The sequence below is a fragment of the Roseivirga sp. UBA1976 genome (assembly GCF_002336325.1).
GTDB classification, from domain to species: Bacteria; Bacteroidota; Bacteroidia; order Cytophagales; family Cyclobacteriaceae; genus Roseivirga; species Roseivirga thermotolerans.
Genome location: NZ_DDDQ01000163.1, coordinates 1 through 42,408 on the forward strand (window position 1 = coordinate 1; position 42,408 = coordinate 42,408).

Consider the following 42,408-nt stretch of genomic DNA (forward strand, 5'->3'; position numbering starts at 1 on the left):
GTCGGCCGTGATTTTTACCCTCGTCATCATGCCGGCTTTTTCGCATTGGATATTTTCCATGAAAAAGGCAAAAGGCAAAACGGGACTGTACCTGAACTATCTTTTGCTAATTGCCGGGCCCGTAATTGCCTTTACCGTATGGTCATGGGCAGGCTGGGTGCTGTTTGGTTTCGGGCTGGTGAACGTGCTGCTGCACCACTACCCTGATAGACTGGGAAAATACCGCGATCTGATGATGGTGGGCGTAACAGTAGTGACTGTAGCCTGGCTACTGACCACCGAATGGGTACCTTTGGGGGTATCCAATAGCCTGCTTGTCAATTTTCTGTTTATTGCTGTAATCCTCGGACTGGTGCTTGGCACCTTCGCTTTGTTCCTCAGGCTTTACCCTAAAATACTCATGTGGTGCCTGGACAATAAAGGCTTGTTCTTCATAGCGCCAGTGGTGATTGTCCTGTTAGGAGCCAATATCTGGCTGGGTTTCGACAGGGTATTTGGTTTTTTGCCTAATACGACTGAGAAACTTGGTTGGAACCTGAGGGAAACTTCCGGATGGACGGCAGCATCAGAGGTTTTCCCCGGTTTGGGGGAAGAATTCATGCCTTCGCTCAATGAAGGTTCATTCTTGTTGATGCCTACATCCATGCCACACTCCGGCATTGAAGTGAACCGGGAAGTATTACAAAAACTGGACATGATGGTCACCGCCATTCCTGAGGTGGAAATGGTGGTGGGTAAGGCAGGCAGGGCAGAAACGGCTATCGATCCTGCACCCATTTCGATGTTCGAAAACACCATTAACTACAAAAGCGAATACGTATCCGATATCAATGGAAACAAGCTGCGGTTTAAAGTAAATGATAATGGTCACTTTGAACTGAAAGATGGAACCACCTATGACCCAGAGACCATGTCCCCTGAACAAATTGACGTCAAGCAACTCATTGAAGACCGCAGTGGCGAGTATTTCCGCCAATGGCGGAACCATATTAAAACGCCTGATGATATCTGGGATGAAATTGTTTCTGTGGTCAATATTCCGGGTGTCACATCCTCTCCCAAACTTCAACCGATCGAAACCCGGCTGGTAATGCTCCAAACGGGTATGCGGGCGCCCATGGGGATCAAGGTTTATGGGCCTGACCTGAAAACCATTGAAGAATTTGGGTTACAATTGGAAAAGTATCTCAAGGAAGTTCCCTCTGTCAAGAAAGAGGCTGTTTTTGCCGACCGTATTGTCGGCAAGCCCTACCTCGAAATTGACATTGACCGAGATCAGATTACCCGCTACGGGCTCAATATCCGGGATGTACAAGACTATATAGAAACGGCTATTGGCGGAATGCAAATCAGCACCACGGTGGAAGGCCGGGAACGCTTCCCGATCAGAGTCCGCTATGCCCGTGAGTACAGGGATGACCCTTCGGCCATAGAGTCCATGCAAGTACCTACGCCACTGGGCAATTATATCCCACTTGGGCAGCTTGCAGACATCACCTACCGGCCTGGGCCCGAAATGATCAGGGGGGAAAATAGCTTTTTGGTGGGGTATGTACTCCTGGACAGGCTCCCGGAATTTGCGGAGGTAACAGTAGTGGAAGATGCGCAACGCCACCTTCGCGAGAAAATTGATTCGGGCGAACTCATCGTACCGGCAGGCGTTCGCTACGAATTCTCAGGAAGCTACGAAAACCAGGTAAGGGCAGAGAAACGACTCGCAATTGTAGTCCCGCTATGCCTTATGGCCATTTTCCTTATCCTGTATTTCCAGTTCCGGGCTGTCTCAACCACCTTATTTGTATTCACGGGGATTGCGATGGCTTTTTCAGGTGGGTTCTTGATGCTCTGGCTTTACGGTCAGGACTGGTTCATGGATTTTACTGTCTTCGACACCAACATGCGGGAGCTTTTCCAAATGAAGGTGTATAACCTGAGTGTGGCCGTTTGGGTAGGCTTCATAGCACTGTTTGGAATCGCTACCGATGATGGCGTAGTGGTGGCTACTTACCTCAAGCAAAGCTTTGAGAAACGGGAACCTGAAAACGTGAAGGAGGTTCGCAAAGCTGTATTGGAGGCTGGTCAAAAGCGGGTACTCCCGGCCATGATGACCACCGCCACCACTTTACTGGCCCTCTTACCTGTACTCACATCTTCCGGGCGAGGATCCGACATTATGATACCCATGGCCATTCCTTCATTCGGGGGCATGATCATCGAAATTATGACGGTTCTGCTGGTGCCAGTCCTATACTGTTGGTGGGCAGAGCGCAAGATTAAACGCAATCCCAAAGTATTTACTGAATCATAAATAGAGGAAGATGAAAAAAATAGCAATCATATTCCTGTTGTTTTTAGGAGTTCAGTCCACAAGCTTTTCACAAAGCCTGGATGAATACCTGAAAGTAGCAGCAGAAAACAACCCGGAGTTAAAAGCCTACTTCAATGAATATCTGGCCTCTTTGGAAAAAGTACCTCAGGTGGGAGCACTTCCTGATCCTGAACTGACCATGGGTTTCTTCTTTCAACCAATGGAGCGGTTCATGGGCAACCAGCAAGCCGACATCCAGTTGATGCAGATGTTTCCCTGGTTCGGCATGCTGAAAACCCAAAAGGATGAAGCAAGCAAAATGGCACTGGCGCAGTACGAAGTGTTTCAGGATGCCAAATACCGCTTGTTTTATCAGGTAAAAAACACCTGGTATCAACTGTATCGGCTAGAAGAGGAAATCCGCATTACGGAGGAAAACCTTGAGATTCTTAAACAGTATGAGCGGCTGGCGCTCATTCGTTTTCAGAGTGCAGATATAGGAACCGGTTCCGGCCCTAGCAATATGCAGCAAGCTACAAGCATGAACAGCGGTTCCTCCACCTCATCAGCATCGTCAATGGGTGGAATGAGCGGTGGAATGACCAGTGGCACTTCCGGTAAAAGCAGTTCAAAAGGTGGTTCTTCAATGGGTACTTCCTCATCAATGAACGGGGGCGGGTCAGGCATGAGTGATGTGCTCAGGGTAAGGATTCAGATCAAGGAACTGGAAAACACACTTGCCTTGCTTGAAGACTCCCGACTGCCCATTAAAGCCGAATTCAATCAGTTGCTTAACCGGGATATCAATGAAGTGGTAAGCATAGCCGATTCATTGAGCGGATCAGTAGTCTCTTGGGAGCGCCAGGCTTTGCTGGACAGCATTACGCAGAACAATCCCATGTTGAAAATGCTGGATGCCGAGGAAGAAGCCTATGAGGCACAGAAAAAGATGGCTCGGCTGGAAGGCAGGCCTATGTTGGGGGCAGGCGTCAACTATATACCCTTTAGTCCAAGGACAGAAAATGGAATGCCGATGGGCGGCAATGACATGGTGATGCCCATGTTGAGGCTGACTATACCCATCTATCGGAAAAAGTACAATGCTTTACAGAAAGAGGCGGAATTGAAACAATTGGCCGTTCAGCAGCGCAGGGAAAACACCGTCAATCAGTTGACCACCCGATGGTCAACCGCCTTGCGGGATTTGGACGATGCAACCAGAAGGACAAAGCTGTACCGGGAGCAAACCGACCTGGCCAGGCAAACTCTGAACCTGCTGATGACCAGCTACGCTACTGACGGACGGGATTTCGAGGAAGTGCTGCGGGTACAACAGCAATTGCTCGATTATCAACTCAAGCTGATCACTTCAATAGTAGATCAGCACGTCACCATTGCCATGCTGGAAAACCTGGCAGCAACAGAACTGAATTAATTGATCTAAAAAGTTAAAACGATGAAAGAAATATTTAAAAATAAAAAACTCCTACTGATCGTGCTCGTAGCGCTGACATTGGGAGGCGTACTCGGCTGGATGGTAAAACCATCTTCAGGTCATCAGGAGACGGAAGCAGCCGTGCATAACCATGATGAAGGTAATGAGGTTTGGACCTGTTCTATGCACCCGCAGATCAGGCAATCGGAACCCGGCCAATGTCCCATTTGCGGAATGGACCTGATACCAGCTTCCACTAAACGGTCATCAGCCAGTTCGAATCCATTGATTCATGAGATGACCCCTGAAGCGGTGGCCATGGCCAATATCCATACCTCCAGAGTTACAGGAGTGTCACCTGAAGGTGAGCTTTTCCTTACCGGTAAAGTGAAGGCCGATGAACGCCAGTTGGCTTCCGTTACGGCAAAATTTCCCGGGCGAATAGAGCAGCTATTTGTAAACTTCACAGGGCAGGTGGTAAGAACCGGGGAACGATTGGCCACCATTTATTCGCCTGAGTTGGTTACAGCCCAAAAGGAATTATTGGAAGCTGCCTCCACGAAAGAGACCTACCCTGAGCTTTATACTGCTGCACGTGAGAAGCTCAGGCTTTGGAAACTCAACGAAAACCAAATCGATGAAATAGAAAAAACAGGAAAAGTAAGGGATCAATTTGATGTTCTCGCAGACAAGGGAGGTATAGTGACCCAGCGAAACATTGCCGTGGGCGACTATGTGGGTACCGGATCAGTATTGTTTGATGTGGTCGATCTGAGCCGGGTCTGGATCATGATCGATGCGTACGAATCCGATCTGCCATTTGTGAAAATTGGTGATGAAGTAAGCTTTACGGCTGCCGGGATCCCCGGACAAACATTCACAGCAAAGGTCACTTACATAGACCCGGTGATTAATCCAAATACACGGGCAGCTTCTGTTCGTGCAGAAGCTAATAACAGAAGTGGAGAACTGCGGCCTGAAATGTTTGTCAACGCACAGGTAAAAACCACTCTCCGGAAAGGTCAATCATCCCTGGCCATACCCCGTACCGCTTTGCTCTGGTCTGGAAAACGCTCCATTGTTTACATTAAAGTGCAGAACTCTGAATTCCCAGCCTACGAAATGCGGGAAATCACCATAGGTCCCCGCATGGGTGAAATGTACTTGGTGGAGGCAGGACTGGAAGCTGGCGAAGAGATAGTGACCAATGGAGTATTTGCCATTGATGCGGCTGCACAACTTTCCGGGAACTATAGCATGCTCATGCGCCCGGATGTTAAAACCATGGACGTGCCACAGGCTTTCCAGAAACAAATTACAGCGCTGGCCGATGCATATTTCAAAGTAAAGAATGGTTTGGTCGCTGATGATGCTAAGGCGACAAAATCCGCATTGGAACAGTTACGGGAAGCCTTGAACCAAATTGCCATGGACGAACTGAAAGGCCAGGCACATGATCATTGGATGGCGCTGAAGCAGCAGCTGGCTGAGGCAGCCAAAATGATGCAGGGTGAAGAAACCCTTGTCGGCCTAAGGCAGCATTTCTCAATGCTCTCTGAAAACATGCTGGAAGTCACCGAATCCTTCGGACTGGAAAAAGACAAAGTGTTCAAAGATTTCTGCCCGATGGCTTTCGACAACAAAGGGGCTTTTTGGCTAAGTGAAACTGAAGAAATCCGAAACCCATATTTTGGTGAGTCCATGCTCTCCTGTGGTGAGGTAAAAAAGACTTATCTCAAAGGCCAAAAAGTTTTTGAGGAAGGAGGCCCTGCCAAGCAAGCAGCTGGTGGTCATAATCACTAAAAATTACGGATAAATCCAAGTTAAAATTTGAAGCAATGAAATTATTGAAGTTCATCGGGCAATTGGTAAATAAATCAAGCATAACCATTCTGTTTATTAGTATAGTCTTCCTGGTTTATGTGTTATTAATGAAGTACATCGACCACAGCACCCGATCGATTATTATACTTATTCCGGTACTGGCTCTTTGCAAGGTCATTTTCTTCACCTTCTTCACCTTCCGAAAGATGCAGGCTTTGATGAACCGCCTTGCTGGAATCAGTGAGGTGCTTTTGATTTTTGCATTACTGGTAGTCTTAATGAGCTTCTCATTTGCAACAGATTTCTCCTGTTTGGCAGAGTTTGACAGGCAATCATTTAAAGGGATAAGTGATAATACCAACATGTCTTCTTGGAAAAGGCTCTTTGATTACTTCTATCTGAGTGTTGTCACTTTCACTTCCCTAGGATATGGGGACATTGTGCCTCTTTCTATTCCTGCCAAGTTGCTAGTCATGATGGAAGTAGGTCTAAGTTTCCTGCTCGGGATTTTTGGCCTTTCAAATATCAAGTTGATTCAACATAAAATATCAAATACAATTCAATGAAAACTTGCTGTAAAACAGGAGATGAAAAAGCCCAGATTCAAGTGATAAATGCAACAATAAAAAAATGGGGCAGCCGGATTGCCTGAGGAATAGTCATTCTTCTGGTCACTGGTTTAGCCCTGATTCAAGTATTTAACCTTTAAACAAATAGAAAAATGAAAAAAACAATGATCATGCTATGCCTGGCTTTAGTAAGCTGGGGAGCAAACGCACAACACGACCATGCAGCGCATGGTGCACAAACAAGCAGTCAAACGATGGAACCAATGTTTAAAGACAAGGCATTGGGTTCTTCCTACACGCACTACATTCATTTGAAGAATGCTTTGGTGGCCTCTGATTTTCAGCAAGCAAAATCTGCTTCTGAATCTTTGGTGAAAGCTCTTCACAATGTAAAAGGAAGTGATAAAGTCCATATAGAGGCGGCCAAAGTTGCGCAGGCAGGTTCACTGGAAAACCAGCGAAAGGCTTTCACCGCCTTAAGCAATGAGATGGCCACCTTGGTGAAGGGAGCTGATATCAGCATGGGAGAACTCTATCTGGAATACTGCCCCATGGCCAACGGCAACACCGGAGGCTATTGGCTATCCAACGAAAAGGAGATCCGCAATCCCTACTTCGGTGACAAAATGCTGAAGTGCGGAAGCGTGAAAGAGACGATTAACTGACCCTAGTTTTGGCATAAGGGATTGGGTTCACTATAAGCTGAGCCCGATCCTGACACCAGGCACAAATCAATCAGAAATGAAAAAGAACATCATTTTCAGTATAATATTCCTGGGAGGAATACTGCTGGCCGCACAGGGCCTCTTGGCACAGCCAAGTAGCAAGACAGAGCAACGCCTTATACATATCAATGGAAAAGGCGAGGTATCGGATGACCGGGGCACCAAACTCGGGTACATCAGTAAAGAAGACATAGTCTTTAACAATCAGGGTCAAAAACTGGGCTTTATCAAAAATGGTAAAGTGTATGATGCTGAAGGAAATTCCCTGGGCAAAGCCAAAAAAGATGGCCGCTATTACAACAATGATGGAGTTTTCATTTTGAGTACCAAAACGATGGGTGATAAATGTGAAATCCTGGATCTGGAAGGTCACAAGAAAGGCACGGTACACAAAAACTATAAACTACAAGCGTGTGCTGCTCACTGTTTCTTCTTGGAACAGGAAATGAAAAAAGAGGAAGATAAGTAAAAAGTAAAGCCCTGTTGGAGAGTGGCTCTTGTGTAGGTTGTCATGCATACAATCCTGCCGCCACTCTTCCATCAGGCACCAAACAGAAAAGTCATGAAGAAGAAAACCAACAAGGACAACCCTAAGACATCTACCCGGAATCTGGTGTATGCCTACCTGACCATTGCGGCATTATTAGTGACAGCCACAGCATTGGTGTATTGGATTAACCATCAGCAGCTAAAGCCTTCTGTCAGCTATATCCAGGATGAATTTGAGCGACCAGTTGAACCAAGCCTGGTATGTATGGTCAATGACGCCTATATGGGTGTAGCCCAAATCCCGGTACCGGTCAATGGCAAAACCTATTATGGTTGCTGTGAAATGTGCGTGGATAAGCTTAACAACCTGGAAAGCGCAAGGATCGCGATTGACCCCTATAGTGGTAATCCTGTAGATAAATCAGAAGCATTTATAGTAGTGACTAACCAACAAGGTGCAGTTGCCTACTTTGAATCAGAGGCTAATTACAACGCATTTAAGAAAAACTAAAAACAATCCTTTAACCCAAAATCTATGAAATTGAAACTGCTTTTTTTTGGTCTTGCTGCCATAGTGGCCGTGAAGACTCAAGCGCAACAGTCGGATGAAATTAACCAGGTAAAACAAGTCCTGGAATCATACAAACAGGCCATTGAAAGCCTCGACACAACGGGCACAGGTAATTTATTTGTATCGCAATCAATTGTTATTGAATCAGGCAAAGTTGAAGGCCGATATCAGGACTATCTGGCCAACCACCTGGGCCCGGAGCTCCATCATTTCGAATCTTTCAAGTTTAGTGACTATGAAGTAGCCATTGAAGTCGCTTTGCCATTTGCCTTTGCCACTGAAACCTACATATACACAATTGTGCTAAGCAATGACAAATCAGTTATTGAGCGAAAAGGAGTTGCCACCAGCATTTTGAAAAAAGAAAACGGTCAATGGAAAATATGGCAAACTCATTCGTCAGCAAGAAGACCACAGACCAATCATTAATCACCTAAATAATTTAACAATGAAAAATATTCTAAAAGCAGTCGTATTGCTACTATTCACTACGGCAACCGTATCGGCTCATGACGGCCACAAAAGCAAACAAGACAGCACCGCCCAACAAGCGGATACTGTGATGACCACCCCCACCAGCGAGGCAGATCAAAGTGAACATGAACATACCAGTGAGGCAGTGAGCCACGATGCGCATGAGAAAGATGCACACCACGAAAAAAAGGTCACGGCTGATTTGGCAGATTTCCCCACAATCCATCCACTGATTGTCCATTTCGCTATCGTATTGCTGATTGTGGGAGCCATTCTGGCGGTTGTCAACATCTATTTCATCAAAAAGGAATTGGCGTGGACAGCCTTTGCCCTGGTGCTGGTAGGTTTTGTAGCTGCTTACTTAGCTGGCAGAAACTTCCATCCGCATACTCACGGACTAACCGAACATGCCAAGCTCGTGCTCGAACAACATGACTTCTGGGCTGACTGGACGATCAATCTTGGGTTTATCGGCCTGCTGTTACAAGGGATCAATCTATTTATTTTCAAATCGAAAAGATGGGCAATGGCTATTGTGGCAGTTGTGTTATTGAGCGCTGCTTATGCTGTGGCACAGGCAGGACATTACGGAGCACAATTGGTACACATAGAAGGTGTAGGGCCGCAAGGTAATTTTTTGGAACTGGAGCATGACCACTAATTGACTTGAAATCACCAGTATGCCTGGGTTATTTTTTGATTCGGTACTTACCTGTCCGGTATGTGGCCAGCAGCAGGTTCGCAGAATACCTTATAACGAGCGGCTGGATAGCTTCATTTGTAAGGGATGCGAATGCGAGATTACTGTTCCGGGCGATCAATGCTGCATTTTTTGTGCATTCGGGTCACATAAATGCTTGGTCAGCCAAGGCTGGGAAAAATTAGAACAAAAACAATGGAGAGAAAAAATGAAAAACACAGACCATAAAAAAGAAAAGGAATTCATCCCTGCATTAAGCTATAATTTCCTTACCGGCCTTTATGATACCACCATAAGACTGACCATGCCTGAAAAGAAATTTAGAAGCGAACTAATAGACCGTTTAAAGCCCGAACCTCATGAGCAAATTTTTGAGTTTGGCTTTGGCACAGGGGCTAATCTGGCGATTGCCTCTTCACGGTCTCCCAACTCTTCATTTTTCGGATTAGACATTGACCCTAAAGTACGGGAGATTGCCTTTTCAAAGCTCAAAGACAAAGACATTCTGGTTGAACTCCAACTCTACAATGGGGGCATTTTTCCGTATGATGATGCTGTTTTTGACAAGGCCTACAGTTGTCTGGTATTTCATCAGTTAGATGATGAAACTAAAGCGCATTGTTTCAGTGAAATCTACCGGGTTCTAAAGCCCGGAGGCAAGCTCATCATTGGCTATTGGGGCAAGGCAAAAAACCGATGGATGCGCACAGTTTTTTACACCGTGCAGCTTCTGGACGGTTTCAAAACCACCACAGCCAATGTGAAGGGCTTGCTGCCGGATTACATCCGTGAGGCAGGGTTTTCGGATGTGCAGGAGACAGGCTTTATTAATACCAGGATCGGGTCATTTTGCTATTATGAGGGAACTAAATCATTGAAAATCAAAAATCAAATTTAATTACGGAAATCATGAACTTAAGATTCTACTATATTTTGACCATTTCTTTTTCGTTGCTTAGCCTGTCTACGAGGGCACAAAACCTCACTGAAAAATCAGTCGAAGGCAACACTGATAATCTTCCTGTAAGAGAATATGCCATTTCCATAAATGAGCTGGCAGTGAACAAGGCAGGCAAAGAAGTCATGGGAATGGCCATTAATGGCAGTGTCCCGGGACCCACACTTACTTTTACTGAAGGTGAATATGCCGTAATATATGTAAAAAACGAGATGGATGAAGAAACTTCCATTCACTGGCACGGTTTGTTGTTGCCAAATTTTTATGACGGGGTTCCTTACCTCACCACTCCGCCCATCGCGCCTGGGGAAACACAGAAGTACGAATTTCCCCTGAAACAAGCCGGTACCTATTGGTATCATTCACATACCATGCTGCAAGAGCAGAGTGGTGTTTTTGGCTCTATCGTCATCCATCCTAGAAAAGAAAACCTGGCCTATGACAAAGAGCTCGTTATAATACTTTCGGACTGGACGAATGAAAAGCCTATGAACGTACTCCGTTTTCTGAAACGAGGAACCGAATGGTACAACTGGCGAAAAGGTACGGCCACACCCCTCAACCGCGTTATTGCCAGAGGTGCAATGGGAGCCCAGTTAAATTTCTGGAGGCAGAGAATGGAAAGTGCAGACATTGCCGATATATATTACCCGGCCTTTTTAGTTAATGGTGAACAAGTTCAGGAATATTCCAATTTCAAACCCGGAGAAAAGGTTAGGCTTAGAATTATTAACGGGGCAGCTTCTACCTCGTTTTGGATGACGTTTGGTGGTGAGGAGCCCACTTTAGTTGCGGCTGATGGACTAAACGTTGAGCCGGTCAAGCGCAATAAAACATTTATTGCCATTGCGGAGACCTACGATTTTATTGTAAATATTCCGGAAAGTGGAAAGATGGAATTTCGGGCCACCGCTCAGGATGGTTCGGGAACAGCCTCTGCTTTTTTGGGCCAAGGAGAAGTTTTAGCAGCCGAAGATGTTCCCCGCCCTGATAAAATAGGGATGATGATGCAAATGGCAAAAATGGACATGCGCATGGGGGCTCCTGCCCTAAAATTTAATCCTAAAAAGGACGATCCCCAAAAAATGATGGAGAACTGGGGAATGCAAATGAAAGGCGACAAAAACCCGGATAATGATATGCCGGGTATGAATATGGCCGGAAATAAGGAAGAGGTCTCCCAAATGGATCATTCCTCAATGGATATGTCTGATGATAAAAACTCCAAAATGGATCCGCCAAGTGCTCCCATGGCTGAAATGCCCGGGATGGAAAACATGGACATGTTTTCAGAATACAATTATAATTACCTCAAATCACCTAATAAAACGGTTTACGAAAAGGATGTTCCAGTCAATGAAATCCTGCTCAATCTTACTGGGAATATGAACCGCTACATCTGGAGCATGAATGGGATTCCACTGTCAGAAACTGACAAGATAAAAATCAAAGAGCGGCAAATTACCCGAATCACCCTCAATAACCTGACGATGATGCACCACCCTATGCACTTACACGGCCATTTTTTCCGTGTCATCAACGAAAACGGGGACTACTCGCCCCTGAAGCATACGGTGAATGTACCCCCGATGCAAAAAGTAACCATTGAGTTTTACGGGAACGAATATGGGGATTGGTTCTTTCATTGTCATATTCTCTATCATATGATGGGTGGTATGGCACGGGTAGTCAGCTATGATACACCGGAAGACCCTAGAATGAAACCCTTTCCAATTTCCAAACTGATTCACGAAACCAACCGCTTCTATAGTTGGGGAATGGCAGATGTTGCCTCACATAATACAACAGTCAATCTGACCACTTCAAACATTCGCAATCAATTCAATTTATCAATGGAATACGGATGGAATCAGAACCTGGAAGCTGAATTTTCTTATGAGTATTATCTGTACGATTATTTGAGGGTTTTTGGAGGTATTAATTTTGAGAATACCACCAGGAATAGTTTGGATGATATGAAGACAATTGCCGTGGCTGGTATCCGGTGGTTTACACCTTATATGTTCAATGTTGACCTAAGGATAGATAATGAGCTTCGGCCTAGAATTGGAATCGGTCGATCGCTGATGATATTTCCGAAGTTATCAATTTTTGGCTATTACGAATATCAAATTGATGCAGGATTGGTAAACGGTCTGGAGGCCGGCCAAAATTACAAAGAAGAAATTGTATGGAGTGCCGGTGCACAATACATGCTTTCTAAGAATTTTTCACTGATGACAAGCTATGACAACCGCTTCGGAGCAGGGGGCGGATTATCTGTCATGTTTTAATTAGGAAGTTAGCAGTAATGGTAGGACGACCCAACAGACAATGAAGTGATATGCAAAAAACGACATTTAAGATAACAAAAATGGACTGTCCATCCGAAGAACAAATGATTCGGATGAAACTTGACGATTTGACAAATATTCAATCGTTAGAATTTGACATACCCAACCGACTTTTACACGTTTTTCATATAGACAATAATGAACAAATTTTTCAGCGACTTGACACATTAAAATTTGACACTTCAATTCTCTCGACTGTTTCGGTTGACAATTTTACAGCAACTGACAATCAAAATGACGAAAGAAAAACCTTATGGACTGTTTTAATAATAAATTTTTTGTTTTTCGTTATTGAAATTGTAACAGGACTTATATCAAACTCAATGGGCTTGGTTGCCGACAGTTTAGATATGCTGGCTGACAGTATTGTTTATGGACTTGCATTAATTGTTGTTGGCGGAACAGTAGTCAGAAAAAAGAATATCGCAAAATTTGCAGGATACTTTCAAATCCTTCTTGCTGTAATTGGTTTTATAGAAGTAGTCAGACGATTTATTGGAGTCGAGAAAATGCCTGACTTTCAAACAATGATTTTCGTTTCGATTGTAGCGTTAATAGCTAATGTTATTTGTCTGTATTTATTGCAAAAGAGAAAAAGCAAAGAAGCTCATATGCAAGCAAGTATGATTTTTACTTCAAATGACATAATCATAAATTCGGGAGTAATTACAGCAGGACTTTTGGTTAATTGGCTCAATTCAGGTTATCCCGACTTAATTATTGGAGCAATTGTATTTGTCATTGTAGCGAGAGGAGCTTACAGAATTTTACAGCTATCAAAATGACGACTAACAAGACAACGGAAGAAACCACTACTGCTAACAGCGGTTTTGCGTCAGGCGGGGGAAACGGCTTCGTATGACAGTTTTTCGTAACTTTGAAGTTTACGGCTTCGTAAGGAAGTTTTGTGCTAAAAACCCGCCCGAACGCAAAGCCGCAAACCGTTATGGAAGAAAGTTATAAAAAAGGAAGTTTAAGTTTATTAGGATCAATTGCTTTAGGCACTGGTGTAATGATCGGTGCAGGAATCTTTGCATTATTGGGCCAGGTGGCTGAACTGTCAGGGACCTGGTTTCCTTACATTTTCGTTTTGGGAGCTCTCATTTCAGCATTTAGTGCTTACTCCTACATCAAAGTTTCAAATACGTATCCTTCGGCTGGGGGGATAGCCATGATTTTGAAAAAAGCTTATGGTAAATCAACCATAACAGCTTCTGCATCATTATTAATGGCACTATCCATGGTAATCAACGAAAGCCTGGTTGCCAGAACTTTTGGCTCTTATACCCTACAACTGTTCGAAGTTGAAAACAAGGAACTTTGGATTCCCATATTGGGTGTTGCTCTTTTGGTTAGCGCTTTTTTGATTAACATATCTGGCAACCAGCTGATAGGAAAGTCATCACAGTTCATGTCATTTATCAAAATTATCGGAATTCTGATTTTTGCCATAGGAGCTCTCTGGGCAGTGGGTTTTTCTCTGGAAGGGTTGATACCAAAAGCCATCAAAAACACTGATTATTCAGCAACCAGTTATATTGGGGCTTTAGCACTTTCCATTTTGGCCTACAAAGGATTCACTACAATAACTAATAGTGGTGGCGAAATTACAGAACCTCAAAAAAATGTTGGCCTGTCTATTATTATTTCTTTGTTGATATGCACAGTGGTGTATTTTCTGGTTGCTTTCGCTGTAAACTCAAGCCTTACAATCTCTGAAATTATTCAAGCCAAAGATTACTCCCTTGCTGAAGCTGCCAGACCTGCTTTTGGAGATTTTGGTCTTCATTTTACCGTTGCTATTGCCATAATAGCTACTATTTCGGGAGTGATTGCCAGCATTTTTGCAGTCTCTCGCATGACGGCTATGCTTACAGATATGGAACTTATTCCACATAGTCATTTGGGCATGTCAGGCCGAATACAGAAGCATATGTTGGTGTATGTGGTGTTTATCGCTATCATCCTGACTATTTTCTTTGATCTGTCCAGAATTGCTTCCATAGGAGCCATTTTTTATTTGGTGATGGACATCATTATTCATTGGGGTGTATATAAGTATTTGAGGAAAGAGGTGAAAGCCAATGGAACAATTGTACTCACAGCGATGGTGTTGGATTTCATCGTATTGGCAGCTTTCTTATGGATCAAGGCATCATCTGACCTTTTGGTTCTTATTGTTTCTGCATCTGTGATGCTAATAGTTTTCGCAGGTGAAAAATGGTTCTTAAGTCGGGCAGATAAATCCACCCAAAAATGAAGCGCAACAGAAACTACTACATCCGCAAAACGCACCGGTATCTGGGGCTTTTTATAGGCATTCAGTTTATTGGGTGGACGATCAGTGGCCTCTATTTTAGTTGGACGGATATTGACAAAATCCATGGAGACCAGTTCCATCGTGAACATGTAATGACGCATTCACCCCCGGACTTAATCAGTCCGGCTCAGTTAGATTCAACGCTTGGTATTTCATCCCTTGAGCTTCGCTACATCAATCACCAACCGCATTATTGGGTCAACGATAGTCTGCTTTACAATGCCCTGACCGGGCAAATCAAAAAGGGCATAACCGAAACGGAGGCGGTCGAAATCGCACAGAACCATCTCGTAAAAAACCTGAAAATCCTGAAAACCGAATGGATTACTGAAACCGACAACCATCATGAATACCGTGGCAGGCCGCTACCAGCCTGGGCTGTCCACTTTGAGCATCCCGAAAACCTTACGGCCTACGTAGATGCCCGTAACGGCAACTTCGAACGGGTACGCCACAGCCGTTGGCGTTGGTTCGATTTTCTCTGGATGTTTCACACCATGGATTATGCCGGGCGGGACAACTTTAACAATTGGCTGCTCAGGGCATTTTCAGTCTTTGGCCTTTTTACAGTGCTTTCAGGCTTTACACTTTACGCAGTATCCTCTAAAACTTTCTTAAAAACCACTTCAAAACTTAAAAAGAATAAATGATGAACAAACTGATTTACACACTTGCACTGGGATTGCTGATCGTATCCTGCCAAAACAAAAAAGGTGAAAATGGTGGTCACGAACACCATCAGCCGGAAAAAGCACCTACTGAACAATCGGACAACTCGAAAAAGAGTCTCCCGCAGGAGGCTCATGCCGAAGTAGGTAATACGCACATCACCATCAAGTACCACTCTCCTGCCGTTAGAGGTAGGGTCATTTGGGGAGGCTTAGTACCTTATGATGAGGTTTGGGTAACTGGTGCCCACAGTGCTACCAGCGTTGAGTTTTCCAAAGCAATCAAGATAGCAGGTACGACCATCCCCAAAGGCAAATATGCCTTCTTTACCATTCCCGGACAGGAACGCTGGACATTGATCCTGAACAAAAACTGGGAGCAGCACCTGGCTGATGATTACGATCAGGCAGAGGATGTCATCAGGATAGAAGTAACTCCTGAAACAGGAATGCCCCTTGCCGAGCGGCTTACTTATACCATTGAAGACAAAAGAGAGGGTTCGGGCGCTATACGCATGTCATGGGAGAAGCTAAGTGTTTCCCTTCCATTTAAAACAGATTAACCACTATAATTTTTTCTCATGGAAAAGCATAATCACGAACATCACAAGCATCATACACACGAGGATCACCAAAGGAACCAATCATCAGATCATCAAACCACCAGCAAATCAGATCATCAGCATGGACACCACGACCATCATGCCATGATGATCGAAGATTTCAAAAAGCGTTTTTGGATTTCTCTGGTGCTCACGGTACCGATCCTGGCACTATCTCATATGATCCAGCAATTACTGGGATTTGAGCTAACCTTTTTTGGTGATCAGTACGTCCTTTTTGGGCTTTCCACTATTGTCTTCTTTTATGGGGGCTGGCCTTTTCTTAAAGGACTTTGGGACGAGCTAAAAGACAAAAACCCGGGCATGATGACCCTGATCGCAGTGGCCATTACCGTGGCTTACGTATACAGCTCGGCAGTGGTGTTTGGTTTGGAAGGGATGGACTTCTTCTGGGAGCTGGTCACACTGATTGTCATCATGCTGCTGGGGCACTGGATCGAGATGAAATCGGTAATGGGTGCATCAAGAGCGCTCGAATTACTGGTGCAGATGATGCCTTCCGAAGCTCATTTGGTTCAGGGAGACCAAATCAAGGACATCAAGGTTGATCAACTGAAAAAGGAGGATATCATCCTGATAAAAGCCAATGAAAAAATACCTGCGGACGGTACAGTGGTGGATGGGGAAAGCCACCTGGACGAAAGCATGCTCACCGGTGAAAGCAAGCCGGTGAAAAAATCCAAAGGAGACCAGGTAATTGGTGGATCGGTTAATGGCAGCCAGTCGATCAAAGTAAAGGTTTCCAAAACCGGGAAAGAAAGCTACCTCAACAAAGTGATCACGCTGGTAGAAGAGGCTCAGAAAACTAAATCGAAAACTCAAAACCTCGCAAATGTTGCAGCCAGATGGCTCACTTTCATTGCCATAGGTGCCGGTACAGCTACGCTGGTGACCTGGATCAGCTTGGGTAAGCCTTTAGATTTTGCATTGGAACGAATGGTGACCGTCATGGTTATTTCCTGTCCACATGCGTTGGGTTTGGCCATACCACTAGTTGTAGCCATTTCCACTGCTGTTTCAGCAGGAAAAGGCTTGCTGATCCGCAACCGTACTGCTTTTGAAAATGCCCGGAAGATTACCGCAATGGTGTTTGACAAAACAGGCACGTTGACCGAAGGCAAATTTGGTGTCTCACGATATGAGAGCCTTTCTGATGATATGAACAAAAATGAACTGCTGTCCTTTGCCGCTTCGCTGGAGCAGCAATCGGAGCACCCAATTGCACAAGGCATTGTGAAAGCAGCGAAAGAAGCAGGTCTGGCATTGAAAAAGGTAGAAAATTTTGAATCACTAACAGCCAAGGGCATTCAAGGCAAGATCGAGGGAAAAAATTGGAAAGTAGTCAGCCCTGGCTACCTGAAAGAAAACGACATAAAGATCCCCGAACAGGCAGGATCTGACGCAGCTGAAACCATAGTGTTTGCCCTCAGGGAAGAAAAACTTATTGGGTTCATTGCCCTGTCGGATAAGATCAGGGAAGAAAGCTCCAAGGCCATCGAAACGCTTCGGGAAAAAGGTATGAAACTGTATATGGCCACTGGTGACAATGAGAAAACGGCCAAAGCAGTAAGCGATAAACTTGGGCTGGATGGCTACTATAGCGAGGTGCTTCCACACCAAAAAGTAGAGATTATCAAGAAGCTTCAGAAGGAAGGCCACTTTGTGGCTATGACGGGTGATGGGGTAAATGATGCCCCTGCATTGGCACAAGCCAATGTGGGCATTGCTGTAGGTTCCGGTACCGATGTGGCTGCCGAGACAGCCGATATCATATTGGTCAACAGCAACCCAAAAGACATTGCCAATCTGGTACTGTTTGGCAGGGCCACTTACAACAAAATGATCCAGAACCTCGCTTGGGCTACCGGCTACAACGCAATTGCATTGCCTTTGGCCACAGGGTTTATCCCCGGCCTGGTGATCAGTCCTGCTATAGGCGCAGTATTCATGAGCCTGAGTACGATCATAGTGGCCATTAATGCGCAATTGCTGAAAAGGAAGATGAAAAGCTGAACTATTTAGAAATCTCCCAAGGGTACTTGCCGACTTTTGCAATACCCTTGCATTACATTTATTCGTATATTTGCATTCAATGAAAATCACGTGCTACATATTGAGTTTTTACTTTATGTCCCTGGCTGGGCTAGCATGTGCTGACACTTTACCTTTAGACAATACAAAGGATAATGTTTCAGTTATTAGCAGCACTGATGGGAATCATAACCACGAGCACCAAAGCGATTGGGACGGATGCTCCCCGTTATGCGTTTGCCATTGCTGTCACGTACACTTCGTATCAGCAGCCGGAGTTGATTTCACGCACCTCGTGAAATTACCTGCGGTTTACACTTCTTATTTTCAGGATTTCAGCAACGCTGATATCTCTGGTTTTCTTAAACCTCCAATGTCATAATTTCCCGCGTTTAGAAGGATCAGTATGTCTGACCGATAAGTCTTGTGTCAAGATGCAAGGTCTTTAATCATCCTGATAGCTCGCTAAACATCCCTTCATGTGCCTTTTTTCAAAGGCATCCTTTTACTGTGTTCAACCCTATTCAGAAAGTTGAAAAAACTGAATAAAATCAAAACGAAAAAAAGGAAAAAGAGAAGGAAGAAAATCACCATAAAAACTGTGCTGAAATGGTTTTTTATTGTGCTGATTAGTGCAATTCTCATTATAGCAACCATTGCCAGGCTTCTTCACTTCTTTATTTTCCATGTCAAATAATTAATAATCGTATGATCAATAAAATAATTTCTTTTTCGATAAAGAATAAATTCATTGTGGGCTTGCTTACGCTGGCCCTCATCGGAGTGGGTATCTACTCTATGTCCACAGTTAATCTTGGATCCGTGCCGGACATTACCAACAACCAGGTGCAGGTAATCACTGTTTCTCCCAACCTGGCCACCGAGGATATAGAGCAGTTTGTTACCTATCCTGTAGAGCTTGCAATGGGCAACCTACCGGGGGTGGATGAAATCCGGTCTATTTCCAGGTTTGGCCTATCGGTAGTCACCATTGTTTTTGAAGACGATATGGGGATATACAAACCCCGGCAACTGGTGCAGGAAAAGCTTAATGAGGTAAGGGATAAAATCCCTGAGAAATTTGGCAGCCCGTCTATGGGGCCTATAACCACGGGACTCGGTGAAATCTACCAATATACCATAAAGCCTAAGCCAGGATATGATACGGTTTATACACCGACCGAACTTCGGACAATCCAGGATTGGATTGTGAGAAGACAATTGACACTGGTGGATGGCGTAATTGATGTGAATGCTTTCGGGGGAAAGATCAAGCAATATGAAATTGCTATCAACCCTGAAAAGCTTAATGCACTGAATGTATCTATATCAGAAGTGTTTGAGGCCCTTCAAAGAAATAACGTCAATACCGGGGGAGCTTACATAGAAAAGAACAATATGGCCAACTTCATTCGTGGAGAGGGCCTTGTCCGCTCACTGGATGACATCAGGGAAATTGTGGTGAGAACTGAAAACAACATTCCGGTGACCATTGGCGATGTAGCAGAAAAGGTCCATTTCGGAAGCCAGGTGCGTTACGGTGCATTCACTCAGGATGGACAGGAAGCTGTAGGGGGAATGGTGTTGATGCTGAAAGGCTCCAACCCTAATGCAGTGATCCAGAATGTAAAAGAACGAATGGAGAAAGTGCAGAAGTCATTGCCGGAGGGGCTTGAGATCAAGCCTTTTCTGGATCGGAGCGCACTCATAGCCAGAACTACCGACACGGTAAAGCAAAACCTGATAGAAGGAGCCTTAATTGTGATTTTTGCTCTGGTGATCTTGCTGGGAAGTTTACGCGGTGGGATCATCACAGCTACCACCATACCTCTTTCTCTGCTCTTTGCATTCATCCTGATGAAGCAGTTTAATGTATGGGCCAACCTCATGAGTTTGGGTGCCATTGACTTTGGGATCATCATAGATGGGGCTGTGATCATTATTGAAGGTACAGTGTACGAAATACAGAAGCGGATCCGCTCGGGTAAAATCAAATTCAATCAGGGCGTAATGGATGAAGTGGCTTATGATGCCGGAAGTACCATGATGGGATCAGCATTTTTTGGACAGATAATCATTCTGATTGTTTTCGCTCCTATCCTTTTCCTCACCGGGGTTGAGGGTAAAATGTTCCAGCCTATGGCCTATACCTTCGGTTTTGCCATGATAGGTGCCATTATCCTTTGCCTCACTTACGTTCCTATGATGTCAGCTTTATTTATGAAGCCCATCCAGAACAAAAAGAACTGGTTTGGGAAGTTTGAACGCTGGCTGGAAAAAGTCAGTGATAAAATTATTGGGGGAATCCAATGGGCTTATTTGCCATTGCTTAAAGGTGCTTTAAGGTTCAAGACCATTGTCATCATTGTGGCTATTGTGTTACTAGGGCTTTCAGGATTCATTTTTTCACGTATGGGCGGAGAATTTGTACCCCAGCTGGATGAAGGGGATATCGCCATGCAGGCTTTGATACGTCCTGGAAGCGGATTGAGTGAAGCCATTGATGTTTCTACTAAAATTGAAACGCTTCTTCTGGACAACTTTCCTGAAATAAAAACTGCTGTAGCCAGAATCGGTGTAGCCGATATTCCTACCGACCCCATGCCGATGGACATAGCCGATATGTTTATCATCCTGGAAAAGGATATGGACAAATGGACAACAGTAGAAACAAAAGAAGAACTCATTGCAGAGATAAAGGAAATGCTGGATGAAAAACTGACGGGTGTCAACCTTGTTTTCAGCCAGCCTGTAGAGCTTCGTTTTAATGAGTTGTTGACTGGCGTGCGTGAAGATGTAGCTGTCAAACTCTATGGTGAAGATTTAGATGTACTTGCCCAAAAAGCTGAGCAAATGGCGGAAATAATCCAGACTATTCCAGGTGTGGGTGATGTAAATCCGGAACGAACTTCTGGTTTACCTCAAATGACTGTGCGATATAATCGAAAAAAAATAGCACAATATGGACTGGATATTCAGAAGTTGAATGAGTACGTAAGCTCAGCTTTTGCTGGTGGGGTGGCCGGAGTGATCTTTGAGGGAGAAAAACGATTTGATATGGTGATCCGCTTTGATGAGACCCACAGAAGAAGTATTGAAGACTTGCGAACCTTATATATTGATCTTCCCGATGGAACCCAAGTGCCCATTAAAGAAGTAGCAGACATCAGTTATGTGCCCGGTCCCATGCAAATTTCAAGAGACAATACCTTCCGCAGGACTTATGTGGGGGTCAACACCAGGGGACGTGATGTAGAGTCTGTTGTTACCGATATTCAAAACAGATTAGATGCAGAATTGGATCTTTCTCCAGGCTACTACATCACCTATGGAGGAGAGTTTGAAAACCTTCAGAGAGCTAAGCAACGCTTGCAGATCGTAGTGCCAATTGCCCTATTTCTCATCTTTGTACTACTCTACTTTGCGCTTAAATCTTTCTCACAGTCTATTATGATCTATATGGCCATTCCTCTAGCAGCTATTGGAGGGGTGTTCGCCTTATGGTTGAGAGGTATGCCATTTAGTATTTCGGCAGGTGTAGGCTTTATCGTTTTATTTGGGGTAGCAGTGTTAAATGGGCTGGTACTGATCAACCGATTCAATTCTCTGAAAGAAGAAGGGATCACCAGCATCAGAGACCGCATTCTTACCGGTACCAAAGAGCGAATCAGGCCCATTATGCTGACAGCCACAACAGATATATTCGGCTTCTTGCCGATGGCATTTTCAGGTTCTGCCGGAGCTGAGGTACAAAGGCCGTTAGCCACAGTGGTAATTGGTGGAATGCTTACAGCTACACTGCTCACATTGGTGGTGCTTCCGGTACTTTACACTTTTGTGGAAAGCAGAAGTGACAAAAGAAAAAGCCTGAAAGGGCCAAATGCCAACGTGATTATTGTACTGCTGGTTTGTGGAGGTCTATTCGGGCTGCCTGCCTTGGCCAATGCCCAAAACCAACAACAACCACAAGACAGTTTGCCAACGATCACGCTGGAGCAGGCCAGAAAACGTGCGGTAGAAAGCTATCCGAAAATCCAATCGGCAAGACTAGAGATAGAAAACCAGGAAGTGCTTAAGAAAACAGCCTGGGACTTTGGGAATACGCAGGTATTTACCGGAAAGGAAGAAGTGGGCAATGGCTCTGATGGAGTTTACACACAATTTGGAATTCAACAACAACAGATAGATGTGTTTGGAATAGCCCCAAGGCTGAAATTGCAAAAAGAACGGATAGCACTTGCTGAGAAGGCACTTGATCTATCAGTTATTGAACTGGAGCGGGAAGTAAGCCAGGCTTGGGCCATGGTATATGCTACCAAAAACATTTACCAGGTTTATGAACAGTTGGATTCGGTATTTGCAGATATTGAAAGAGCGGCCAGGATTCGCTTGGAAACGGAAGCCACATCTAAACTGGAATACCTGGCTACTTCCAACCAGGCCAATCAGGTACAGATACAAAAAGAGCAGGCATATCGGGATTATCTGAGTGCCTTACAACGCCTGAACCTTTGGTTTGCCAATGACACGCTGTATACCGTTCCGGATGTCCCAACCAGTCAATTGGACGAACCGCTCAATTATGTGGCTGATTCACTGATGAACCACCCCTTGCTGAATGTATCAAAGCAACGGGTAGATGTAGCGGATGCCACCATAAAAGAGAGGCGTTCGCAGTTCTTGCCTCAATTACAGGGGCAGTATGGGCGACAGCAGATTGCCGGACAATCTGGATTTTATCAGTACCAGGTAGGTGTCAGAATCCCTTTGTTTTTCGGTCCTGAGCTGGGCAGGACACAGTCGGCAAAAATCCAACGGGATATTGCCGGTCAAAACCTGCGACAAAACCAGTTGGAACTGAATGCCGCCTATCAGAACATGAGAGAACAATACCTGAAGTGGCTGAATTCATGGAACTACTACCGGGATGAGGCACTTCCGCTGGCCCAGGAGCAACGGGACGGAGCTATTTTGGCTTACCGGGAAGGGGCTATTGATTATGTGACCTTCCTGCAAAATATCCGGGATGCCATTAGCATAGAAGTTGATTCCTGGAATGCCTTTGGTAGTTACCTGGATAGCCGCTACCAATTGGAATACTACTTAAGAACATCAAACTAAAAGTAAACTGATCATCAGATATAAAAATAGAAGCACAATGAAAAAGCAAATCATATATATAGTGGCACTGGTACTTATGGTATCGGTATTTACGGGCTGCGGCAGCAAGTCGGCTGAGAACTCCGGTGAAGCATCTCACGAAGAACACAATGAGGGCGAGGCTGGGCACGAGGGTGAAGAAGGAACTAATGAAGAAGGGATGGCGGAGCTCCACCTTTCCAACCTTAAGTTTGAAAGTTTGGGTATTAAGGTAGATACCCTGCCCACCCGAACTCTCTCCGGGACAGTAGAGGCCAACGGCCAGTTGGAAGTGCTACCTCAGCATGAGGCCACCGTTACAGCCATACTGGGAGCCAATGTTACTTCCATAAAAGTGATAGAGGGCGACAAGGTAAATAAGGGGCAGGTATTGGCCTACCTTTCCCACCCCAACCTGACCAATCTTCAGACCAGTTATGTAAAGGCATATAGCCGGCTACAATATCTGGAAAAGGAGATGCAACGGCAGAAACGGTTGTATGAAGAAGAAGTAGGCTCAGGTAAAACTTACCAGGAAACGCTGGCCGATTACCAGGCGATTAAAGCGGAGGTAAAAGGCTATGAAGCACAGTTGAAACAGCTCAGCCTCAACGTGGAGAAAGTCCAAAGTGGTGATATTTATCAGTATGTGCCTGTAGTAAGCCCTATTGATGGTTACATTGAAAAAGTGGAAGTCCAAGTTGGGCAATATGTAGACCCGCAAACCGAGATGTTTATGATTGTCAATACTGACCACATCCATGCTGACCTTATGGTGTTTGAAAAGGATGTATATAAGGTAAAGAAAGGACAAAAAGTATCCTTTACTGTGGAGTCAGTTCCAGGAAATACCCTAACTGCCAAAATTTATTCTGTCGGCAAGCAGTTTGAGCAAAACCCTAAAGCAGTGCATGTGCATGCGGAAATAAAGAATAAAGAAGACTTCCTGATTCCGGGGATGTATATCAATGGTAAAATAAGAACAGGTGATAATAACACTGTAAGGGCATTACCCGAAAGTGCGATAATTGAGGAAGAGGGTAAGCCGTACATTTTCATGGCAGAAGCGCATGAAGAAGACGGAAAGACCGAATGGGCGTTTAAAGCCATAGAAGTGCGCACAGGTATCACCGAAGATGGTTGGGTAGAGATCAAATTATTGGAGCCACTTCCTGACGGTGCTCAGGTGGCATGGAATAACGCCTACTATCTGATCTCCGAAATGAAGAAAAGCCAGACTTCTCATAGTCATTGATTTAGTTGATTAGGCAAGGGCAGTTGGTAAATGTCATTTGCTAACTGCCAACTCTCAAATATTAAATTATAAAAAACAAACACATGAAATGAGCATAAACTTAGAGTCCTTAACATACCAACCAAGTATGAATAAGTTTATCGCGAATTCCATGTGACCGTTGAAATTAAACACATACACATGAAAGAAATAAAAGCATTTATAAAACCTAAAAAAGTACAGATAGTAGTTAAATCGCTGCGAGATGCAGGATTTGAAAGTGTAACCCTATCCAAAGGAGAAGGTACCGGAGCTCATAAAGATCCTGATGCATCTCCATCATTGGATTTTCATTTTACCGATAGCCCGATTGTTAAGCTGGAACTGGTCTGCCAAAATGAGGAAACGGATAAAGCCATTCAACTGATCTGTGGCAAGGCTCAAACACCTGAACCGGGCGATGGCATTATTTACGTTTCAGAAATAGATGATGCTTATCGGATCAAGACTGGAAAATCTATTAAAAGATTTGATATGAAGTAGATATGTCAAGTCCAATTGAAGAAATGCAATATCTGGCCCGAAAAAGAGGAGGGCTTTGTCTATCCGATTTGTACATAAACAGCAAATCAAAACTGTGGTGGCAATGTGCTGAAGGCCATCGCTGGCAGGCTACTCCCTTCAGTGTAAGAATAAGAAAAAGCTGGTGCCCATTCTGTGCTAACAATAGGCCTCACGGGATAGAAAGGGTGAAAGCACTGGCTGCTACAAAGGGCGGTACTTGTCTTTCTGAAGAATATATAAATTCCAAAACGCCACTCAGGTGGCAATGTAAAAACGGCCATCGTTTTCTGGCTACCGCAGACAGTGTGGTACAGGGGAAGTGGTGTAAAAAGTGTAAATAAATGTTAAACCTTAAACCCTCATAGTTATGATGCATGATTGGTATTTCGGAGGAATGCACTGGATTTGGTGGATCCTATGGCTGATCCTCATATTTTGGATATTTCTGATTCCATACCCTACACCCGGGCAAAGAAGAAGCAAGGATAAAGCCATGGAGGCGCTAAGAGAGCGCTATGCCCGAGGGGAGCTCAGCGATGAAGAATTTGAGCAAAAGAAGAAAGTTCTTCAAAACAGGATGAAATAGGTATAGGGTCGCAGGTGTCTTCACATTAAATGTGGCACCTGTGGCTCCAAAACTGACAAGAAGATGAAAAGCAAGTTACTTCTATACATCGCTATTGGCTTTACCTTTGGTATTTTTTTACTACAGCCTTTGCTTATTTCACTGCACATGTACGATATGCAGGGAGACCAGGGAAATTGGTGGGCCTGGCTACTTACTTCCTACCAGCAGGTTGTTGGGTCGTGGGATGTGGATCAGGCGGTTACCAAATTGCTCTTTGGATTGTTAGGTGTTACCCTCGCACTTCTTTTTATGGTCAGACAAAAAATATTTCAGCTTACCGGGAAAAGAGATAAACTGGAGGAGATCAAGGAGCTTATAGCTGCGGGAGAAAACCAGCAGGTAGAATTTAAATCTACTTTGAGGTGGGACTTACACCAATTTAAGCCGAATAAGGCACTGGAAACAGTAGTAGCTAAGACAATAGCCGGATTTATGAATACAAGTGGAGGACATCTGTTCATCGGTATTGATGATGATGGGCAACCATGTGGCTTACAGGAAGATTATGCCACGCTAAAAAAACCTGGCAGAGATGGTTTTGAGCAATACATTATGGAACTAATATCCAATAAGCTGGGAACAAATTTATGTACGTTGGTAGCCGTTTCTTTTTACAAGATCGAGGCATATGATTTCTGCCATCTCGCTATCAAAAGGGCCGGTTCCCCGGTTTATCTTCATGATAACGACCGTTCTCATTTTTTTGTTCGCACGGGCAACGGTACACGTGAGTTGGATATACCTGAGGCACTCAATTATATAGAAGAAAATTTAAATGGTCGTTAATGATGAAAATCAAGTGGTTTATACTTCTGCTAATTGCCTTCAACTCCTCTGTGGTTAAAGGTCAAACGCTTTACAGGACTACTGAAGGGCATATTGTAATGGTTGCTGAAGTAGATGACGAGCAGGTGATTGCTGAAAGTCATCAACTGTTGATTCAACTGGACTATGACACAAAAGAAATTTCAGGTAAGCTTAACCTGAAAAGCCTGGATGTTGGTAACGGTTTTTTAAGCGAACAGATAAGCCAGCTTGCAAACGATGAATCAATAATCACTTTTTCCGGGAGGATTCCGGTGGATAATTTTATTAGCCAGCCTCATTCGCCTATATCGTTTAACTGGCCTATTAAAATTATAGCAGGTGAACGGGAGTTTCAGGTAGTAATGAATGCCACGCTCAAGCATTTTAATGGTGGAGAATCCATTGCATGTTTGCTAAGTGCTACGGGAGATTTATCTACAAAAGAGGTTGGTTTGGCGTCCTTCATTCCGGGGGTTAGTGAGGTATTAAAAGTGCAGTTTACACAAGTGATACTTAGAAAAAACACATTATGAGCGCAATAAAAGAATTAGAAGAAACTCTTGTAATGCATAAGATAAAACCAACAGCCATGCGGCTGCTGGTGCTGGAGTATCTGCTGGATCGGGAGATAGCAGTAAGCCTTACTGATTTATACAGAGACTTTGTGAAATCAGACAGAACAACCATTTACAGAACCTTAAAGGCTTTTCAGGATAATGGTTTGGTGCATAGCATTGATGATGGTACCGGTGTGCCCAAGTATGCTTTATGTGAAGATGGTTGTAAATGTGAAATAGAAAGAGACCTGCATCTGCATTTTCATTGCAGAATTTGTGAGAAAACTAAATGCCTTACCAGTTACAAAATTCCTGAAATTGTCCTTCCGCCTAATCATGAGGCCGAAGAAGCCAATCTGGTGGTAAAGGGCATTTGTCCACAGTGCAAAAAGGAAATAATTAAATAAAAAGAAATGCTGCTCAACAAACGGATATCCATACTTGACTTTATCAAAACCATTAAGGTTGATATAGTACTTATCTCCTCGTATGCGGTTGTGGTAGGCATTTTCGATCAATACGGATTTCTTGACAAAATTTCGGTTCCTATTAGTGTTACTGCTGTTTTTGGTACTGCAGTAGCCTTGCTGTTGGGATTTCGAACCAATCAAGCCTATGAGCGATGGTGGGAAGCTCGCATTATTTGGGGTGCTATAGTCAACGATTCCCGAACACTGGTTAGGCAGTGTGTTTCATTTTTTGAAAGAAGCAACGATAGCTATGAAGCCCTGGTTGGGGAAATGGCCAATCGTCAGATCATTTGGTGCTATGCACTCGGAGAATCACTAAGAAAACTACCTTTTTCCCACAGGGTCATTAAATATAAAGAATCCAATAAGACCGAAGCTTTTAATATTCCAAATGCTTTATTGTCACAGCATTCTGAAACCTTATTGGTGGCAAAAGAAAAAGGTATGGTCAATGATTTTCAGCAGGTGCAAATCGATAGCACCATCGCCAGATTATGTGATTCTATGGGCAAATGCGAACGCATAAAAAACACGGTTTTCCCCAAAGCACATAGCCTGTTGATCCATTTGATCATTTATGTGTTTGCCACCATGCTGCCGTTTGGCTTATCAGATGAATACCTGGCAGTAGAAATAGGCCTGACTATTGGTATACCGATCATTTTTATTGCCATCGAAAAAACCTCTATTCTCATGCAGGATCCTTTTGAGAACCAGCCTTTGGACACGCCCATGACAGACCTGGCGGAAACGATAGAAATAAACATCAGGCAAATGATTGGAGAAACGGATGTTCCTGAAAAGAAAAAACCGACAGACTATTATGTTTTATAACACAAAATATTAACAATGGATTTTCAAGCTGAAATAACGCTCATACCCAGACTACTTGTTGCCCTGGTACTTGGTGTTTTGATAGGACTCGACAGGGAAATTGACGGGCATGCCGCAGGAATCAGAACGTATGCTGCCGTTTGCCTGGGCGCAACCTTGATAACGATTATCAACGCCCATATTGAAGTGGCGGATCAGACCCGCATTGTTGCCAATATTGTTTCAGGCATTGGCTTTCTGGGTGCCGGAATCATTTTCAAAGATGGATCCAAAAATTTCATTTCAGGTTTGACAACCGCAGCTACTATTTGGGCCACTGCTGCTGTAGGAATTGCTATTGGATATGGCATGTACCTTATCGGGAGTGTCACATCCGCCTTGCTTATTCTATTATTGATTTCATATCATTTCCCTTTTTTAAAAAAGAAAAATATCAGAACATGAAAAAACTACAAATAAAAATACCATTACTCCTGCCCGAAGTACCGGATGAAAAAGATCAATGTGTACAAAAACTTATTCAACAACTTGAGAATAAAGAAGGCCTTGAGAAAGTACATGTAGCAGATAAAACAGATAATGGCGTACCCCAGCTATGCTTTCACTACGACCCGGAGTTGATCTCCATAGACCGTATCCAGTCGCTGGCAGAGCAAGCAGGGGCGGAAATCACGCAAAAATTTGGACACAAACTCATAGAAGTAGAAGGTATTCGCCACACCCGCCATGCCCGTCATATAGAGCGTGTCCTTCGGGCTATAGCCGGCATAATAGAGGCCTCCGTATCGGCATCCGGCATGGTGCGGGTAGAGTATGATACGGCCAAAGTGGATGAGGCGAAAATCATGAAAGCACTGAGAAAAGAGGGACTTGATATACCGTATACCCAGGTAAGTGCCGAACGATTTCTTGAGAAAGTAGAAGAAACTAAAAAAGACGATGATCAAAAAGAAGGTAAAAAGAAACATGACCATGAGGAAGGTGAAGATCATGAACATTCGCATGGCGGCATTTTCGGTAAAAATACGGAGCTGATTTTTTCCATTATCTGTGGAGCATTGCTCGGAATTGGCTTTGGATTGTCATATGTAGAAGCTGTGCCTTCCTGGGTGAGCCTCGCATTATATATCGGGGCATATTTCTTTGGCGGCTATTTTACAGCCAAAGAAGCCATTCAAACAGTGGCCAAAGGCGGCTTTGAAATTGACTTTCTCATGCTGGTAGCGGCCATTGGTGCAGCAATTTTAGGCGAATGGGCCGAAGGTGCTTTGCTATTGTTCCTATTTAGTATGGGGCATGCATTGGAACACTATGCCATGAACAAGGCCCGTAAATCCATTGCTGCTTTGGCAGAGCTCGCTCCTAAAACGGCATTGCTTAAGAGAAATGGTAAGACCGAAGAAGTCGGTATTGAGGAACTAAGCATAGGCGACATCATTGTGGTGAAGCCCAATAGCAAAATCTCAGCAGATGGCGTGATTGTCAGTGGTACAAGTAGTGTTAATCAGGCTCCTATCACCGGAGAAAGTGTGCCTGTAGATAAAGAACCTGTAGATAATCCCGATAAAGACTGGTCGGAGGAAAAAAATATCAAAGACGAGAACCGTGCCTTTTCGGGTACCATCAATGGCAATAATACGCTTGAAATCAAAGTGATTAAAGTCGCAAAGGACTCTACACTTTCCCGCCTGGTGAAACTGGTCAATGAAGCCCAGACCCAGAAATCACCTACGCAGCAGCTCACTGATAAATTTGAGAAATATTTCGTACCGGCTGTATTGATTTTAGTTGTTATACTGAATTTCGCATTTCTGGTACTGGACGAAACCTTTAGTGAAAGCTTCTACCGTGCGATGGCCGTATTGGTGGCTGCCAGCCCTTGCGCTTTGGCCATAGCCACACCCAGTGCGGTGCTGAGCGGGGTAGCCCGGGCAGCCAAAGGCGGGGTGCTGATCAAAGGAGGCCGACCGTTGGAAGATTTAGGCGTACTTACCGCCCTTGCTTTTGACAAAACCGGAACACTAACAGAAGGTAAGCCCAAGCTCACTAAAGTAGTTGCTTTAGGCGATGTAAACGAGGACGAGCTGTTGAAAATAGCAGTAGCCGTAGAAAACCTCAGTGACCATCCTCTGGCCAAAGCTGTGGTGCGGGATGGGAAAGAGCGATTGGATGGGGCTGATATTCCGGAAGCAAAAGACCTGGAAGCGGTGCTTGGTAAGGGGATCAAAGCCTCCCTGGGTGATGACAAAGTGTACATCGGCAACCTGGACCTGTTTGAATCACTGGACGACAAAAAGCCATCCAAGGAAACAGAAGTAAAAGTAAAGTCACTGGAATCAGAGGGCAATACCACCATGCTGATCCGTCAGAATGACGACTACATTGGCATTATAGCCCTGATGGATACCCCCAGAAAGGAAGCTAAAAATACCCTTGAGCAACTCAAGAAGATGGGTATTAAGCGCATGATCATGCTTACGGGTGATAACCAGAAAGTAGCCGATGCAGTAGCCAAAGAGATTGGCCTTACGGATGCCTGGGGTAGTTTGCTGCCAGAAGAAAAGGTAGAAGCCATTAAAAAGCTCAGGGAAAAAGAATCCAAAGTAGCTATGGTGGGCGATGGCGTGAATGATGCACCAGCCATGGCCAATAGCACCGTAGGTATTGCCATGGGAGCAGCAGGTAGTGATGTAGCCCTGGAAACAGCCGATATAGCCCTGATGGCCGACAAGCTGGAAACCTTGCCTTTTGCTATCGGTTTGAGTAGAAAGGCCAAAAGCATTATCAGGCAAAACTTGTGGGTGAGTTTGGGGATAGTGGCATTATTGATCCCCTCAACCATTTTCGGACTGGCCAATATTGGTATTGCCGTGCTTATTCATGAAGGCTCTACGCTGGTGGTGGTGTTTAATGCGTTGAGGTTGTTAGCGTATAAGAAATAGAAATTTAAAAGTTGGCACTGGGCAGTTGCCAAAAAGAAAACAGTTGGCGAGTAAGCTGCTGGCGTGCTGATTTAATGGCTGGATAGTAAAGGACTGACCTGGCGATTAGAGGGGATAGTTTTCGTCTTTGTGATGCGAGGGCTGTAAAAATTTTGAAATTGGCTAAATGAAAAGTAAAAGAAATCCCAATGCAATATCTGAAAAAGGGTTAAAAACCACCCTGACTGGTATTGTTGGAAGTGCACTATTGGCTATTGTAAAAGCATTGGGAGGCATTTTCGGCCATTCCTATGCCCTGATTGCGGATGCCATAGAATCCGAAGCAGATGTCTTTACCTCTACCATGCTGTGGGTTGGCTTGAAGTGGTCGGCAAAGCCCGCTGACGAAAATCACCCCTATGGTCATGGAAAAGCCGAAGCGTTAATTGCTTTGGTCATTCCCTGGCATTGGTAATAGCTACTTGTATTGTCATCTGGGATAGCTGGCTGCACATTATAAAACCGCACAAAACCCGGCTCCTTATACACTTATCATCTTGGTGGTGGTAATAATGACTAAAGAACTTTTGTACCGCTATTTACCGAAAATGAGAACTGAAATCAATAGCCGTGCAATAAAAGCAGATGCCTTTCTCCACAGAAGTGATGCCATCACTTCTGCGGCTGCCTTCATAGGGATTTCCATTGCAGTGATTGGCGGAGAGGGTTATGAAGTAGCTGATGACTTTGCTGCCCTCTTAGCAGGTGGGTTCGTCATTTACAATGCTTATGGCATTGCTCGTCCCGCTACTGGTGAACTGTTAGATGAAGCCCTGGAGCCTGGACTTCAGGAGGAAATCGCTAGGATTGAAGAGAACGTAAATGCTGTGCAGCACGAATAAAAGTGCCATTCCCGGAAAATGGTCACTGGCTACCATGTTGATTTACATATCTGGATCAATGGTGAATTGACGGTAAAACATGTCCATGATATAGCCCATGAAATAAAGGACAAAATAATGAAAAAGTACCTCGTGTATTGAATGTACATATTCATGTGGAGCCAAATTCATCGCAAAAAGAAAGTTGGAATGATCAAAGAACTCGAAAATAAACTCAAGGAGAAGGACATCCGGCCAACAGCCATGCGGCTGTTGGTGCTGGAAGCCCTGACCATTCAGGAGGCAGCCATCAGCCTTTCTGACCTGGAAAAAGCATTTGAAAAGTCAGACAGGGTTACACTATTCCGCACCCTGAAGACCTTTCAGGAAAAGGGACTGGTGCACAGTATAGATGACGGTACCGGAGCACCTAAATACGCCTTATGCGAAGAGGGATGTGAATGCAATATTGAACGGGATTTGCATGTGCATTTCCATTGCCGGGTGTGCAGCGAGACCTTCTGTTTGCCCAAATACAAAATCCCGGAAATTAATCTACCGACCAACTTCAATGGAGAAGAAGCCAACTTGGTGGTAAAGGGGGTTTGCGGAAAGTGTGCAGGTTGAAAATTGCAATGACTGTGCATTGGGTTTACACGTATTTTCAGGTAAAGCACTTAACGAGATGAGATCCAATACAAACTATTAACAACAATAGAATATGATCGTGATCCTTAAATCAATCAGCATTTTCATACTGGCCGGGTTATGCGAAATAGGCGGTGGATACATGATCTGGCTCACCCTGAAGGAAGGCAAGCCTTGGTGGGTAGGAGCTTTAGGGGGCATCATCCTGGTTGGCTATGGTGTGGTGGCCACCTGGCAGCCGGCTCACTTTGGACGGGTGTATGCAGCTTATGGCGGCATTTTTATCATCATGGCCATTCTATGGGGATGGAAAGTAGATGGTATCGTGCCGGATAAATATGACCTGATCGGAGGAGCTGTTGCCCTCCTCGGGATGCTCATTATCATGTATGCTCCCAGGACTTCTTAAAACTAATACAATGGACGAAAATAAAATCAGTTGCAAGCTCGCTACTCCAGAACTGAGGCAAAGAAAAGCTACAGTGATTGCCTCATTAAAGGAGATGGTATTGGAAAAACAGGAACTAGTCAATGGGTTCATGTACAAGTTTGACGGCTCGGATCAAACACTGGACCTACTCAACGACTTCATCAAAACCGAACGGCTTTGCTGTGACTTTTTCACTTTCAGTCTTACGATTGCTAATCAGGATTCCCCGGTCTGGCTTGAATTAGCAGGCCCGGAAGGCGTAAAGGCATTTATCGAAAACGAGATTGAATTTTAGAATTTAACCAAGGAATCATGACCACCTTGCTCACCGGTACCATCATGCTAAGCCTCCTCCACGGACTGATTCCAAGCCACTGGTTGCCGGTGCTGGCACTGAAAGAAAAGTTTGGCTGGCAAGGTAGCAAGACGGTTCGCATTGCGGCTATGGCAGCTTTTGCTCATTCGCTGAGTACCTTTCTGCTAGGAGTGTTTCTGGGTTTGTTCAGCTTGTCACTTTCTGAAAAGCTGAACAGTTACACCCGTTGGGTCATTCCTGTATTGCTTATCGCCATCGGCTTGTATTTTATAATCCAGCATCATCGCCACCACCACTTTCACATTGCTGAAAATCAAAAACTGGAAAATGCAGGAGCAACACAGGTGGTAACCTTGCTGGTATTCATGATGTTTCTTTCGCCCTGCCTGGAGATTGAAGCCTATTTTCTGATGGCAGGGACGTACGGCTGGCTGATGATCCTGACCGTGGGCTTGCTCTACACCATCGTTTCCGTGTTAGGGATCACCTTTTGGGTGTACCTCGCCCAGAAAGGCCTGCACCGTTTCAACTGGCACAGGCTGGAGCATAATACCGGGCTGGTTTCGGGGTGCATCCTCATTGTCACGGGCATCATTTCCTTTTTCACACATTAAAACAGACAAGCGTATGACTAATACTAACAATATAGACAACAAAGCCTGCTGCAGCACCGACCAGCATCCGGACAAACCAAAAAAGCAGGAGGAAAAAACCTCCTCCAGTTTCCTGCAAACCTGGGGAAGTGGTATTGTAAGCCTTGTCATTCTGCTTGCAGGAATAGCCGCTGATCAATGGGGACAGCCTGCATTTTTCCAGGGATGGATCCGCATAGGCTGGTATGTGCTGGCCTATTTGCCTGTGGGTTGGCCGGTATTGGTCAAAGGCTGGAAGTCCATACTGAAAGGTGATGTGTTCACTGAATTTTTCCTCATGGGCATAGCCACTCTGGGAGCTTTTGCCATAGGCGAATATCCTGAGGCGGTGGCGGTGATGCTTTTCTATGCCATCGGGGAGCTGTTTCAGGATGCAGCAGTGAACAGGGCCAAACGCAACATCAAAGCCCTGCTGGACATACGCCCGGATTCGGCCTCTGTATATAGAAGCGGGCAAATGGTGTCCGTACACCCGGAAGAAGTACAAATTGGGGAAACCATACAGGTGAAACCCGGAGAAAAAGTACCGCTCGATGGGGAAATGATCAGTGAAAAAAGCAGCTTCAACACATCGGCACTAACAGGTGAAAGCAAACCGGCTACCTACAACAAAGGAGAAAATGTGCTGGCCGGAATGGTGAACCTCGACAGGCTGATTGAACTGAAAGTGACTAAGCTGTTCAACGAAAGTTCATTGGCTCGCATTTTGGAGTTGGTGCAGAATGCTACCGCCCGCAAGGCAAAAACCGAGAAGTTCATTCGCAGGTTTGCCCGGGTTTACACGCCCATTGTTACCTTTCTGGCTGTCGGACTTGCCTTCCTGTCCTACTTTTTTGTAGAAAACTATGTGTTTGATGACTGGCTTTATCGAGCGTTGATCTTCCTGGTGATCTCCTGCCCCTGTGCGCTGGTGATCTCCATACCGCTCGGCTATTTCGGAGGGATAGGCGCAGCTTCCCGCAAGGGGATTCTATTCAAAGGCTCCAACTTTCTCGACCTTATGACAAAAGTCAACACTGTGGTATTGGACAAAACCGGCACCCTGACCAAAGGGGTGTTTGAAGTGCAAAAAGCCGTGACCATGGACGGCATCACTACCGACTGGCTAAGTCTGGCGGGAGCCATGGAAAGCAAATCCACCCATCCCATTGCTAAAGCTATTGTGGAATATGCCAAAAAACAGGGCAAAGACATTTCAGAACCCGAACAACAGGAAGAGGTGGCAGGGCATGGACTGAAAGGCAAGGTGAAGGGAAAGCAAGTGTTGGTCGGTAATCAAAAACTGATGGACAAGGAAGGTATCGTAACCTGTGCTGATGCGGCCGGTGAAGTGAATACCGTGATCCATGTGGCTGTAGACGGAAAATACAACGGATACCTGGTGATAGCGGATGAACTCAAAGAGGATGCTGATCAGGCGATAGAAGCAATGCACAAACTAGGGATTCGGGAACTGATCATGCTGTCTGGAGACAAGGACGCTGTGACCCAGCAAGTAGCAAAAACACTTGGCATAGATAAAGCCTATGGCGACTTGCTGCCAGAGCAAAAGGTGGAGAAGGTGGAAGAGTTGAAAAATGACGCCAACCGTGTCATCGCCTTTGTGGGAGATGGCATCAATGATGCCCCCGTATTGGCCTTGGCCGATGTGGGCATGGCCATGGGAGGCCTGGGCAGTGATGCCGCCATCGAGACGGCCGATGTGGTCATCCAGACCGACCAGCCCTCTAAAATTGCCACTGCCATCCAGATTGGCAAACAAACCAAACGGATCGTATGGCAAAATATCAGCCTGGCCTTTGGGGTGAAACTCATTGTGCTGGCACTGGGAGCCGGGGGCCTGGCCACCATGTGGGAAGCTGTCTTTGCCGATGTAGGTGTAGCGCTGTTGGCAATATTGAATGCCGTGAGGATACAGAGAAACTAAGAATACTTTAAGCCATGAAAATAATAAACTCAGTTTTTAAATGTCTGAAATTTATAACCACCTATATGAAGATTTAGAGGACAAGCTTAGAATGATTGATCTGGAAGAGGACAACATTCTCAAAAAATCAGAGCAAAGCTTTCAAATAGCCCTTCGGGCAATTAATCAGTTGAGAGATAACTTGCAACAAAAACCGCTGGTCTCACAAAACGATGAAATCTCGTTTTTTAAGGAGATAAAACCCAAGTTCGTTAGCAAACTCATCTATCACCTCAGCGTGTTCAATATCGAAACCAACAAGCCCAATGGAGGGATCAAGGTTAGACGTAAGTATTATCAAAACGAACTGGACAAGCTCAAACGTTACTTTGATAACAACCTGGAATTTTACCGCTACTACCGCACCCACAGCAACTATCTGGATCACAAATACTTGTCCGTGGCAAGCAAGATATACGGCTTACATTGGATTCCTTCTTTTTTGAAACCGACCCTAACTTTTCTACCAGCCACGATTTCAAGGTTTCTAACATTCTCGCAAATGATTTGCTCAATGTCTATCTGGAAGATGAGTTGAACAAGTTGAGCTTGACAGATTTAAACAACGGGAAATCACAAGTCGAACCGAAGGTGAAAATGACATGGACAGACTCCAAAGTAGCTCTGATTGAGCTGATGTACGCCCTCCATGCCCGTGGGGTTTTTAACCATGGCAGAGCAGACTTGAAAGAAATTTCCAAATGTATGGAAGACACTTTTGGAGTTGATTTAGGACAATACCACCGCACATTTCTCGAAATACGTATCAGAAAGACAGGAAGGACGAAATTCCTCGATTCCCTGCATGAAAGCCTTATCCGCAGAATGGATGAAGCTGATGAGAAATAACGCCATCAATTCATTATATTCAGAGATGGATATTAAACTCGAAACCACCAGGGGCTACTACAACCCCTCATTTTTAAAACTGACTGTAAACGCAGATTGTGATTTATCCAATCTCAATCTGCTAAACAAAGCTCACTTTTCCACTTTTTACCATGAATACATTCATTTTCTTCAAGACTTAACCACCACCTTCGGTGTTACAAATGCTGCAATAATTGCCAATCGCCTTAGGTTCTATAATGAGCAGTTTAGAAATTCCCCAGACCAATTTGTTAAAGTAAAAATCCCTTTGATTGATCAAAATGGAGCCAACTCAAAGTTGAATGCCGAACTACAGAATCTATATCAGGGAACAGGGAATTTGAGAGTTGGAGTTCAAGACCTCCACATTCTTTCCGTAGCTATTTGTGATTCTAACATTTTTCTTCCCGACCCTTTCTCGAAGTATGCTAAGGGGGTTCGTGTCTGTATTGACTTAAATGGATCGACCGAAACTCTTCAATTTGGAGGGATATGTATCCTGGAGAATATTGCTCACATTCTGCAAGAAAAGTTTTTTGGAGAAACCCATCACCCGTCCTGGCCTTATAAAGCAGCAGAATATGTTGCTTTACACATTCATCCTCAGTTTGCCTCTAGTTTGGAAAACGTACTGGCATTGTGTGAAGCATCACTTATGTCAATGCATTCAGGAGAAACTTTTGTTTCAATGCTGGAAATCATGAAGGCACAAAAATACTTGCCTGAAAACGCCAGTGATGTATATGATTTTGTCCTACGCAATGTGTCGGCTGATTCAAAGTCACTGATTGAGATTTTTCAGTTCCAGGCTAAAAAAGCAAAGGAACTATTAGGTGGCTACTTTACTACTGATGTGTACTTGGCTGAAAAAAAATGGTTAGATGAGATTTTATCACAAGGTGAATCAATAAGGCTGAAGAACTTAGGTTTGTTTTTAGAGATGTTTCGCCAACACACTATGCCTTCAGCCAAGTTCATTGAGGTATTCGGCAAATTAGGTACACCGTTCATGATGAATATCAATGGTGATGCTTGGTTTCACCCTCCACAAGCTATCACTCAAGAAAACATCCAACCTGATAGACTTGCCGCCATTATGGAAATATTCAACCTCTTTGAAAATGGAACTAATAAGTGCGATTTGAAGCATTTCTGTATGATCAATGTAAATGTGGATGAAAGATGCAATTGCTCTCCCTGGAAGAGGTGGAACGATTCTCAAGTGTGCGCTTATGGAGCTCTATGGAAAACTTGGGGATTATTTGAAAAAGAGCCTATTTAACAAAAAATCTTTCCCAACTTCGGTTTGTCTTGTGAATAAAACCCACTAAACGGGAACATCTTCGCTGTTCAATCAACATTTGTTAAGATATGGCAGCAGAAACCGACAGGTTCGCGAGCACCTCTGGAAATAAATTATATCGCGAGCAAATTATTACCACGGACGACCTTCGTGAGTTCAAGATCGAACTCCTGAAAGATCTCAAAAGGCTACTCAAAGAACACTCAGGCCAGCCTTCCAAGAAATGGCTGAAGTCCTATGAAGTGCGTAAGCTATTGGGTATTTCACCCGGCACCTTGCAGAACCTGCGGGTGAACGGCACATTGCCTTTTACCAAGATCGGGGGCGTAATCTATTATGACTATACGGACATTCAGTCCATGCTTCAGTCCAACAAGTTTCAGAACCGCTTGAGGTAAAGCACATGGCCGGGCATGAACTACATCAGGCACCTTTCCGCAGTGTTCCAGCAGATGGATGCAGATACCAGGCTCACGCCCTACCACATCAGTTTGTATATGGCCTTGTTCAGACGGTGGAACCTCAACTTTTTCAAAAACCCAATATCCGTGTCCAGAGACGAGCTGATGAGGTTGTCAAAAATTGGTTCGGTGAACACCTACACCAAGTGCCTGAAGGAACTGGACAGCTTTGGCTTTATCCGCTACGAACCGTCATACAATCCGCACCGGGGCAGCCTCATTTACCTGTACAGTTTTGATAAAGGTAGTAATACAGGTGCTGATAATGGAAGTGAAATAGCAGTGAGACCTTATACAAACAATACAAACTCTTTAAACGGTAAAAACGAAACAAACTTGGGTGAGCATTCAAAAAAAATGGAGATCGATTCAAATGATTTGGAAATGAAAAGAAAGTTGAGCTCGCCACAGGCGAACGAAATCCCGGCTGATGTCGGGAAAAAGTTGCGGCAAAAGAAAAAAGAAGTCTCAGGCTATGGTCCGGATATTCCTCCACTAGAAGACCATGTGAAAATCTACTTTGACGAAAAAGGCTATCCGCCCGTGGAGGCCGAGAAGTTTTACAACTACTTCCAGAGCAATGGCTGGCTGGTAGGTGGCCGCTCCAAAATGAAAGACTGGAAAGCAGCCGCCCGCAACTGGATGCTGAACGCTCAAAAATTCAATACCTATGCAAAAGATCAGCGAAACCATCAGCCACGTCCTAAACCCGGAAACCTCCACTCAGGAACCGGCAAGGACTATGGCGAGCCGCTCTAAGTCTCACTCAGAGAGTGTTCGAAGCAACGTCATCCAATTCGACAAATGCCTTGAATTCCTGGAGAAAGCAGGCAAAGAATACATCAGTCCAAAATTCAGGATATGGAAGGAAGACCACTTGATTATATTCAAACTTTTGGTCTACTTCTATCAGGACAAACCCAATGCTGAAAAGCACGGCATTGACCTACACAAAGGCATTTTGCTAACCGGCCCGGTCGGTTGTGGCAAAACTTCCCTGATGACCCTTCTACGGTTTATGTTGGCTCCCAAAGAGCAATACATCATCAAATCCGCTCGTGATATCACTCTGGAATTCATACAGGACGGCTATCCAGTTATCAACAAATATTCTAAGTCAGCCTTTCAGCAAACAGGTGGAGAGCTGGCCCCAAAAGCGTTTTGCTTCGATGATTTAGGTGTAGAATCAAACATCAAATATTATGGAAATGAAACAAATGTGATGGCCGAAATCCTCCTCAGTCGCTACGACATGTTCATTAGCCGGCACATGATCACACACGCCACCACCAACCTTTCTGCCAGTGAGATTGAGAACTGCTATGGCAATCGGGTAAGATCAAGGATGAGGGAGATGATGAACGTAATTGCCTTCGATAAGGAGGCGAAAGATAAGCGGGTATGAACATGTCCCATCGTGGTACATGTGCAGGTTTTCATGTCCTATTCTTAAAGGTTTTGTCTCACGTCCCATCATGGTACATATAACTTGTTTCATGTCCCAATTTTCGTATTTTTGTCTCACGTAATTATAGGAATGAAGAATATTGATCCCTCACAGCCTTTCAATGATTTGCCTCTTTTACCTCCTCCGGTGGAAAAAGTGGAGACTATCGAAATCCTCAAACAGGAGAGTAAAGCAGCGGTTGCCCTTGCTGAGCTGAAGGGATTGGCAAGAACCTTACCCAACCAGGGTATTTTGATCAATGCCATTGTACTCAAAGAAGCACAGGCCAGTTCAGAGGTGGAGAATATTATTACTACACATGACAAGCTCTACCAGGCTTTGGCGGCCAAGTCAATGACAATTGATCCTTCGACAAAGGAAGTCCTACGATACAGGGAAGCCCTGCTCTATGGCTTTGAAGAGATCAAAAAGAAAGGCTTCCTAAACACCAATGGTATTGTCCGGATTCAATCCATATTGGAAGAGAATGAGGCCGGAATTAGACAACTACCTGGTACTTCCCTAAAAAACGATCTGACGGGTAAAACCATCTATACACCACCGGACGATAAAGAAACAATAGTCAGACTGATGAAAAATCTGGAAGACTTTATCAATGATGAACCCGATAGAATGTCTCCCCTGATCAGGATGGCCATACAACACTACCAGTTTGAGAGCATCCATCCATTCTATGATGGAAATGGCCGGACGGGCAGGATTATTAACGTGCTTTACCTCATCCTTCACAATCTGTTGGAAATACCCATGCTGTACCTCAGTGGCTACATTATAGGCCACAAAGGAGCTTACTACAAATTGCTACAAGAGGTGAGGACTAAAGACAATTGGGAAGGTTGGATATTGTTTATGCTTAAGGCCATTGAGGATACTGCGACAAAGGCCATTTCCCAGATCCATGGGATCAACAGCATCTTCAATGAGATTCAGGATAAGGTAAAAAATGAAGCCCCTAAAATCTACTCGAAAGACTTGATCGAACAATTGTTTGTTCACCCCTATACCAAAATAGAATATATCTCTAATGGGCTGGGCGTAGAAAGAAAAGCCGCTTCCAGGTACTTAAAGACTTTGGAATCCATTGGAATCCTAAAACTCGAACCTATCGGGAAAGAGAATATTTTCATCAACCAGCAATTGTACCAACTACTGAAGCAAAGTTAGACCATGGCCAAAGCTCGAAAATCCATACCCCAAAAAACGAAATCTCTTTTACAGCAAGAGATTAACTCCCAGTGCCCAATCTGTGATGATCAGAATGTAGATCATTTTGAAATTCATCATATTGACGAAATTCCCGAAAACAATTCCCCTGACAACCTTTTGATGCTTTGCCCGATTTGCCATTCCAAGATTACAAAAGGTGATATAAGTGAGGAGGAGGTCAAACAAATCAAGACCTATCTTATGATTAAAGCTAAAGGCAAATCCAGTGCAAAGTCATCAAATACCATCAACATCAAAGGCAATGTGTCCAACTCCACGGTAGCCAATTCGATCAGTGCACAGACCATTGTTTATAAATCCCGAAGCAAACCGAAAATGGAATTCGCTGATGGTGCCATTGGTAAAAAAGCGGAATTGAAAAACTATGTGAAGCATCTGATTGATCGATATAACGAATACAAGGAAGGAGATGTTGGCAAATCCAAAATGAATTATGCTGCCATTTGGGGCATCATCAAAAAGGAATTTAAAGCCAGTGCCTACCAAGTCCCAGAAGCCCAGTTTGAGGCTCTTTGTTCCTTCCTTCAGTATCGCATAGACAACACAAAACAAGGCAGGATCAACAGAGGGAAAGGCTTTAAGAACTATTCAACATTTGATGAAATGCCCACGAGAATGGCTTCTCACACAGGGGAATGATTATAAAGGGCATTCTCCCGATGGAAGATCGGGACAGGCTATCTGACCTTAAAAAATCAAATTATAAACACATGAAATCTATGGTGGAGAGTAAGCAGAGCAACCTTGATTGGCTGAAAAAAAGATACCCAATTCGGCCTAAAAAGTGGCATACTGAAAAGGTTCTCAGAATAAATGAAATTGAGAACTATAGGTTCTATTCTCGGAATTCAACAAAGACTTACAGAGGAATCATTAGTCCGCTAGACATAAAAGGTATTCAATACGCCTATGCTTATAACGATGAGAGTGATATTACCTGGATTGACTTATTGAACAATTTGAAAAGGTTTAAGGATATTCG

The 42,408-nt window shown here is 44.3% G+C and carries 43 protein-coding genes and 2 pseudogenes; all 45 read left to right on the forward strand.

Annotated elements, in window-relative coordinates; genetic code table 11:
• On the forward strand, positions 1 to 2,308 hold a 2,308-nt coding region (locus B3763_RS16775), incomplete at its 5' end, for an efflux RND transporter permease subunit (RefSeq protein ID WP_286748031.1).
• Between the two features lie 10 nt (positions 2,309 to 2,318).
• Entirely contained in the window at positions 2,319 to 3,743 is a 1,425-nt protein-coding gene (locus B3763_RS16780) for a TolC family protein (RefSeq protein WP_219956408.1), read from the forward strand.
• Positions 3,744 to 3,764: 21 nt separating this feature from the next.
• Positions 3,765 to 5,546 carry an efflux RND transporter periplasmic adaptor subunit gene (locus B3763_RS16785; RefSeq protein ID WP_286748034.1) on the forward strand — a complete coding sequence of 594 codons (1,782 nt, stop codon included), beginning with the start codon at positions 3,765 to 3,767 and terminating at the stop codon, positions 5,544 to 5,546.
• Between the two features lie 35 nt (positions 5,547 to 5,581).
• Positions 5,582 to 6,133 carry an ion channel gene (locus tag B3763_RS16790; protein WP_286748036.1) on the forward strand — a complete coding sequence of 184 codons (552 nt, stop codon included), beginning with the start codon at positions 5,582 to 5,584 and terminating at the stop codon, positions 6,131 to 6,133.
• Positions 6,134 to 6,288: 155 nt separating this feature from the next.
• A complete protein-coding gene (locus tag B3763_RS16795) occupies positions 6,289 to 6,801 on the forward strand; it encodes a DUF3347 domain-containing protein (RefSeq protein WP_286748038.1) in 513 nt (170 codons plus the stop codon).
• A 76-nt stretch (positions 6,802 to 6,877) separates the two neighbouring features.
• On the forward strand, positions 6,878 to 7,330 hold the full coding sequence (locus B3763_RS16800) for a 5-fold beta-flower protein (protein ID WP_286748040.1): 453 nt from the start codon (positions 6,878 to 6,880) through the stop codon (positions 7,328 to 7,330).
• Between the two features lie 93 nt (positions 7,331 to 7,423).
• Complete coding sequence (locus tag B3763_RS16805; protein WP_286748043.1) at positions 7,424 to 7,861, forward strand: hypothetical protein; 438 nt, start codon at positions 7,424 to 7,426, stop codon at positions 7,859 to 7,861.
• 24 nt (positions 7,862 to 7,885) lie between these two features.
• Complete coding sequence (locus tag B3763_RS16810; protein WP_286748045.1) at positions 7,886 to 8,350, forward strand: YybH family protein; 465 nt, start codon at positions 7,886 to 7,888, stop codon at positions 8,348 to 8,350.
• A 19-nt stretch (positions 8,351 to 8,369) separates the two neighbouring features.
• Positions 8,370 to 9,056, forward strand: coding sequence for a hypothetical protein (locus tag B3763_RS16815; RefSeq protein WP_286748046.1), 687 nt, complete (start codon positions 8,370 to 8,372; stop codon positions 9,054 to 9,056).
• A gap of 19 nt (positions 9,057 to 9,075) precedes the next feature.
• Positions 9,076 to 9,252: pseudogene (locus tag B3763_RS19065) on the forward strand (GDCCVxC domain-containing (seleno)protein); the annotation flags it as partial.
• Between the two features lie 51 nt (positions 9,253 to 9,303).
• Complete coding sequence (locus tag B3763_RS16820; RefSeq protein WP_286748047.1) at positions 9,304 to 9,993, forward strand: class I SAM-dependent methyltransferase; 690 nt, start codon at positions 9,304 to 9,306, stop codon at positions 9,991 to 9,993.
• An 11-nt stretch (positions 9,994 to 10,004) separates the two neighbouring features.
• Complete coding sequence (locus tag B3763_RS16825) at positions 10,005 to 12,347, forward strand: multicopper oxidase domain-containing protein (protein WP_286748048.1); 2,343 nt, start codon at positions 10,005 to 10,007, stop codon at positions 12,345 to 12,347.
• Positions 12,348 to 12,397: 50 nt separating this feature from the next.
• Complete coding sequence (locus B3763_RS16830) at positions 12,398 to 13,192, forward strand: cation transporter (RefSeq protein ID WP_184493624.1); 795 nt, start codon at positions 12,398 to 12,400, stop codon at positions 13,190 to 13,192.
• A gap of 161 nt (positions 13,193 to 13,353) precedes the next feature.
• Positions 13,354 to 14,667: an APC family permease gene (locus tag B3763_RS16835; RefSeq protein ID WP_286748049.1), complete on the forward strand. Its 1,314-nt coding sequence runs from the start codon at positions 13,354 to 13,356 to the stop codon at positions 14,665 to 14,667.
• Entirely contained in the window at positions 14,664 to 15,377 is a 714-nt protein-coding gene (locus B3763_RS16840; RefSeq protein WP_286748050.1) for a PepSY domain-containing protein, read from the forward strand. The genes B3763_RS16835 and B3763_RS16840 overlap by 4 nt, the downstream gene beginning before the upstream one ends.
• Positions 15,374 to 15,958 (forward strand): DUF2911 domain-containing protein, encoded by a 585-nt coding sequence (locus tag B3763_RS16845; protein WP_286748051.1) that lies wholly within the window; start codon positions 15,374 to 15,376, stop codon positions 15,956 to 15,958. Before B3763_RS16840 ends, B3763_RS16845 begins: the two co-directional genes overlap by 4 nt.
• Positions 15,959 to 15,976: 18 nt before the next feature.
• Positions 15,977 to 18,031 carry a copper-translocating P-type ATPase gene (locus B3763_RS16850; protein ID WP_286748052.1) on the forward strand — a complete coding sequence of 685 codons (2,055 nt, stop codon included), beginning with the start codon at positions 15,977 to 15,979 and terminating at the stop codon, positions 18,029 to 18,031.
• Between the two features lie 79 nt (positions 18,032 to 18,110).
• Positions 18,111 to 18,431, forward strand: coding sequence for a DUF6660 family protein (locus tag B3763_RS19010; protein WP_349676595.1), 321 nt, complete (start codon positions 18,111 to 18,113; stop codon positions 18,429 to 18,431).
• 326 nt (positions 18,432 to 18,757) lie between these two features.
• A complete protein-coding gene (locus tag B3763_RS16855) occupies positions 18,758 to 23,170 on the forward strand; it encodes a CusA/CzcA family heavy metal efflux RND transporter (protein ID WP_286748053.1) in 4,413 nt (1,470 codons plus the stop codon).
• A gap of 37 nt (positions 23,171 to 23,207) precedes the next feature.
• Positions 23,208 to 24,443 (forward strand): efflux RND transporter periplasmic adaptor subunit, encoded by a 1,236-nt coding sequence (locus tag B3763_RS16860; RefSeq protein WP_286748054.1) that lies wholly within the window; start codon positions 23,208 to 23,210, stop codon positions 24,441 to 24,443.
• 180 nt (positions 24,444 to 24,623) lie between these two features.
• Positions 24,624 to 24,965, forward strand: a complete 342-nt coding sequence (locus B3763_RS16865) for a P-II family nitrogen regulator (RefSeq protein WP_137404431.1) — start codon at positions 24,624 to 24,626, stop codon at positions 24,963 to 24,965.
• Between the two features lie 23 nt (positions 24,966 to 24,988).
• Positions 24,989 to 25,327: a zinc-ribbon domain-containing protein gene (locus tag B3763_RS19070; protein WP_353744539.1), complete on the forward strand. Its 339-nt coding sequence runs from the start codon at positions 24,989 to 24,991 to the stop codon at positions 25,325 to 25,327.
• Positions 25,328 to 25,353: 26 nt separating this feature from the next.
• Complete coding sequence (locus tag B3763_RS16870; protein ID WP_137404429.1) at positions 25,354 to 25,572, forward strand: SHOCT domain-containing protein; 219 nt, start codon at positions 25,354 to 25,356, stop codon at positions 25,570 to 25,572.
• 63 nt (positions 25,573 to 25,635) lie between these two features.
• Positions 25,636 to 26,400 carry a helix-turn-helix domain-containing protein gene (locus B3763_RS16875; RefSeq protein ID WP_286748055.1) on the forward strand — a complete coding sequence of 255 codons (765 nt, stop codon included), beginning with the start codon at positions 25,636 to 25,638 and terminating at the stop codon, positions 26,398 to 26,400.
• A complete protein-coding gene (locus B3763_RS16880) occupies positions 26,400 to 26,954 on the forward strand; it encodes a hypothetical protein (RefSeq protein ID WP_246223581.1) in 555 nt (184 codons plus the stop codon). Before B3763_RS16875 ends, B3763_RS16880 begins: the two co-directional genes overlap by 1 nt.
• Positions 26,951 to 27,385 carry a Fur family transcriptional regulator gene (locus B3763_RS16885; RefSeq protein WP_286748056.1) on the forward strand — a complete coding sequence of 145 codons (435 nt, stop codon included), beginning with the start codon at positions 26,951 to 26,953 and terminating at the stop codon, positions 27,383 to 27,385. The genes B3763_RS16880 and B3763_RS16885 overlap by 4 nt, the downstream gene beginning before the upstream one ends.
• 6 nt (positions 27,386 to 27,391) lie before the next feature.
• A complete protein-coding gene (locus B3763_RS16890) occupies positions 27,392 to 28,282 on the forward strand; it encodes a bestrophin family protein (RefSeq protein WP_286748057.1) in 891 nt (296 codons plus the stop codon).
• Positions 28,283 to 28,297: 15 nt separating this feature from the next.
• Positions 28,298 to 28,726, forward strand: a complete 429-nt coding sequence (locus B3763_RS16895; protein ID WP_286748058.1) for an MgtC/SapB family protein — start codon at positions 28,298 to 28,300, stop codon at positions 28,724 to 28,726.
• Complete coding sequence (locus B3763_RS16900; protein ID WP_286748059.1) at positions 28,723 to 31,224, forward strand: heavy metal translocating P-type ATPase; 2,502 nt, start codon at positions 28,723 to 28,725, stop codon at positions 31,222 to 31,224. Before B3763_RS16895 ends, B3763_RS16900 begins: the two co-directional genes overlap by 4 nt.
• Positions 31,225 to 31,390: 166 nt before the next feature.
• Positions 31,391 to 31,678 carry a cation diffusion facilitator family transporter gene (locus tag B3763_RS16905; protein WP_262710908.1) on the forward strand — a complete coding sequence of 96 codons (288 nt, stop codon included), beginning with the start codon at positions 31,391 to 31,393 and terminating at the stop codon, positions 31,676 to 31,678.
• Positions 31,679 to 31,775: 97 nt separating this feature from the next.
• Positions 31,776 to 32,105 carry a cation diffusion facilitator family transporter gene (locus B3763_RS16910; protein WP_262710909.1) on the forward strand — a complete coding sequence of 110 codons (330 nt, stop codon included), beginning with the start codon at positions 31,776 to 31,778 and terminating at the stop codon, positions 32,103 to 32,105.
• 18 nt (positions 32,106 to 32,123) lie between these two features.
• Positions 32,124 to 32,246: a cation transporter dimerization domain-containing protein gene (locus B3763_RS16915; protein WP_250161365.1), complete on the forward strand. Its 123-nt coding sequence runs from the start codon at positions 32,124 to 32,126 to the stop codon at positions 32,244 to 32,246.
• A gap of 48 nt (positions 32,247 to 32,294) precedes the next feature.
• On the forward strand, positions 32,295 to 32,711 hold the full coding sequence (locus B3763_RS16920; RefSeq protein WP_286748060.1) for a Fur family transcriptional regulator: 417 nt from the start codon (positions 32,295 to 32,297) through the stop codon (positions 32,709 to 32,711).
• 94 nt (positions 32,712 to 32,805) lie between these two features.
• Complete coding sequence (locus tag B3763_RS16925; protein ID WP_219956388.1) at positions 32,806 to 33,141, forward strand: YnfA family protein; 336 nt, start codon at positions 32,806 to 32,808, stop codon at positions 33,139 to 33,141.
• Between the two features lie 10 nt (positions 33,142 to 33,151).
• Positions 33,152 to 33,457 (forward strand): hypothetical protein, encoded by a 306-nt coding sequence (locus tag B3763_RS16930; RefSeq protein ID WP_219956387.1) that lies wholly within the window; start codon positions 33,152 to 33,154, stop codon positions 33,455 to 33,457.
• 17 nt (positions 33,458 to 33,474) lie between these two features.
• Complete coding sequence (locus B3763_RS16935) at positions 33,475 to 34,092, forward strand: hypothetical protein (protein WP_286748061.1); 618 nt, start codon at positions 33,475 to 33,477, stop codon at positions 34,090 to 34,092.
• 13 nt (positions 34,093 to 34,105) lie between these two features.
• On the forward strand, positions 34,106 to 36,058 hold the full coding sequence (locus B3763_RS16940) for a heavy metal translocating P-type ATPase (RefSeq protein WP_286748062.1): 1,953 nt from the start codon (positions 34,106 to 34,108) through the stop codon (positions 36,056 to 36,058).
• A 91-nt stretch (positions 36,059 to 36,149) separates the two neighbouring features.
• Positions 36,150 to 36,946: pseudogene (locus B3763_RS16945) on the forward strand (RteC domain-containing protein).
• Positions 36,903 to 38,249 (forward strand): hypothetical protein, encoded by a 1,347-nt coding sequence (locus tag B3763_RS16950; RefSeq protein ID WP_286748063.1) that lies wholly within the window; start codon positions 36,903 to 36,905, stop codon positions 38,247 to 38,249. The pseudogene B3763_RS16945 and the gene B3763_RS16950 overlap by 44 nt, the downstream one beginning before the upstream one ends.
• 89 nt (positions 38,250 to 38,338) lie before the next feature.
• A complete protein-coding gene (locus tag B3763_RS16955; RefSeq protein ID WP_286748064.1) occupies positions 38,339 to 38,668 on the forward strand; it encodes a helix-turn-helix domain-containing protein in 330 nt (109 codons plus the stop codon).
• Between the two features lie 15 nt (positions 38,669 to 38,683).
• Complete coding sequence (locus tag B3763_RS16960) at positions 38,684 to 39,490, forward strand: hypothetical protein (RefSeq protein ID WP_286748065.1); 807 nt, start codon at positions 38,684 to 38,686, stop codon at positions 39,488 to 39,490.
• Between the two features lie 118 nt (positions 39,491 to 39,608).
• Positions 39,609 to 40,136, forward strand: a complete 528-nt coding sequence (locus tag B3763_RS16965; RefSeq protein WP_286748066.1) for an AAA family ATPase — start codon at positions 39,609 to 39,611, stop codon at positions 40,134 to 40,136.
• Positions 40,137 to 40,268: 132 nt separating this feature from the next.
• Positions 40,269 to 41,363 carry a Fic family protein gene (locus tag B3763_RS16970; RefSeq protein WP_286748067.1) on the forward strand — a complete coding sequence of 365 codons (1,095 nt, stop codon included), beginning with the start codon at positions 40,269 to 40,271 and terminating at the stop codon, positions 41,361 to 41,363.
• A gap of 3 nt (positions 41,364 to 41,366) precedes the next feature.
• Positions 41,367 to 42,065: an HNH endonuclease signature motif containing protein gene (locus tag B3763_RS16975; RefSeq protein ID WP_286748068.1), complete on the forward strand. Its 699-nt coding sequence runs from the start codon at positions 41,367 to 41,369 to the stop codon at positions 42,063 to 42,065.
• 71 nt (positions 42,066 to 42,136) lie between these two features.
• On the forward strand, positions 42,137 to 42,408 hold a 272-nt coding region (locus B3763_RS16980; RefSeq protein ID WP_286748069.1), incomplete at its 3' end, for a hypothetical protein.

Coding starts and splice junctions, on each gene's coding strand:
- B3763_RS16780 (WP_219956408.1), top strand. CDS start 2,319: ATGAAAAAAATAGCAATCATATTCCTGTTGTTTTTAGGAGTTCAGTCC.
- B3763_RS16785 (WP_286748034.1), top strand. CDS start 3,765: ATGAAAGAAATATTTAAAAATAAAAAACTCCTACTGATCGTGCTCGTA.
- B3763_RS16790 (WP_286748036.1), top strand. CDS start 5,582: ATGAAATTATTGAAGTTCATCGGGCAATTGGTAAATAAATCAAGCATA.
- B3763_RS16795 (WP_286748038.1), top strand. CDS start 6,289: ATGAAAAAAACAATGATCATGCTATGCCTGGCTTTAGTAAGCTGGGGA.
- B3763_RS16800 (WP_286748040.1), top strand. CDS start 6,878: ATGAAAAAGAACATCATTTTCAGTATAATATTCCTGGGAGGAATACTG.
- B3763_RS16805 (WP_286748043.1), top strand. CDS start 7,424: ATGAAGAAGAAAACCAACAAGGACAACCCTAAGACATCTACCCGGAAT.
- B3763_RS16810 (WP_286748045.1), top strand. CDS start 7,886: ATGAAATTGAAACTGCTTTTTTTTGGTCTTGCTGCCATAGTGGCCGTG.
- B3763_RS16815 (WP_286748046.1), top strand. CDS start 8,370: ATGAAAAATATTCTAAAAGCAGTCGTATTGCTACTATTCACTACGGCA.
- B3763_RS16820 (WP_286748047.1), top strand. CDS start 9,304: ATGAAAAACACAGACCATAAAAAAGAAAAGGAATTCATCCCTGCATTA.
- B3763_RS16825 (WP_286748048.1), top strand. CDS start 10,005: ATGAACTTAAGATTCTACTATATTTTGACCATTTCTTTTTCGTTGCTT.
- B3763_RS16830 (WP_184493624.1), top strand. CDS start 12,398: ATGCAAAAAACGACATTTAAGATAACAAAAATGGACTGTCCATCCGAA.
- B3763_RS16835 (WP_286748049.1), top strand. CDS start 13,354: ATGGAAGAAAGTTATAAAAAAGGAAGTTTAAGTTTATTAGGATCAATT.
- B3763_RS16840 (WP_286748050.1), top strand. CDS start 14,664: ATGAAGCGCAACAGAAACTACTACATCCGCAAAACGCACCGGTATCTG.
- B3763_RS16845 (WP_286748051.1), top strand. CDS start 15,374: ATGATGAACAAACTGATTTACACACTTGCACTGGGATTGCTGATCGTA.
- B3763_RS16850 (WP_286748052.1), top strand. CDS start 15,977: ATGGAAAAGCATAATCACGAACATCACAAGCATCATACACACGAGGAT.
- B3763_RS19010 (WP_349676595.1), top strand. CDS start 18,111: ATGAAAATCACGTGCTACATATTGAGTTTTTACTTTATGTCCCTGGCT.
- B3763_RS16855 (WP_286748053.1), top strand. CDS start 18,758: ATGATCAATAAAATAATTTCTTTTTCGATAAAGAATAAATTCATTGTG.
- B3763_RS16860 (WP_286748054.1), top strand. CDS start 23,208: ATGAAAAAGCAAATCATATATATAGTGGCACTGGTACTTATGGTATCG.
- B3763_RS16865 (WP_137404431.1), top strand. CDS start 24,624: ATGAAAGAAATAAAAGCATTTATAAAACCTAAAAAAGTACAGATAGTA.
- B3763_RS19070 (WP_353744539.1), top strand. CDS start 24,989: ATGCAATATCTGGCCCGAAAAAGAGGAGGGCTTTGTCTATCCGATTTG.
- B3763_RS16870 (WP_137404429.1), top strand. CDS start 25,354: ATGATGCATGATTGGTATTTCGGAGGAATGCACTGGATTTGGTGGATC.
- B3763_RS16875 (WP_286748055.1), top strand. CDS start 25,636: ATGAAAAGCAAGTTACTTCTATACATCGCTATTGGCTTTACCTTTGGT.
- B3763_RS16880 (WP_246223581.1), top strand. CDS start 26,400: ATGATGAAAATCAAGTGGTTTATACTTCTGCTAATTGCCTTCAACTCC.
- B3763_RS16885 (WP_286748056.1), top strand. CDS start 26,951: ATGAGCGCAATAAAAGAATTAGAAGAAACTCTTGTAATGCATAAGATA.
- B3763_RS16890 (WP_286748057.1), top strand. CDS start 27,392: ATGCTGCTCAACAAACGGATATCCATACTTGACTTTATCAAAACCATT.
- B3763_RS16895 (WP_286748058.1), top strand. CDS start 28,298: ATGGATTTTCAAGCTGAAATAACGCTCATACCCAGACTACTTGTTGCC.
- B3763_RS16900 (WP_286748059.1), top strand. CDS start 28,723: ATGAAAAAACTACAAATAAAAATACCATTACTCCTGCCCGAAGTACCG.
- B3763_RS16905 (WP_262710908.1), top strand. CDS start 31,391: ATGAAAAGTAAAAGAAATCCCAATGCAATATCTGAAAAAGGGTTAAAA.
- B3763_RS16910 (WP_262710909.1), top strand. CDS start 31,776: ATGACTAAAGAACTTTTGTACCGCTATTTACCGAAAATGAGAACTGAA.
- B3763_RS16915 (WP_250161365.1), top strand. CDS start 32,124: ATGGTCACTGGCTACCATGTTGATTTACATATCTGGATCAATGGTGAA.
- B3763_RS16920 (WP_286748060.1), top strand. CDS start 32,295: ATGATCAAAGAACTCGAAAATAAACTCAAGGAGAAGGACATCCGGCCA.
- B3763_RS16925 (WP_219956388.1), top strand. CDS start 32,806: ATGATCGTGATCCTTAAATCAATCAGCATTTTCATACTGGCCGGGTTA.
- B3763_RS16930 (WP_219956387.1), top strand. CDS start 33,152: ATGGACGAAAATAAAATCAGTTGCAAGCTCGCTACTCCAGAACTGAGG.
- B3763_RS16935 (WP_286748061.1), top strand. CDS start 33,475: ATGACCACCTTGCTCACCGGTACCATCATGCTAAGCCTCCTCCACGGA.
- B3763_RS16940 (WP_286748062.1), top strand. CDS start 34,106: ATGACTAATACTAACAATATAGACAACAAAGCCTGCTGCAGCACCGAC.
- B3763_RS16950 (WP_286748063.1), top strand. CDS start 36,903: ATGAAAGCCTTATCCGCAGAATGGATGAAGCTGATGAGAAATAACGCC.
- B3763_RS16955 (WP_286748064.1), top strand. CDS start 38,339: ATGGCAGCAGAAACCGACAGGTTCGCGAGCACCTCTGGAAATAAATTA.
- B3763_RS16960 (WP_286748065.1), top strand. CDS start 38,684: ATGAACTACATCAGGCACCTTTCCGCAGTGTTCCAGCAGATGGATGCA.
- B3763_RS16970 (WP_286748067.1), top strand. CDS start 40,269: ATGAAGAATATTGATCCCTCACAGCCTTTCAATGATTTGCCTCTTTTA.
- B3763_RS16975 (WP_286748068.1), top strand. CDS start 41,367: ATGGCCAAAGCTCGAAAATCCATACCCCAAAAAACGAAATCTCTTTTA.